The 48463-nt window shown below is 71.8% G+C and carries 26 protein-coding genes (1 of these 26 cut by a window edge); 13 read left to right on the forward strand and 13 right to left on the reverse strand.

Annotation, left to right across the window (positions count from 1 at the left end; all coding sequences use genetic code 11):
• The 4 genes from ACFHW1_RS08750 to ACFHW1_RS08765 all read right to left on the reverse strand — a co-directional run.
• On the reverse strand, positions 1-431 hold the 5' end (the start) of the coding sequence (locus ACFHW1_RS08750; protein WP_416553463.1) for an alpha/beta fold hydrolase. Its footprint begins 469 nt before the window's first position; only the first 431 of its 900 coding nucleotides appear in the window; it begins with the start codon at positions 429-431; its stop codon lies beyond the left edge, outside the window.
• Between the two features lie 2 nt (positions 432-433).
• Positions 434-748 carry an acyl carrier protein gene (locus tag ACFHW1_RS08755; RefSeq protein ID WP_282231140.1) on the reverse strand — a complete coding sequence of 105 codons (315 nt, stop codon included), beginning with the start codon at positions 746-748 and terminating at the stop codon, positions 434-436.
• A gap of 67 nt (positions 749-815) precedes the next feature.
• A complete protein-coding gene (locus tag ACFHW1_RS08760) occupies positions 816-5525 on the reverse strand; it encodes a beta-ketoacyl synthase N-terminal-like domain-containing protein (RefSeq protein ID WP_416615207.1) in 4710 nt (1569 codons plus the stop codon).
• A 5-nt stretch (positions 5526-5530) separates the two neighbouring features.
• On the reverse strand, positions 5531-13147 hold the full coding sequence (locus ACFHW1_RS08765) for an SDR family NAD(P)-dependent oxidoreductase (protein WP_416615209.1): 7617 nt from the start codon (positions 13145-13147) through the stop codon (positions 5531-5533).
• A 275-nt stretch (positions 13148-13422) separates the two neighbouring features.
• Here ACFHW1_RS08765 and ACFHW1_RS08770 point away from each other — a divergent pair, with 275 nt between their 5' ends.
• The 7 genes from ACFHW1_RS08770 to ACFHW1_RS08800 all read left to right on the forward strand — a co-directional run bounded on the left by ACFHW1_RS08770 (position 13423) and on the right by ACFHW1_RS08800 (position 24008).
• Positions 13423-14577, forward strand: a complete 1155-nt coding sequence (locus ACFHW1_RS08770; protein ID WP_416553408.1) for a tetratricopeptide repeat protein — start codon at positions 13423-13425, stop codon at positions 14575-14577.
• 300 nt (positions 14578-14877) lie between these two features.
• On the forward strand, positions 14878-17496 hold the full coding sequence (locus tag ACFHW1_RS08775; protein WP_416615216.1) for a fibronectin type III domain-containing protein: 2619 nt from the start codon (positions 14878-14880) through the stop codon (positions 17494-17496).
• 52 nt (positions 17497-17548) lie between these two features.
• Complete coding sequence (locus tag ACFHW1_RS08780) at positions 17549-18544, forward strand: AAA family ATPase (RefSeq protein WP_416553410.1); 996 nt, start codon at positions 17549-17551, stop codon at positions 18542-18544.
• Positions 18545-18555: 11 nt separating this feature from the next.
• The gene (locus ACFHW1_RS08785; protein ID WP_416567697.1) at positions 18556-19755 is read left to right on the forward strand and encodes a DUF58 domain-containing protein; all 1200 of its coding nucleotides are present in this window, start codon (positions 18556-18558) and stop codon (positions 19753-19755) included.
• Positions 19752-22118, forward strand: coding sequence for a transglutaminaseTgpA domain-containing protein (locus ACFHW1_RS08790; RefSeq protein WP_416615210.1), 2367 nt, complete (start codon positions 19752-19754; stop codon positions 22116-22118). Before ACFHW1_RS08785 ends, ACFHW1_RS08790 begins: the two co-directional genes overlap by 4 nt.
• Positions 22119-22150: 32 nt before the next feature.
• Positions 22151-22807: a DUF3159 domain-containing protein gene (locus ACFHW1_RS08795; protein WP_416553416.1), complete on the forward strand. Its 657-nt coding sequence runs from the start codon at positions 22151-22153 to the stop codon at positions 22805-22807.
• A 94-nt stretch (positions 22808-22901) separates the two neighbouring features.
• Entirely contained in the window at positions 22902-24008 is a 1107-nt protein-coding gene (locus ACFHW1_RS08800) for a hypothetical protein (protein ID WP_416567698.1), read from the forward strand.
• Positions 24009-24247: 239 nt separating this feature from the next.
• Here the strand turns inward: ACFHW1_RS08800 and ACFHW1_RS08805 are convergent, their stop codons facing one another.
• Positions 24248-27160, reverse strand: coding sequence for a glycoside hydrolase family 48 protein (locus ACFHW1_RS08805; RefSeq protein ID WP_416567699.1), 2913 nt, complete (start codon positions 27158-27160; stop codon positions 24248-24250).
• 917 nt (positions 27161-28077) lie between these two features.
• On the opposite strand from ACFHW1_RS08805, the gene ACFHW1_RS08810 reads away from it, so the two are divergent.
• Together ACFHW1_RS08810 and ACFHW1_RS08815 are read left to right on the forward strand one after the other, a co-directional pair.
• Complete coding sequence (locus ACFHW1_RS08810; protein ID WP_416567700.1) at positions 28078-29571, forward strand: GH1 family beta-glucosidase; 1494 nt, start codon at positions 28078-28080, stop codon at positions 29569-29571.
• 123 nt (positions 29572-29694) lie between these two features.
• Positions 29695-31227 (forward strand): protein kinase domain-containing protein, encoded by a 1533-nt coding sequence (locus ACFHW1_RS08815; protein ID WP_416567701.1) that lies wholly within the window; start codon positions 29695-29697, stop codon positions 31225-31227.
• A gap of 2 nt (positions 31228-31229) precedes the next feature.
• Here the strand turns inward: ACFHW1_RS08815 and ACFHW1_RS08820 are convergent, their stop codons facing one another.
• The 3 genes from ACFHW1_RS08820 to ACFHW1_RS08830 all read right to left on the reverse strand — a co-directional run bounded on the left by ACFHW1_RS08820 (position 31230) and on the right by ACFHW1_RS08830 (position 35885).
• The gene (locus ACFHW1_RS08820) at positions 31230-31643 is read right to left on the reverse strand and encodes a roadblock/LC7 domain-containing protein (RefSeq protein ID WP_416553467.1); all 414 of its coding nucleotides are present in this window, start codon (positions 31641-31643) and stop codon (positions 31230-31232) included.
• Positions 31644-31648: 5 nt separating this feature from the next.
• Positions 31649-34369, reverse strand: coding sequence for a nitrate- and nitrite sensing domain-containing protein (locus ACFHW1_RS08825; RefSeq protein ID WP_416615212.1), 2721 nt, complete (start codon positions 34367-34369; stop codon positions 31649-31651).
• Between the two features lie 100 nt (positions 34370-34469).
• Positions 34470-35885 (reverse strand): FGGY family carbohydrate kinase, encoded by a 1416-nt coding sequence (locus ACFHW1_RS08830; RefSeq protein WP_416553428.1) that lies wholly within the window; start codon positions 35883-35885, stop codon positions 34470-34472.
• 198 nt (positions 35886-36083) lie between these two features.
• Here ACFHW1_RS08830 and ACFHW1_RS08835 point away from each other — a divergent pair, with 198 nt between their 5' ends.
• Complete coding sequence (locus ACFHW1_RS08835; RefSeq protein ID WP_416553430.1) at positions 36084-38129, forward strand: anthranilate synthase family protein; 2046 nt, start codon at positions 36084-36086, stop codon at positions 38127-38129.
• On the opposite strand, the gene wrbA is transcribed toward ACFHW1_RS08835, so the two are convergent.
• On the reverse strand, positions 38104-38724 hold the full coding sequence (gene wrbA, locus ACFHW1_RS08840) for an NAD(P)H:quinone oxidoreductase (protein ID WP_416553431.1): 621 nt from the start codon (positions 38722-38724) through the stop codon (positions 38104-38106). The two genes, ACFHW1_RS08835 and wrbA, sit on opposite strands and share 26 nt — an antisense overlap.
• Positions 38725-39039: 315 nt before the next feature.
• Between wrbA and ACFHW1_RS08845 the strand changes: the two genes are divergently transcribed.
• Positions 39040-39474, forward strand: a complete 435-nt coding sequence (locus tag ACFHW1_RS08845) for a hypothetical protein (protein WP_416553433.1) — start codon at positions 39040-39042, stop codon at positions 39472-39474.
• 34 nt (positions 39475-39508) lie between these two features.
• On the opposite strand, the gene ACFHW1_RS08850 is transcribed toward ACFHW1_RS08845, so the two are convergent.
• From ACFHW1_RS08850 to ACFHW1_RS08860, 3 genes are all read right to left on the reverse strand, one after another.
• On the reverse strand, positions 39509-40495 hold the full coding sequence (locus ACFHW1_RS08850; RefSeq protein WP_416553435.1) for an FAD-dependent oxidoreductase: 987 nt from the start codon (positions 40493-40495) through the stop codon (positions 39509-39511).
• Positions 40496-40647: 152 nt separating this feature from the next.
• Positions 40648-41364, reverse strand: coding sequence for a hypothetical protein (locus ACFHW1_RS08855; RefSeq protein ID WP_416615213.1), 717 nt, complete (start codon positions 41362-41364; stop codon positions 40648-40650).
• 90 nt (positions 41365-41454) lie between these two features.
• The gene (locus ACFHW1_RS08860; protein ID WP_416553439.1) at positions 41455-42000 is read right to left on the reverse strand and encodes a thioredoxin family protein; all 546 of its coding nucleotides are present in this window, start codon (positions 41998-42000) and stop codon (positions 41455-41457) included.
• A gap of 176 nt (positions 42001-42176) precedes the next feature.
• Between ACFHW1_RS08860 and ACFHW1_RS08865 the strand changes: the two genes are divergently transcribed.
• Positions 42177-43418 carry an FAD-dependent oxidoreductase gene (locus tag ACFHW1_RS08865; protein WP_416553441.1) on the forward strand — a complete coding sequence of 414 codons (1242 nt, stop codon included), beginning with the start codon at positions 42177-42179 and terminating at the stop codon, positions 43416-43418.
• Here ACFHW1_RS08865 and ACFHW1_RS08870 read toward each other — a convergent pair.
• Positions 43406-46078, reverse strand: coding sequence for an MGH1-like glycoside hydrolase domain-containing protein (locus ACFHW1_RS08870; protein ID WP_416553443.1), 2673 nt, complete (start codon positions 46076-46078; stop codon positions 43406-43408). The genes ACFHW1_RS08865 and ACFHW1_RS08870 overlap by 13 nt on opposite strands.
• A 189-nt stretch (positions 46079-46267) precedes the next feature.
• Between ACFHW1_RS08870 and ACFHW1_RS08875 the strand changes: the two genes are divergently transcribed.
• A complete protein-coding gene (locus tag ACFHW1_RS08875; protein WP_416553445.1) occupies positions 46268-48199 on the forward strand; it encodes an amylo-alpha-1,6-glucosidase in 1932 nt (643 codons plus the stop codon).
• Positions 48200-48463 lie beyond the last annotated feature (264 nt).

Below are 48463 nucleotides of genomic sequence, written 5' to 3' on the forward strand. Positions count from 1 at the left end.
CGGGCCGCGTACCCGAAGGCGATGGAACCGCCCAGCGAGTTGCCCAGCAGGTGCACCGGCGCATCGACACCGAGCCGGTCCAGCAGCGCGGCCAGGTCGTCGACCAGGTCGTCCAACCGGTAGCCGGCCGGCGGCCGCTCGGTCCGTCCGTGGCCCCGCAGGTCGTACATGATCACCCGGAATCCGGCGTCGGCCAGTGGATGTGCCAGGCTGAGATACCAGCTGGCCAGGCTGTCCGGCCCGATACCGTGGATCAGGACCGCGACCGGTCGGCCGGCCGACGATTCGGCCGCTGTGCCGACCGCCGGGCCGGCACCAGGTTCGCCGCCTGGGCCGGCATCCGCAGCGGCGGCCACTCCCCCGGCGGCCGGGTCGGCAGCCACCGGTGGGAGTTCCTGGACATGCGTCACCAGGCCGTTGACCTGGATCATCGTCACTGGCCGGCCACCTGCGCCACGCTGGCCGGCGGGCTGTCCAGCGCGGCGGCGATGTGCTCGACCAGTTCGCCGACCCGCAGCGCGCGCAGCGAGTCCACGTCGAGCCCCGCAACGAACTGGGCGAAGTTGACCGAGTCGCCGTACCGGGCCTGCAGCCGCCCGGCGAGCGAGATGACGTCGATGCTTTCCATCTCCAGGTCGTCCCGGAAGCTGGTGTCCATCGTGATCTCCTCGTCCGGATCGATGCCGGGCAGCACCGCGCGCAGCATCTGCGAGATCTCCGTCAGGATGGTGTCGTGGTCGGCGGGCATGATGCGGGTCTCCTTGTCAGGACGTCGATCGGCTTTCTCGGCAGGTCGATCGGGCCGTTCTCGGGGCCTACCGGGTAGGTTCTTCCGGGCCCCAGGTCCAACCAACGACGTAGCGTCGCTGCGGCAGGTCGGGCGGGTTCTCCAGGCTCCGGCAGGTGACCCGGTAGGACCTGCCGGAGGGAGCCTCGATCAGCAGGGTGCCGGCGTCGACGGCGGCCACCCGTAGCCGGCGGGGCGCTCCGTCCAGCCCGGTCCCCTCCGCCTTGCCGGCAGCCTCCTTGGCCGCCCAGAAACAGGCGAACCAGAACCACCGGTCGCTGCCGGCACTGACCTGGTCGAGCAACGCGACCTCCGCACCGGACAGGGCGTAGTCGACCGTGCTGTCCGGCCGGTCGGTGACCTCGACGATGTCGATACCGACGCCGGGGCCGTCCGGCGTCAGCCGGGCCGGGCCGGCGATCGCCACGGCGGCTTCGGCGCAGTGCGCCAGGGACAGGTCGCACTCCCGCAGGTCCCGGCCGGGACGCAGGTCGGCACGCGGCCGGCCGTTGGGGTCGTTGGCAATGGTCAACTCGATCGGGTACACCTCGGTGTGCCCGGCGTCCCACTGTCGGAACCGCACCGCGTCCTTCGCCGCGATCCGGCCGAGCAGCCACTGTTTGCGGGTTTTCCCTGGTTGCCGCTCGTAGTCGGCGGACGCGGCGGTACCGAGGATGCCGCGCGCGGCCATCGACTGGGTGACCAGATCGGTCCAGCAGTCGAACACCGCGGTCCACCCATCCGGCTGACGGACCGACATCGGGTGACGTTCCGGGAATCGTTCCGCCGGACGTGCCTGCGGGTGGCTGTCGAACCGACGGTCGACCGCGCCGTCGATCTGCGCCCAGACCCGGCCGCCGACGGACAGCTGGGTGTCCGCGACCAGTTGCGTGTCGTCGATCGATCGGACCCGGGCGACGCACTCGAAAGCCGTGCCGGGCTCGGGCGGCGGGCCGAAGAACCGGACGTGGCCGAGACCGACCGGCAGCGCCACGGTGCGCACCGGCTGGGTGGTGATGAGCCAGTTCCCAATCAGCTGCAGGGCATTGTCCAGCAGGGCACCCGGCGGGACGGGCGCGGTGACCACGCCGCGTACGTGCATCTCGCCGAGGGCGTGCACCGTGGTCACCCCGTGGAACTGGGGACCGTGGAACATCAACCGCTCCGCGTACATCTCCTCGGCGCTGATCCGGGGAGCGGTCTCGGTGGCCGGGTCATGGGTCCACGGTTCGCTCACCGGGGCCGGATAGTCGGCGGCCACGTCGACCGTCGCCCGGGCGAAGCTGCCGAAGTTCACCGCGTACGAGTCCGGGCCGGCCGACCGTACGACGATCTCGACGTCCTGCGCCGGTGCCGCGATGGTCCACCGGTTGAACCGGGCGTCGCGCACACCGACCACCCGCAGACCGGGGACAGCCTGTGCGACGGCGTCCATCATGTGGTGCACGACGGTCGTCGCCGGCACCACCGGCCACCGGTCCTCCGGGTTCGGCCAGTCCTCCGGCTGCACGAAGAAGCAGTGGTCGAGCAGGTACGGCATGGTCTGCACGGAGACCCGCAGGGTGGTCCGGGCGATCTCGGTGCGGGGCGGTGGGGCGGCCGTCGGCACCGGGGCCGTTGACACCGGGGCCGTTGACACCGGGGCCGGGCCGGCGGGTCGGGTGGCGGCGTCCAGCACGGTCACTGCGCCGTCCGCGGTGTCCCGCAACAGCGCGGCGAGCTCGGCGGCGGCCTTGGACCGGCTGGCGAGCCGGTGCAACGCGGTGAGCGAACCGGCCGACGGCTCGGATGCTGCCGACGGCTGGGCAGCGGCCGACGGCTCGGTTTCCGCCGGCGATTCGGCGTACGCCGGTGGCCTGGGTTCAGCAGGCGGCGCGGGGACCTCCTGTGTGGCGGCGGCGGTGGCCGACGGTTGGCCCCCGGCGACCGGCAGAGTGGACGGCCGGTGTGACGGCAGATCGGCCAGGCCGAGCAGGGTGTCGGCACCCGGCCCGAGGCGCACCAACGGGCCACCCAGGTCCAGTTGGATCTTCGGCCCCCGGCGCGGTGGTGCCGCCGGGGCAGCCGGTGCCGGCGTCGCCGGGGCGGCGGGTGGCCGCAGCGCCCGCAGGTCCGGTGCCGCGCCCTCCACCCACAACGCGGTGGCCACCCGGCGCAACTGATCGAGACCGGTACGGTGACCCACGTTGACCGGCATCGCGAGATGTTCCCGACCCCGCAGATTGTCGCTGACCAACGACGCCAACTGTCCCGCGCCGACCTGCAGGAAGACCCGGAACCCGGCGTCGTACATCGCGGCGGTCAACTGCCGGAACCAGACCGGCTCCATCATGTGCCGGACGAAGATCTGGTTGACCTGCTGCTCGTCGGCGGGGAACGGCGCCGCCAGGGTCGCCGACCAGACCGGGACCGTGGTCGGATGCACCCGCCAGGACTGCAGGGCGATGCCGATCGACCGCAGCCCGTCGGCGAACGCCGGAGTGTGGAAGGCCGACCGAAACGGCAGCTTCTGGCACAGCACGTTGCGCCGACGCAGCTCGTCGATCAGTCGGTCGACCTGCTCCTCCGGGCCGTTGACCACTGACTGCGCGGGCGCGTTGTCGTGGGACAGGACAACTCCCGGATAGCCGCCGAGCACCGGCGTCACCTGGTTGGCACCGGCACCGACGGCCGCGAAGACATAGCCGGACACCGCCACCGAGTCGGCGTCGAACAGTTTGAGGAAACCGTCCATGTCGGTGGTGCTGACCTGCCCGCTCACCGCCGCGGCGGACCATTCACCGATGCTGTGCCCGGCGACCGCGTCCGGTTGGATGCCGATCCGGCCGAGCACCTCGTCGAGGAACTTTCCCACTTCGATCAGGCCGGCACCGTGCCGACCCAGGTCGGCCGCGGACCACTCCCGGTCCGCGAGCCCGAAGTGCGCGGCCAGATCCTTGGTACGCGGCGTGAACTCGGCCTCCAGCCCGGGAAAGACGAACGCCAGCTTCCCGCCGGCGGTCAGCAGCGGAGCCGTGGTGAACCAGATGTCCCGGGCACCCCGCCAGGGCTCCCCCCGGCTCACCGCACGCCGGGCGGTGGCCAGCCGCTTGTCGGTCGGGTCCACCACACCGATCCGGCACGGCGGCGCGGCGTGCGCCTGCGGTCCGTCGGCGAACGCGGCACCCTCGCGCCGTACCAGCGAATCGTCGCGGTCCAGCAGCGCGGCGAGGCCGGCCGGGTCGTCGGCGGCCAGCCACAGTACCTGGTCCGCTTCCTCGACCTCGACGCGGGCCGGGCGGGCCGGCTGCCCGGCCGTACCGTTCGGCACGGCCGCCCAGGCGGACGGGGCGGACGGCGGCTGCTCGACGATCAGGTGGGCGTTGATCCCACCGAAGCCGAACGCGTTGACCCCGGCGCGGCGTGGTCCGTCGCTCTCCCACGGCTGGGCGGCGGCGATCGGCGCGAACCGGGTCGCGGCCATCTCCTCGCGGGGCTGCCCGCAGTGCAGGGTGGGTGGCAGGACGCCCCGGTGCACGGCGAGGGTCGCCTTGATCAGGCCGGCGATCCCGGCTGCCGGCATGGTGTGCCCGATCATCGACTTGACCGAGCCGATCACCGGCCGCGGCCCGCCCTGGTACCCGCCGAACACCTCGGCGACGGTGACGAGTTCGGCGGCGTCCCCGGTCGGCGTTCCGGTGCCGTGCGCCTCCAGCAGGCCGAGCGCGTCCGGCGCGGTCGGATCCAGGCCGGCGGCCTGCCAGGCCCGCCGGATGGCCAGCGACTGTCCGCTGCTCGCCGGGTTGAACATGCTCGCCGACCGGCCGTCACTGGACACGCCGCTGCCGCGGATCACCGTGTACACCCGGTCACCGGCGTCCAGCGCGTCGGCAAGTCGTTTCAACACCACGATCCCGGTGCCCTCACCGATCAGCAGGCCGTCCGCCGACGAGTCGAACGGACGGATCTCACCCTGCCGGGACAGCGCCCGGAGCTGGCTGAACACCGACCAGAAGCTGATGTCGTGCACGTGGTGCACACCGCCGGCGAGCACCGCGTCCAACCGGCCGGCCCGCAGTTCGGTCACGCCCTGGTCGACCGCGATCAGCGACGAGGCACAGGCGGCGTCGATGGTGTAGGACGGGCCGCGCAGATTCAACCGGTTCGCCACCCGGGAGGCTGCGAGGTTGGGCACCAGCCCGATCGTGCCTTCGGGCTGCTGCGGCCCGAGCCGTTCGTCGAACTTGCGCCGGACGCGGTCGAGGCTCTCCGGCGGCAGGTCCGGGATCAGCTCCTTGAGGATGCCGATGACCTGGCTGGACATCCGGACCCGCTGGGCGTAGCGGGCCTGGGCCGGACTCAGGATCCCGCCCCGGCCGAGCAGGACGCCGATCCGGTCCCGGTCCGGCAGCCGGTCCTGGCCACCGGCGTCGTCGATGGCGGCGGCGGCGACCTGCAGGGTGATCAGCTGGTCCGGCTCGATGTCGCCGATCGAGGTCGGCATGATGCCGAAGCGCAGCGGCTCGAAGCTCGCGTGGTCGTCGACGAACCCACCACGCCGGCAGTACATCCGGTCGGGGCGGTGCGCCTGGTCGGGATCGTAGAACTCCTCGTCCCAGCGGTGCGCCGGCACGTCGGTGATGGCGTCGACGCCGTCGACCAGGTTGCGCCAGTAGGCGTCCAGGTCGGGGGCGCCCGGCATCAGCGCCGCCATGCCGACGATGGCGATCGTCTGGTGTGGGTCGTTCAGGTCCGACATCTGGTTCACCATCCCGAGGCGGTGTAGACCACGGAGGTGACCGCCCGGTCACCCCAGGCGAGCTCGCGTAGCAGACTCAGCGCGCCCTCCTCGGGATCGATCAGGTCGATGCCCCGGCGGGCGTACTCCCGGCTCAGCTCGGCGCTGACCATCCCGCCGTGCACCGAGCCCGGCGCCCACGGACCCCAGTGCACGGTCAGGCAACGTACCCCGGTGCCGGCCGCCCACCGGCCACCGATCCGGTCGAGCGCGTCGTTGGCGGCGGCGTAGTCGCTCTGACCCCGGTTGCCGTACGCGGCCGCGATGCTGCCGAACAGCACCACGAAGCGTGGATCGGAGCCGTCGCGCAGCGCGTCGAGCACCGTCACCGCACCTTGCACCTTCGTCTGGAACACCCGGGCGAACGACGCCGGATCCTTTTCGGCGATCAGCTTGTCCTCGATCCGGCCGGCCGCGTAGACCAGGCCGTCGATCCGTCCGTGCTGACCCTGGATCTCCTTGAGCAGTTGCCGGGTGGCGTCGGCGGCGGTGACATCGAGGCTGTGGTAGCGCACCTGGCTGCCGAGTTCCCGCAGCTCGTCCAGGGTCGCGCGGACCTCGCGGGCGGCCAGGATCGCGGTGGCCGTGCGGTCGATTTCCGCCGGTGCGCGCATCCCCTGGGCGACCAGCGCGGCCCGCAACGCCGGCTTGTCCGCCGCAACGGCCAGCGCCGGGGACTCCGCCTCCTGCGGCAGCGGGGTACGGCCGATCAGCTCGATGCGGCATCGGCTGGCGGCGGCCAGAGTACGGGCGAACCACGGAGTGATGCCCCGGGCACCACCGACGAGCACCACCACCGAGTCTTGGTCCAGACCGATCGCCTGGGTCTCGGCGACACCGTCACCGGCCGGTCCGGCACCGCCTGCGGCGAGCGGGCCGAGATCGACCGCGGCCAGGTCGACGGTCTGCCGGCCGGTCGCCGACCAGGTGACGATCGGGGTCCGTCCGCCACTGAGCAGTTCGGTGACCAGGCCGGTGGCAAGCTGGGTGTGGTCGGCGCCCGCCGGTGCCTCCAGATAGGTCACCGAAACCTGCGGGTACTCCCGTTGGATGGTCCGGAACAGGCCGGCGAATCCGTCGGTTCGCGGACCGGCGGTGCCGGCGGCGACCAGCCACCGCACGCCCGCCGCGAGGGCCTGCTTGATGAACGGGAAGCTGCCGGGCAGTAGCGACCCGCCGCTGTCACTCAGCCCGTCCAGGATGATCACGCCGTCGTAGCCGGCCACCTGGTCCGACCCACCGGCGTGAATCGATCCGGTGGCGCCTGCCGCGCCGTGCTGGGCGAGCTGCTCGGCCAGCGGTGCCAGGGCCGGCGACCCGCCGGTGATCAGGAACCGGGTGCCGGCGAGCGTCTCCGGCGCGACGACCGCGCCGGTGGCGGGAACTGGCCGGGCGACGAGTCGACGTGGGGCCGTACCGCTGTCCGGGCCGGATCCGGCCGGCTGCACCGGAGATGCCGCCGGTGCCGCCTCAGGTGCCTGATCAGCCGCCATCTTCTCGGCCAACCACGCCACCATCGTGCGCACCGTCCGAGCCCGAACCAGCTCCTCCAACTCCGACTCGTCACCATCCACCGACAACCGCAACCGGGTCGCCACCTCACCAGCAACCTCAGCCCGCTTGATCGAATCGATACTCAGATCCGCCTCAAGATCCAAATCCAACTCAATCAAATCCACCGGATACCCGGTCCGCTCACTCAACACCTCCAGAATCGCCTCCTGGAACTGCGCCACCCCCACCGACACAGCCGCCGGCCCGGCCGCCGAAGGCGACATGGACACAGCGGGCGCCGAGACGGCCGGCGCGGTGGCCGTGGTCGGGACGGCCGGCGCGGTGGCCGTGGTCGGGACGGCCGCCGGTGATTCGGCCGGAGATGCCGCCGGTGCCGCCTCAGGTGCCTGATCAGCCGCCATCTTCTCGGCCAACCACGCCACCATCGTGCGCACCGTCCGAGCCCGAACCAGCTCCTCCAACTCCGACTCGTCACCATCCACCGACAACCGCAACCGGGTCGCCACCTCACCAGCAACCTCAGCCCGCTTGATCGAATCGATACTCAGATCCGCCTCAAGATCCAAATCCAACTCAATCAAATCCACCGGATACCCGGTCCGCTCACTCAACACCTCCAGAATCGCCTCCTGGAACTGCGCCACCCCCACCGACACAGCCGCCTGCCGTACCGCGACCGTCGCTGCCGTCGACACGGGATCCGTGGGGGTCGCCACCGACGTGGCGGCGACAGCCGGTGCGGGGGTCTTGTGGACCGTCGTGGCCGCCGGCACGTCCTCGCGCACTGGTGGAGCGGGCCAGACGGCGGGTGCCGCCGGAGCAGCCTGGGCGGCGGGTGCCGCCGGAGGCGTCGGGTCGGCAGGCGACGCCGGGATGGCCGGCAGATCGGTCACCCGGGGTGCGCTGGTCGGCGCGGACACCTCGGGGTAGCTGCTCGGCGCGGCGATCGCCGGCTGAGCCACCACCGACGGATATGCCGCAGGCCCGACCCACCCGTTGCCGGCCGGGGGCTGCTCCCCGAAGTACGCCAACATCACGTCCCGCTGGGAGGCGATCAGTTCCCGACTCGTTCGCAGAAACTCGCTGATCAGTTCGTCGCGCCCGTCCCGGTAGCCGGCTGCGGGGACGGGCCGGACCCCGGCATCGGCAGCTGGGAGGTGGCTGATCCCGTTGCCGGGCACATGGGCCACACCGTTGCCATGCCCGTTGCTTGGATTATGCCCGTTGCCGGACACGTTGCCGAGACCACGACCGTTTCCGGCCTCGGTGGATGCACTCATCAACAGCTCCTTGATTTGTCGGGGAGGCGTCATGCCGCCGGGCAGCGGCCGGCCATGCTGGTCGCGTACCAGCTGCCCGTCGACTGTCCAGACCGGACGCGACGGCGGCGGGGCGGACGCGATCTCGGCAACTCGCCGGCCGCGGTAGAGCCAGTCGGTCTGCACCGGGACCCCGGCGCAGGCCAGTTCGGCGACGGCGGAGAGAAAGCCACGTAGTCCGTCCGCCCGCCGACCGTCGCAGGCCACCGCCACGTGAGGGCGCTCACCCAGGACGGCGTCGACCAGCCGGGTGAGTACCTGGCCGGGACCGGTTTCGACGAAGACGCGGGCTCCGGCGGCGTACATCGCTTCGATCTGGTCGACGAACCGCACCGGGGCGCCGATCTGCGCGGCGAGTTCGTCGCGGATCTGGTCTGCACCACCCGGGTAGGGCTGGGCGGTGCGGTTGGACCAGACAGGGAGGCTGGGGGCAGCCACCGGATGACCGTCGAGGATGGATCTGAAGGCGGTGACGCCGTCGGCGACCACCGGGCTGTGAAACGCACAGGCCACCGCGATCGGCCGGGCAGACAGACCTTTCTCCTTGAGTACGGACACCGCGCGACGCACCGCCGGGGTCGGGCCGGAGACCACCACCTGCCGCGGGCCGTTGTGGTTGGCGAGCACCACCTGACCGGCCAGCCCGGCCCCGGACAGCACCTCACCGATCTGCTCGGCGGTGGCCGCCACTGCGGCCATCGTGCCGGGATCGTTGCCAGCGGCCGTCAGGATCGCGTCGGCGCGCCGGCGACTCAGCTCGAGCAGTGTCCGATCCTCGAATGCGCCGGCGACGCACAGCGCCACCAGTTCGCCGTAGCTGTGCCCGCCGGCCAGGTCCGGCCGGATGTTCAGCCGACCGAGCAGGTGGTGCACGGCGAGCCCACCGATGCCGAGCACCGGCTGGGCGATCCGGGTGTCCCGGACCCTGTCCTGTTGACCCCGGTCGTACTCGGGGTCGAACGCGGCCGGTGGGAAGAGCGGTTCGACGTAGTCACGGCCGATGCTTAGGAACCGCTGCAGCTCGGGGAAGCTGACGAACAGGTCGGCCAACGCGCCCGGGCGTTGGCTGCCCTGGCCCGGGAAGAGGAAGGCGACCTTACCGTCCGCGCCCGGTGGCTCAGCCGGCTGGAACAGCCCACGCGCCGGATCGTGCTCGCCGGCGATCGCCCGGCTCAGCAATCCGGCCAGATCGTCAAGGTCACTGGCGACGATGGCGACCTGCACCGGGCCGGACCGGTTCTCAGCCTGGCGGGACTGGGCGGCGGCGAGGTCGCGCAACCGCCAACGCCGGCCCAGGGCGTCGCGGGTGTCGATGGTGTCCAGTAGTACCCGCATCGCCTGGTGGGTGCCGGCCCGGTCGCCGGCCCGGAAGCAGAACAGCTCGGCCGGCCATTCGTCGCGGGCGTGTCGCGGTTCGGGTGCGTCGGCGTAGGCGCTGAGCACCGCGTGGAAGTTGGTGCCGCCGAACCCAAAGGCGCTGACCCCGGCGACGCGTTCGCGGGCCGGTGCCGCCCAGGGCCGCGCCGAGGTCTCGAAGGCGAACGGGCTCCGTTCGGGGTGCCAGGCCGGGTTGGGCCGGGTCACGTGCAGGGTGGGCGGCCGGACCCCGGTGTACAGCGCGAGCGTGGCCTTGATCAGACCGGCCAGACCGGCCACGCACTTGGTGTGCCCGATCTGCGACTTGACCGACCCGAGGGTGCAGCTGCCGGGCGTGGCACCCGCCTCGCTGAACACCGTGGTCAGCGTCTCCAGCTCGGTACGGTCGCCGACCACCGTGCCGGTGCCGTGTGCTTCGATCAGGCCGACCTGCGCCGGCGACACCCCGGCCTGCCGGTACGCGCGGTCCAGGGCCCGCCGCTGGCCGGCCGCCCGGGGCGCGGTCAGGCCCAGGGCCCGTCCGTCGCTGGACCCGCCGAGTCCTTTGACCACCGCGTAGACGCGGTCGCCATCGCGCTGCGCGTCGGACAGTCGCTTGAGCACGACGGCCGCGACGCCCTCGCCGAGCGCGATCCCGTCACCGGCGCTGTCGAACGAACGGCACCGCCCGGTCGGGGACAGCGCGTGCGCCGAGGTGAACATGAGGTAGTCGTTGATGCCGTTGTGCAGGTCGGCACCACCGCAGATCATCAGGTCGCTGCCGCCGCTGGCGAGTTCCTTGCAGGCGGCGTCCATGGCGGCCAGCGACGAGGCGCAGGCCGCGTCGACGGTGTAGTTGGGGCCGCCCAGGTCGAGCCGGTTGGCGACCCGACCGGCGATGACGTTGGCCAGGATGCCGGGGAACGAGTCCTCGGTGACGGTCGGCAGCTGCTCGTCCAGCTCACCGGGAACCTCCGGTAGGTAGGCCGGCAGCATGGTCCGCAGCGTCTGCGCGTGCCCCATGTCGCTGCCGGCCTCGGCTCCAAAGATCACCCCGGTACGGGAGTGGTCCACCCCGTCGCTGCCGGGGGTGTAGCCGGCGTCGACGAGGGCCCGCTGGGAGACCTCCAGGGCCAGTAGCTGGGTGGGGTCGATGCTGGCCAGGGCGGACGGCGGAATCCCGTACCCGATGGCGTCGAACGGGACCTCGGCGAGGAAGCCACCCCACTTCGAGACGCTGTACCGGCCGGTCTGACCGGGTCCGACCTCGGGCGCGTAGTAGATGTCCGGGTTCCACCGGTGCGGTGGCACCTCGGTGACAGCGTCGGCGCCGTCCAGCACGGTACGCCAGAACGCAGCGAGGTCCGGCGAGTTCGGCAGCATGCACGCCATGCCGACGATGGCGATGTCCAGCGGCTCCGCCGGCACCTCCGGCTCGGCCGGGGTCCAGTCGGCCTGCAGCCGCTGGGACCGGGCGGTGTGGAAGGCGACCGCCTGATCGGTGACCGTACCGTGCAGCGCCGCGACAGTGGTCTCCTGCTCCCGCAGCACCGCAACCTGGCCGGCCATGAACATGCCCTCGCTGAGCTGGGCCGCCTCGTCGACGGCCACCAGCGCGTCGCCGTCGCGCCGCTTACCCTTGCTGGCGATCCGCAGCCGGCCCACGTTGAGCAGCTCGAGGTGCTCCCACACCTGGCGGTTCTCCAGGCCGGCGGACTCGAGCTCAGCTCGCAGCGCGTGAAAGTCGTCGACGAAGTCGCTCTGCAGGCACCGGGTCACGTGTCCCGGTGCGGTCTCCAGCAACGCGGTCCGGGTCGCTTCCCGGGCCATCCGGGCGAAGGTTGGTTGGATCGCGCCGTGCGCGACGGCCTCCGCGGTGAACAGGTAGGCGGTGCCCATCAGCACCCCTACCCGGACGCCTCGCCGAGTCAGCGGGGCGGCCATCGCGGCGATCATGGCCGCCGACCGGTCATCGTGGATGCCGCCGGCGAAGAAGATCTGGATCTCGGCTGCCTCTTCCTGTGTCGCACCGGCGAGGTGCTCGGCGAGTACGGCGAGCTGCGCCTCCCACAGCGGAAAACTGGCCCGGGGGCCGATGTGGCCGCCGCACTCGGCGCCTTCGAAGATGAACCGGCGGGCACCGGAGCGCAGGAACTGGCGCAGCAGCCCCGGTGACGGCACGTGCAGGAAGGTCCGAATCCCTTCCCGTTCCAGTTCCCTGGCTTGTGGTGGGCGGCCCCCGGCGATGATGGCGAAGTCCGGCCGGATCCGCCGGATCACGTCGAGCTGGGCGGCGCGGATCTCCTCGGGCGCGAAGCCGAGCACTCCGACGCCCCAGGGACGTCCGCCGATGCAGGCGGCGGTGTCGGTGAGCATCTCCTCGGTGCGTTCGGCGGTGGCCAGCGCCAACGCGATGAACGGCAGCGCCCCGTCGGCGGCGACTGCTGCGGCGAAGCCGGCCTCGTCGCTGACCCGGGTCATCGGGCCCTGCGCGACCGGCACCCGCAGGCCGAGGTCCTGGGCCAACGGACCGCCGGAGCGCAGTACCTCGGCCGCAGCGGCGTCAGTCGCCGCGTCAACGATCGACTCGCGGATGCCACGGACCGCAGCCGCGGCATCGGACCAGCGGCCGACGAACTCGGCGGCCAGCCAGCCGTCCTGGCCGACCGGCAGCAGGTCGGCGCGGGCCGGGACACCGGCCGCGCCCGGCCGACGCGGAGCCCGTGGGATCCCCCGGTATCCGTCGAGCAGGACGCTCTCCGAGCCGTCCATCCGCCGGATAGCGGTCAGTACGTCGGCCGGCAGGTCCGACTCGGGCATCAGGGCTAGCTGGTTGTCCAGCACCACACCGGCGGCCCCGCCCAGCACGCAGGCGGCGGCCGTGTATGGCCCGATCCCGCCCAGCGCCCAGACCGGCACGCCCAGGTCGGCGGCGGTGAGTTGCTGGACAAGGACGAAGGTGCTCAGCTCGCCGACCTCGCCACCGGACTCCATGCCGCGGGCAATCAGCCCGTGCGCACCCGCCGCCGCTGCGGTCCGGGCCGCAGCGAGGCTGGTCACCTCGACGAGAACGCGGTAGCGGGTCACCAGTTCGGACAGGTCCCATGGCAGCTCGCCGGTGACGACCACCAGCTCCACCCGGCCGGGGGCGAGCCGTTCGAGGTCGTCCACCGAGGCCGGACAGCTCGCCGGTACGCGGACCGCGATCGGCCCGTCCGACCAGGCGGCCAACTGCTCCACGGCGCGCAGGACCTGTGGCCGGGTTCCGGCCAGGTCGAGCACGCCGGTGCCGCCGCCCCGGCGGACCGCGCTGGCGATGCGTGGGCTCGACTCGATCTCGCCGCAGGGGGTGTAGGCGATCACCAGGTCACGCATGTCGACTGCAGTACTCATCAGACTCCCGCTTCGTGAGCAGTGGTCCCGCATTCGAAGCTGTCCGCCGGAGGATCCACCGTTGCGGCAGCTCAGAGCGAATATTTTGCATCAATCCATGTCACCCTGCGGAGAAACTTAGCGGCAACCAGTTACGACCGTGTGAACTCTGCCGATCAATAACGCCGACTTGGTGCGGGCAGAACCAGGGCAACTGCCCGACTTCCGACGGCAACCGGCAACCAGGCCAGCCCCGAAGCGGTCCGGTAACTCAGGTCACACCGGACGGTCAGGCAATGGATTCGTACGCTTGGATCCAGCTCCTCGACGATGCCGTTCGGTACCCCGGGGCCGGGTGGACCGACGGCACCCGGCAGCATGGCGAGGTGGCCCAGCCTTCCCTCCTCGTCGGTGTCCGCGACAACGCGGCCGCCATGCGTGCTGGCGGGGACCTCGCCGGCGCGTGCGAATACCTGCTGCGGGCGCTGGATTCGGCCCGCGACGCCTTCGGCACGGACGAACCAGAGGTCCTGTGGACCGCGCACCTGCTGGCCCGCCTTCAACGTGAGGCCGGCGACCCAACAGCCGCCCGACGGCTGTTGGAGGAGTCGCTGGCAGCAGGCGAACTACGGTTGGGTGACCGGGAGCCGGTCATGCTGGCTATCGCGTACGAGCTCGCGACGCTCGCCGAAGAACTGGGCAACCGGCATGAGGCCCGCCGCAACTTCGCCCGGGTCGCCGCCGCCGGCCCGGCGCAGCTCGGTGATGACCACTGGCAGGTCCGGGCGGCCCGGGAGTACCTGGCCGGCCCGTCGGTCGCCCCGGTCGATCCGGCTCCCACCGCCGCGCAGCGCGAGCCAGACCTGCCGACCCGACCGGTACCGCCCACCCGGCCGACACCGCCGGCACCGGCACCCCCGGTTTCCGGCCGGGAGGTAACGACCGCCGCCGATCGGCCGCCGCCGTTGTCCACCGCCGTGACCGGACCGGCCGCGGGCGTTTCGGCACCGCCGCAGTCCCTACCGGTCGTCGTCGCGGTCGGCGCCGCGGCCGCAGCGGTCATCGCCGCCGTGGTCGTGGTCATCGTGGGCGTCACCGTCCTGCTCGACGGACGAGCCACCACACCGACCGGACCGGAACGTCCAGGGTCCGACCCCACTGCGGTCGGCGACCCGCCGACCGCCCTGCGGCTGACCGACGACACCACGGCCGTGACGCTGACCTGGTCCGACCCGACCGCGGGAACGGTGCCGTTCATCGTCGCAAGTGGTCGTAGCGGACAGCAACTCGGCGCACTCGCCACGGTCAATCCCGGTCAGACCGTATTCACCGTGAACGGGTTGAATCCCGAACTCGACTACTGTTTCGCGGTGCTCGCCGTCTACTCCGCCGACGAGTACGTCCCCTCGGACCAGGTCTGCACCGACCGTCGGACAGCCGATCCGGACTAGTCGACGAACTCGGTGTTGATCAGCGGAAACATGAATCTCCGAGCAGTTCTTCGGTAATCCCGTCCGACGTTGTCCACAGGGACTGCCAGAGCAGTTTCCGGTGAGCGTGACGGCCCCATAGGATGGCCTCCGGCCGGGTGTCGGGGGCGGCTTCGGCCGGCGCTACGGACGACGGACATCAGACGACCGACGGGCGGAAGGCGACCTACTGTGGTCACCACGGGCGACGGCAACACACACGACGGCGGCACACGGCAGAGCGCCGGACCCGACAGCCGGCGCCGACGCGGCCGCGGCACGCTGGTAACTGTCGGCACGGTCACCGCGCTCGTCGTCGGAATGGGGCTGACCGTGCTCGGGCTCGGCGCGGCCGACCACGCGGCGGCCGGCTACGACGCGAGTTCGTGGTTGTGGAGCTCCGCCCGAAGCGAGCTGGCCAGGGTCAACGGGCTCACCGGGCGGGTTGACACCCGGGTCGAGGTCGCCGACGCCCAGGGCCGCCAGACTCAGGTGGCGCAGACGGACCAGTTCCTGATCCTGCGCGAGCTGGCAACCGGCAAGGTCAGCTCGCTCGATCTCGCCACGTTGCAGGTCGGCGCGACAGTCCAGAGCACGACCGGGCTCGGGGTGAGCGTGGCGATGCAAGGCGACGCGGCCTTCATCATCGACGCAGTCCAAGGCGTGGTTCGTCAGATCGACCCCAGGTCGCTGCAGCCCGTCGGCGACCCGGTGCGCTACCCGCCAGGGATCGCCGGTGGACACTTCGACGGCGCGAGTCGGCTGTGGATCGCAGTGCCGAGCGAGGGCACCGTCTCGGCGATCACCGCCGCGCCGCTGCCGAGCAACCCGGCGCAGGGCGTGGCGGAGTCCGTCTTCGACTCATCGATCCCCCGGCCAGCCGCTACCGAGCCGGAAACGGACGCCGCCGATGCCACCGCCGGGCCGGCCCGAGTCCGGACCGTGCCGGTCGCCCCGCCCAGCAACGAGTTGACCATCTCCGCACTCGACGACGGCGTCGCGGTGCTCAACCGGACAGCGGGCGCGCTGACCCTGCTGCGCGGCGGGGACCGCCGCGAGGTGCCGCTCGACCTGGACGGTTCGGGCGTTCTGCCGGCCCGCACGACCGGCAGCCTGGTCGCGGTCACTGTTCCCGAGCGGCGACGCATCGTCCTGGTCGACGACGAGGTCCGGCAGCTGTCGGTGCCGGGCAGCGGATCCGCACTACGTCCCGCCGTCAGCTGGGCGGGCCGGGTCTACTGCGCCGACGAACGCAGCCGGGAGATCTTCGCGTTCGACGGAGCGGGAGCACTGCTCCCGTCGATCGACGTCACCGAAACCAGCGGCCCGCTCGACCTGGAGGTCCGGGAGAACCACCTGTTCATCAACGCGCCCGACGCGGCCACCGCCCGGGTCGTCACCGACGCCCACGAGGTACGGCAGGTGGACAAGTACGCCAACGACATCCTCGGCGGTGATCCACCGCCGGCGCCACCACCACCGCCACCACCACCGGAGCCGACGGTCGGCCGACCGGATGCGCCACGCGCGGTCAGCGCGGCGGCCGGCGACACCACCGTGCGGGTCAGCTGGCAGGCGGCCGCGGACAACGGCTCGAGCATCCAGCGGTACGTGGTCACCGGCGACGGCCGCAGCTTCGAGGTGGGAGCCAACCAACGGTCGTTCGAGATCACCGAGCTGGTCAACGGCGAGACGTACCGGTTCTCGGTCCATGCGGTCAACGCCGAGGGCGCGGGTCCCGATCGGGAGTCCAACCCGGTCGTCCCCACCGCCGAGGTGCCCGACGCCCCGGCGAACGTCACCGCGCAGGCCCGCGCGGACGGCTCGGTCGCGGTGAGCTGGCCGGCCGCCGACGGCCAGGGCAACGTCATCGGCGGCTACACGGTCACCGCGGTCTCGGCCGAGGCCACGGCGCCGGTCGGCGACGTCGCCGGCACCGAGCTGGTCCTCGCGCCCGGGTCACTCGACTACGGCAGGCAGTACGCGTTCACCGTCGTCGCGGTCAGCGACCAGGGAGCCAACTCCACAGCGTCACCGTTGAGCAACTCGGTGGTGCCCTATACAACCCCGGGCGAGCCGGCGGCCGTCGAGGCGACCACCGTCGCCGACCAACGGGGAGCACTCCGGGTCGGCTGGTCGCCAGCGCCGGACAATGGGCGGCCGATCACCCGATACGTGGTGACCGCCGGCGACCAGCGCACCGAGGTGTCCGACGGCACCGCCGTCACCGTGACCGGGCTGGGCGACGGAGCCGACGTGACGGTCTCGGTGCATGCGGTCAACGAGGCCGGGGAGGGCTCGGCCGTGAGTACCACGGCCCGTACCGTCGCCGAGCCGAAGGTTACCGTCACCGGTGCCACCGCCGGCACCAACTCGGTCACCCTGAGCTTCTCGGTGGATGCCGGCGGCGGGAACGTCACCTGCAGCGCGGCGGCCGAGGGCGCGGCCCCCGTCACCGGCAGCTGCGACAGCATCCGGGTCGACGGACTCTACCCGGGACGGTCCTACCGGTTCACCGTCCGGGCCAGCAACGCGGCCGGCACCGGCACCGCCACCCACAGCCGGGCGACCGCGGACCTGTACGGCACCGCCACCTGCGTCAACGGCCCGGACGGTGAGCAACGCACCTACTGCGACGACGATGTTCCCGGACGCAACGGCAATGAGATCTTCTCCGTTCCGGAGCAGGACAACAGCAGTCAGGTCGGCTGGGTGCCCGACGGCACCCGACTCACCGCGCTGTGCCGCCGCCAGGGCGGACACGTCGACGCCTGGATCTACAACGGCGGCAAGGCCAGCACCTGGTGGATCCGGGTGGAGTACAGCGGGAAGAACTACATCCCGTGGGCCTGGCTGAACCTGGCCGGCGGCGACGACCTGAATCAGCTGCCCACCTGCTGACAACGCCCACCCGGACAGCCACCGATCCACCCTGGCGAGGAGACCAGCCGCAGTGACCACGACCACCCCGCTGACGTCCCACGAGGTGACCGGCTTCGCCTCGACCGCCGCCCGACTGGCCGGGGAGATCTCCACCGTGGTGCTGGGCAAACCGCAGGTGGTGCGACTGACCCTGACGGCCCTGTTCGCGCAGGGCCACGTCCTGCTGGAGGACGTGCCCGGGGTGGGCAAGACCACGCTGGCACGGGCCGTCGCCGCGACGGTGCACGGCCACTGGCGTCGGATCCAGTTCACCCCCGACCTGTTGCCCGCCGACGTGTCCGGAGTGACCATCTTCAACCAGTCCACCCAGGGGTTCGAGTTCCATCCCGGCCCGGTGTTCGCCAACATCGTCATCGCCGACGAGATCAACCGCGCCTCGCCGAAGACCCAGTCGGCGCTGCTGGAGGTGATGGAGGAACGCACGGTCACCGTGGACGGCGTCCGGCATCCGGTGCCCCGGCCGTTCCTGGTGGTGGCCACCCAGAACCCGGTCGAGATGGACGGCACCTACCGGTTGCCGGAGGCCCAGCTGGACCGGTTCCTGGTCCGGTTGTCGGTCGGCTACCCCGATGAGCAGACCGAGATCGAGGTGCTGCGCGGGGCCACCCTGCGGTCCCCCGAGGCGCTCGACCCGGTGACCGACACAGCCACCGTCGGCCAGCTCATCCAGCTGGCGCAGCGGGTGCACATCGCCGACCCGTTGTACGGGTACGCGGTGCGGCTGGCGGCCGCGACCAGGACACACCCGCAGATCCGGGTGGGGGTCAGTCCACGCGGGGTGATCGCGCTGACCCGGGCGGCCTGCGCGTACGCGCTGATCGGCGGCCGGGGGTTCGTGCTGCCCGAGGATCTGAAGGCCCTGCTGGAGCCGATCTTCGCGCACCGGCTGCTGCTCACCGCGGACGCCCAACTGCGTGGCGTCACGGCGGCCGAGGTGCTCGCCGACGTGGTCCGGTCGGTCCCGGTGCCGCTACCGGCCGGCCAGCCGGCAGCGGCCGGGGCCTGAGCCGCCGACCCATGAACGTCACCGCCCGCTGTCTCGGCCTCGGCGTCACCGCCGCCCTGCTCACCGCCGTCGGGTCCGTGCTCGGCTATCCGGAGCTCGCACTGCTCGGCACCGCCGGGCTGACGGTGGTCGGCTACGCGGCCGGCTACGCGCTGTGGCAGCCCCGGCTGTGGGTACGCCGTACCGTCGAACCTGACCGGGTGAACCGCGGCGACGCGTGCACCGTGACGTTGCAGGTCGGCAACCTGCGGCGGTGGGGCGTGGCGAGCGTCCTCGCCGAGGAGCGGTGCGGCCGGCGGTGGATTCCGGTGCCGCTGACCCAGCTGCGCTCCGGCGCCACGACCACGGTGCGCTATCCGGTACCTACCAATCGCCGGGGTGTGCTCCCGGTCGGCCCGTTGCGGGTGCTCCGCCGCGACCCGTTCGGTTTAGTCGCCGTGGCACGGGCGGACGGCGAACCGGTACGGGTATGGATCCGCCCACAGGTGCATCCGCTGCGTGCGGTGCCGGCCGGGATCGCCCGGAGCCTGGACGGCCAGATCGACCGGGTGCCGCACGGCAGCATCACCTTCGACTCGTTGCGGGAGTACGTCGTCGGCGACGAACTGCGCCGGGTGCACTGGCGGACCAGCGCCCGGATCGGCCAGCTGATGGTGCGGGAACACGTCGACACCAGTCTGCCCCGGATGGTGGTGCTGCTGGACAACCGGACGGCCGCGTACCACGACCAGGCCGACGGGGCGTCGGCGACGTTCGAGTCGGCCTGCGAGGCGGCGGCGTCGGTGGTCGATGCGGCGACCCGGGCCGACCTTCCGGTGCTGCTGCAGATGGTCGTCGACCAGCCGCCGCCGGACGACACGCCGAGTCGGCACCCGCTGGACCGGCTGGCCGAGGTCACGCTGGCCGGTACCGACCGGCTGACCGGCGGGGACCCGGTCCGACAGGTCTGCGACCAGCTGCGTCAGCAACGACCCGGCGACACCCTGATCTATCTGGCAGGCACCGGCGATCCGGACGCGGTCGCCCGTATCGGTGGGCTGCGCGCAGTATTCGCGAGCGTTCTGGTCGGCCGAATCACCGGTGCCGTCGACCCGTCGGCGGTCGGGGCACCGGCGGTGGGCGCCCCGACCGGGCTGGCCGGCGTGCTGTTCGTCGAAGCGGACGACGGGGTCGGCTTCGCCGCCGGCTGGGATGCGGCAGGTGACCGGTGACCAGAGATCGGACGACCAGGCTGGCGCGTCTCGGCGCGGTGGCGGCGGCGCTGATCGCGATGACCGGGTCAGCAGCGGTCCTGCTCGGCCGGATCTACGACGGGGCGGCGGCCGGCTGGCTGATCGCCGGCGCCGGCTCAGCGGCGGTGCTGGTCGGCACGTTCGCCCGGCGGCTACCGAACTGGCAGGTGGCGCCGCTGTCGGTCGTGCTGATGGCTGGCTACCTGCTGGCGGCCGGATGGTGGACGGCGGACCGGGCGGAGCTGATTGGCCCGGTGACCCGGCTACTCGCCGATGCCGCCGCGAACGGGGTTCCCCGGCTGCTGACCGCGATGATCCCGATGGAGGCGGTGCCGGACACGGTGGTGGTTCCGGTCGTGGCCAGCTGGCTCGCCGGCTTCACCGCGACCGAGCTCGCGGTACGGGCCCGGCGCATGCTGCTCGGCTGCCTACCGCCGCTGCTGTTGTTCGGCGCGGCCGCGTTCGTGGTCGGGCCGAACGCCGAGCCGGCCCGGTGGCCGGCGCTGCTGTTCGTCGCGGCGGCGGCGGTCGGGCTGCTGGTCACCGCGGCACCGGTGCCCGCTGCCCGGCCGAGCGAGCCAGCGGCAACGGTCGACCAGCCGGCCGGGCCGGGCAGCGGTGGCGGTGGTGGCGCGCTGACGGCGGTACGGCTGCGGACGGCGGCGGTGTCGTTGGCCGGCGCGGCCACCGTACTGCTGCTGGTGGTGGTGAGCGCCCCGTGGGTGGTGGCCCGGATCGCGACGACCGACGTCGACCCACGCCGCTACGTCGCACCGCCGCAGGTGGAGATTCTCGACGAGAATCCCCTGATCAGGATCTCCGGTTGGGCGCTCAATCCCGACCAGCCGCTGTTCGACCTGCGGGTCGGCGCGTCGCTGGTCTCGACGGTGGACGGGCGACGAGCTGCTGGGGCCGGCCCGCGTCCGACCGGAGACGGCGCGCTGCGGTTGACCCTGGCTGTGCTGCACGACTACGACGGCATCACCTGGCGGGTCGGCGGGACCTATCGCAACGCTGGCCGGGTGCTGCCGCCGGTCGAGGACGCTGCGGCGTCGCGAACCGACGCGTCGTCAACGGACGCCGTACGCCAGGAGATCACCGTGGCCGAGCTGTCCGGCCGGCTACTACCCGCGATCACCGCCCCGGTACGGGTCGACGGCGTCCGGGTCGCCTACGACCGGGCCAGCAGCACCTTGCTGCACCCCGAGGGTCTCACTCCCGGCGTCACGTACGCCGTCGACTCGGTGCCGCGTCGACCACCGCTGAACGCGCTGACCACCGCAGACGTGCCGGCCGGGGAGTCGGTTGCCCGGACCCTGCGGGTGGCCGACGGGGTGCCCGCGGAGATCCGTCGGCTCGCCCAGCAGCTCGCCCGGGACAACGGTGCGCCGTACCAGCGGGCGCTGGCCGTCGAGCAGTTCCTCGCCGACCACTACCACCTTGTCGCCGACGCGCCGAGCGGGCACGCGTACCCGAATCTGGGTTTCTTCCTCTTCGGGCCGCGCGACGCCGGCGGCCAGCGGGGCACCTCCGAGCAGTTCGCCGCCGCCTACGCGCTGCTCGGCCGGCTGATGGGGCTGCCCACCCGGGTGGTCGTCGGGTTCGTGGTGCCGTCCGGCGACGCGTCGGTGCACGGCAGGCACGCGGTGGCCTGGCCGGAGGTGCTCTTCTCCGGTGTCGGTTGGGTGCCGTTCGATCCGCTGCCCCGACCGGACAGCGCGCCGCGCCCGATCGAGGAGGAGTTCCGGCCGGCACCGGACGAGCCGCCGCCGGTCGAGCCGTCCGCGCTACCGACGGTCGACCCGCCGCCGTCGACTCCGCCGCCAGTGGCCTCCGCACCGCCGGGTGGCCGGCCGGCTGGCTGGCTGCTCGGCGTCGTCGCGGCGACGGTGGCCGGAGCCGGCGCCGCCGGATGGATCGGCGTCGTCCTGCTGCTGCGTCGCCGGCTACGCGACCGGCGACTCGACAGCGGCCTACCCGCGCACCGGATCTGCGGGGCCTGGCTCGAGGTGCTCGACGCGCTCCGGCTGGCCGGTCACCCGGCCGGGGTGCACATGTCCGCCAGCGAAGTGGCCGGACACGGTCGGGCGCTGCCGGACGGTGCGGCGCTGCCCCGGCTCGACCCGCTGGCCGAGCTGGTCAACCTCGCCAGCTTCGCACCGGGGCAGACCGACGACGAGCAGGCCCGGCGCGCCGGTGGTTACGCCACCGTCTGGGTGGCGGCGCTACGTGCCCGGCGGCCGTGGTGGCAGCGGCTGGTCTGGTCGCTGCACCCCGGTCCGCTGCGCTGGGACGGTCGCCGGCGGACAGCCGCCACCGCCGACACCACAGGGAGCGGTTAGCCTTACCTAAGGACGGCGGCGGGAGGCGGACGGTGACCGGGACATCGGGCGACACCCAGACGGAGTCACTCGCGCAGCTGCTCGGCGGGCGACGGGGCGCCATCGACGCCACGCTGCCGGCGGTGGCGTACGGCGTCGGATGGGTGGCCGGCGGGGAGTCAATCTGGGTCGGCGTGTGCTGCGCGGTCGCGGTCGGTGTGGTGATCGCCGGGGTACGCCTGTGGCGTCGCGACCGGCCCCGGTCGGTGCTGATCGGGCTGATCGCCGTCTGCGTCGCCGCGGTGATCGCGCTGCGCACCGGTCGGGCGTCCGATTACTTCCTGCTGCAGCTGCTGTCCAACGCGGCGAGCGCACTGGCCTGGGTGCTCAGCATCGTCGTACGGTGGCCGCTGCTCGGCGTGGTGGTGGGCGCGGTGCTGGGCCAACGCACCCGGTGGCGCCGGGATCCGGCGCTGCTGCGCGCATACGGTCGGGCCAGCTGGGTCTGGGTGGGGCAGTACGTGACCCGGGTGGCCGTCTTCGTCCCGCTCTATCTCGCCGACCAGGTGATGGCGCTGGCCGCCTTACGGGTCGCGCTGACCTGGCCGCTGGTCGCCGCCTGCCTGGCGGTGAGCTGGTGGGTGCTCCGCCGGTCGCTTCCGGCTGGACACCCGGGGATACGCCATCCGTTACCGGCCGACCTACGGTGACGAATCGGCCTCCCGTACGACCCGGGGCCGGTACGGATGTGACTAGAGTGACACGCTGTCCCGACCGCATCCGCACAAGGAGGCAGACGTTTCCGTGGCCGAGAAACCTGCTGACTCCGCTCGCGGCACCATTCGCAGCGACTCCGCTGCGGACAGTGCCCTCACGCAGCCGACCGTCGAGCTGAACGCGCTGCCCGGTGGCCGGCCGCCGGGCCCGAGGGTTCCGGACGCACCAACGGTCGAGCAGCCAACGGTCGAGCAGCCAACGGTCGAGCAGCCGATCGTCCAGCCGTCGAGCGCCACGGCTCGCCGGGGCCGTCGGGCCGCGGACCGCCAGGCTGACGCGTTCGACGAACCGACGGTCGAGCAGCCGGTGGTCCGCCCTGCGGCCGTCCATCCCGCTGCCGACGCCGCCGACGCGAACCGGCCCGCCGGCCCGGCACAACCACCGGTTGGACCGACCGGCACCGCAGCGGAATCGGCACAACCGTCAGCGGGAGCGGCCGGCACCGGGCCGGGACCGACGGGAACCCTGCCAGGACCGGCAGCGACCGCGCCACCGGACGAGCCGGACCGGTTCATCGCGCTGGCCCGCCGGTACGGCTGGGTGGTGGCCGCCGGTTCGGTCGCCGCGGTGGCGCTGCTGTGCTCGGCACCGTTCGTCTCCGGCAACGGACTGTTGTGGAGCCCGGCGAGTTCGACGGGCTCGCCGACCGCGACGGCGGGCAGCGCCCCGGCCGCGACCGTCACGCCGGAGGTCACCGACACCTCGCCGGCCGCCGGGAACGGCGACGGCGGGGAGTCACCCGAGGTGCGGCAGGCCGAACCGCCGGCCGTGCCCCCCGAACAGCCCGCGTCCGACCCCGCCCCTCCCCCTCCCCCGCCCCCGTCGGAGGACCCGCCGGCGTCCAGCGCCGCTCCGCCCGGGGGCGGCGAGCCGGAGCTGCTCGGCCCGGACAACAGCGACGATCTCCGAGGCATGCTGGACAGCTACTGCAAACAGGAGCACGGCGGCGAGTGGATGGCGTGGCCGCGCGACTGGCCGGACAACGGCACCGACTGGGAATGCGTCCGGCCCTGGACCCGTCATGACCGGGATCTCGACGTCCGCCGGGCCTGCGCCGGTCGGTACGGCGAGCCGGTCATCGCCGAGGTCGGCAGTCGTCGGGACGCGTACAGCTGGCGGTGCTACCGGGGCTGACCTCAGCCGACGAACACAAGGGTGTGGTGGGCCGACCGGGATCGCTGCGTTGGCCAATCCCGGCCGACCCACCACGGGCGGGCCTGACCGTGGGTATCAGGCCGTCTGCGGTGGTTCGGCACCGTCAGGCGGTGTCGAACCGTTTGGTGGGACGGTGGTACGTCGGTGTCGGTTCAGGTGATGGATCGTGGTGAAGGTGTCCGGGCGGGCGGGGCCGGCCGCCCACCCGGACACCGGTCTCAGTTGTCCGGGAACAGGTGACCGAAGTCGGCGTAGGCCATCGCCAGGTCAGCCTGTGCCCAGAACCGGTGGTAGCGGAACTCCGGCTCCGGCCCACCGTTGAGGTACGCCTCGACCTTCGGCCAGTCCGGGTCGTCCAGGTAGAACGACCGGATGTCCAGGAAGCTCGCGCCCGGCTCGATCACGTCGCCGTTGGGCATGGTGCCCGACCAGCCGTTCGGAATGTACAGACCCTGCCCGGTGGAGGCGTTGTAGACGTCGTCGAAGCGACGGTAGTCACCCCTCGTCTCCACCGTGGATGAGCCCTGCGCGTCGGCGTTGGCGTACAACGCGTCCAGCAGGCCCTTGGCGGTGTCGCGGGCCTCGGTGTCACCGGAGGCAGCCGCGTACCACATCAGGGTCCGGGCGTACGCCGATGCAACGCCGACATCCTGACCGGTGCCGACGACTTCGACGTGCAGGTTGTTGTTCGCACCGGGGTTGCCCGGGTTCCAGGTGTCCGGCGCGCCGCTCCACTCCATGGTCGACGGGATCGAGAAGTCCCCGCCGGTGCCGATCTCGGTGTGCGAGATGGCCCACGGCACCCACTTGTCGAGAATCTGCTTGGCCCGAGCGTCACCGGTCACGTAGTAGACCTCGGCCACCCGCTGCAGCGACCAGACCTGCATGCCGAACCACTCGTTGCTGCCCGGGTCGTGGTAGACCGGGTGCTCCGTGTAGTACATGCCGTAGAAGGTCGGGGTGCCCGACGGCGGCTGGGCGTATGAGCCGTTCCAGCTGTTGGTGGCACCGCCGGCGATGGCACCTTCAGCGGACTGCAGCCACTGGTAGAACTCCATTTGCCGGTCGAAGCTTTCAGTCCAGTCCTGCACCGCGGTGGCGCCGCGCGGCCGCAGCTCCGGCACGTTGGTCAGCGCCCAGGCGGCGAACGGGTTCTGGTAGCCGAAGTGGTTGTGGCTGGAGCCGATCCGCCACGACCAGGCCGCCGAGGTGTCGGTGGCGCCACCCCAGGCGTAGTACCAGGACATCAGGTAGTGCGCGGAGTCCTTACCGGTACCGGCCGGGCAGCTGGACGGGCCGACACAGTTGCCGATCTGCTTGAAGTACTTGTCGAACATCGCGTAGCGCAGGTAGTCGCCCATTCGGGCGGCCTTCGCGACGGTGGCCGCGACCGCGCTCTCGTTGCCCTGTTCCTCCGCCCAGACGAGCGCCCAGTAGGCAGCCTGAATGGCGCGGGCGTCGGCGTCCGGCGCGTTGGTGTACTTCCACTGCGAAGCCGGGGCGTTGTCCTCGGCGATAAACAGGTCCAGGTAGCCGTTCGGGCCACCGTGCACTTTGGTGTCACAAGACGGCTGCGGGACGGTCTCCCAGACCGACTCCTGCGGGCCGCGCTGGAAGGTGTTGATGTACGCGGGTCGGGTGGTGCCGTCACCGCAGCGGCCGTAGCCGTAGACGTTGTCCACGTCGAGCAGCCAGTGCATGCCGTAGATCTCGCCGGTGCCGTACGCCGACTGCAGCTCGTTGCGCAGCGGGTCGGTGCCGACCGGAACGTTCTGGTTCAGCCGCGATGGGTACTGGTCGGGGCGCAGGTACTCCGAAGCGTACTGCGGGGTACCGGGGACACCGGCGGTCGGCTGGTCGGCGGTGCCCGGGATGATGTACTGCTCCATCACGGTCCACGCGTTGTTGAACGGCGCCCAGTTCTCGGTGACCCGGCCGTAGTTGGCCTCCAGCCAGATCCAGAAGCTGAAAGCTTCGGAGGTGGTTTCGTGGCCGTGGTCCGGGGCCTCGACGATCAGTGTCTCGATGGAGTGGTAGGGCACGCCCTCGGGGCTGAAGTACCCCGAGTTCTTGATCTTGCCGTACTGCTCCAGGAAGCGCTCGATGTACTCGTTGTCGCCGCCAGGCGAGTCATTGTCGATCTCGGTGACCACGATGGCCAGTGGTGCCAGACCACTCGCCGTGGCGGTGATCGTGGCCGTACCGCTGACCGTGTCGCTGTCCTCTGCGGCCGACACGGTGACCGTCGCCCCGGTGTTCCAGTTGCCCGGAGTGAGGGTGACCGACGACGGCGACCGGGTGATGCTGTTGTCGCCGGAGATCGCCAGGCTGACCGGCACGTTGCTCGTCGGAGCCGAGTTCAACCGCAGGTTGAAGGTGTTACTGCCGCCTTCTTCGACACTTACCGAGGAGGGCGTGGCGATCAGCGTCGGACCGGGATTGGCCGGGTTGACGGTAAACGACCGTTCGGCGGTGGCGCTGGCGCCGGCGTTGTCGTACGCCCGAGCCTGCACGGTGTAGTTGCCGGCCGGCAGGTCCTCCATGACGTACTGGTAGGGGCTGGTCGTGTCGGTGTTGACCAGCAGCCCGTTACGGTAGAACTCGACCCGGTCGATGGTGCCGTCAGGGTCGCTGGCGGTCGCGGTCAGCGGGACGTCGGCCGGCGCGATGAACGGCCCCGACGGCACCGTCAAGCCAACCGTGGGCGGCTGGTTCTCCGCCGCGCCGTTACAGGTCACGCCGTTGATGGAGAACGAGGTTGGCCGGGGGTTGGATCCGGTGTGCGAGCCGTTGAAGCCGATGCTGGTGGACTGACCGGTGGCCAGGTTTCCGTTCCAGGCGGCGTTGGTCGCGGTCACCACGTTGCCGGACTGGGTCCAGTTGGCCGACCAGCCCTGGGTGACCCGCTGGCCGCCCGGGAACGTGAAGCGCAGGGTCCACCCGGTGAGCGGATCACCGAGGTTCTCGATGGTCACGTTGGCGGTGAAGCCGTTGTTCCAGTCGTTGGTCGAATAGACGACGTCGCAGGCGGTGGCCGCGTTGGCGACGCCGGGAACGGCGGCGACACCTCCGACGACCATCACGCCAGCGGCGAGCATTGCCAGCCGCTGTCTCGTCGCGGTCAATCTCATGTGCGGGGTTCTCCTCGCGAACCAGGCCGAGGCAGTGAGGTGCACCTCGGCTTGGCGCCTTGGGCGCGGTGGGCGATGTCGTGGAGCAGCGCGTCGGACGCCAGGCGCCGGATGGGTGCGACCCGTCCCGGACCGGGGTCTGCATACGACGGAGGGGCGCCGGACCGGCGGCTCCGGTTCACTGCGTGGCGCCGTACCGACACGGAGTCGGATGCCCTCGGCTGCCGCTGTCGCGTGGTCTGCTGGCTCCCACCTGCGATGGTCGACAGTGTTACATGGGAGCGCTCCCGCAGCAAGTGGCAACCTTCGACAACCCACCACGGACCCGAGACGAACTCACGCTGAGCAGGCAATTCACCAGTGAAGGTCAGGCGCGGACGAACTCACTCACGCCACCAACATGTTTCGATCTCGTTTTGGGTCTTTCACAAACCCGTGACGGAGACTACAGTCCAGAACCAACGTCGATGGGAGCGCTTCCATCGATGGATGTTGCAACACGTGAGAGTACACCGTACCTGCCGTGCTCCGCCGCCCCGGTGGAGCACACCGCTACCGGTCGTACAGCTGACGGCGGGCCAGCCCGGACTCCGCCGGCAGTTGCAGACACCACCCGGGAGAGGAGGTGGATCCAGAGCCACTCGCGTGGCCCGGCTCCCGCGCGTCACGCACGACCTGGACGCCAAACCGCTCGTGCGTGAGAGCAACTGATGGTGGGGACGGGGGTTGCCCTCCCCGTCCCCACACTACTTCCCCGCACCCGGCAGGAGATCGGTCGACCCGGCACCCCGTCCGGCCGTCCGGCCGACGCGACCCGGTTCCACCACCGCCGATCCCCCATCCGCGCCACCTGACCGGCGCATCCGCGCGCCCGTGCCGCACCGCAGTGGATCGGACACCACTGTCAGGAGAGCCCGATGGCCGTACTGTCCCGCCGACACCTGCACCGCCGGGCCGAGCGTTCCGCCGTCCGCGCCGCGAGCGGCGATCCAGGCCGCGCCACCGGCACCGGGCGCACCACCGGAGCCGACCCAGCCGGCGTGACCGGAGCCGACCCGGCCGTCCGCCACCGCAGCGATCCCGAACGTCCGATCGGTCTGCACTTTCCCAACAACTTCCGCTGGGGCGCGGCGACCTCCGCCTACCAGATCGAAGGTGCCGCCAAAGAGGACGGCCGGGGCGAATCGGTGTGGGACACCTTCAGCCACACCCCCGGTCGGACCCGCAGCGGCGACACCGGCGATGTCGCGGCCGACCACTACCATCGGTACGGCCATGACCTCGACCTGATGCGCAAGCTCGGGCTGCACAGCTACCGGTTCTCCATCTCCTGGCCACGGATCCAGCCCGACGGCACCGGGCAGCCCAACCAGCGCGGGCTGGACTTCTACCGCCGGCTGGTCGCCGGGCTGGTCGAGCGGGGCATCGAGCCGATGGCCACCCTGTTCCACTGGGACCTGCCACAGGCGCTGCAGGACCTCGGCGGTTGGGAACAGCGCGACATCGCGTACCGCTTCGCCGAGTACGCCCAGATCCTGTTCCACGCCCTCGGCAGCGAGGTCCCGATCTGGCTGACGATCAACGAGCCCAAGACCGTGGTACAGAACGGCTACCTCAGCGGGCATCACGCACCGGGCCGACCGGACGCGGACGCGGCGTACCTGGTCGCCCATCACCTCCAACTCGCGCACGGCCTGGCCGTACAGGCGCTGCGCGCCGAGCGGGCCGCGTGCCGGATCGGCCCGGCGCTCAACCTGCATCCCTGCTACCCCGCCGACGGCAGCCCGGCCGCCGCCGCTGCGGCCCGCCTGTACGACGGCTACGAGAACCGGCTGTACCTAGACCCAATCTTCCTCGCCAGCTACCCGGCGGACGTCCTTGCCGATCTCGGCCCGGCCAGCCGGCTGGCCGGTGGGATCCACGACGGTGACCTCGATGTCATCGCCGAGCCGATCGACCTGCTGGCCGTCCAGTACTACACCCCGTTCTACGTCGCCGCGAACGGCAGCACGGTCCGACGCTGGCCGACCTCGGAGGCGGACTGGCAGCAGATCCACCCGGACGGCATGTTCGACGTTCTCACCCGGGTGCACCGGGAGTACTGCACCGTACCGATCACGATCACCGAGAACGGTCTGCCCACCCCGGACCGGTTGGCGGCGGACGGTTCGGTGGACGACCCTGGCCGGGTTGCCTTCCTCCGTGATCACCTCGCCGCCGTGCATCGGGCGATCAGCACCGGTGTCAACGTGGAGAGCTACCACGTCTGGTCGCTGCTGGACAACTTCGAATGGGCCGAGGGATACCAGCAGCGCTGGGGGCTGGTCTACGTCGACTACCCGACGCAGCGGCGGATCCTCAAGCGGAGCGCACACTGGTATCGACGGGTGATCTCGGAGAACGCCATCTGACAGAGACGATGCCCCATGGCCGGCCGCGCGGGAGACGGCCGGGATTACATCCTCCGGTGGAACTCACCGTCGGTAACCAGAAAACCGCACCAAACCACACACGCACCAGGACAGACTGTGACCATGGTGTTCGGTCCTGGGTTGCGTCTCGACCGGAGATACGTATTGGTCGACCGGATCGGGCTGGGTGGGATGTCCGAGGTGTGGCGGGCCAGCGACGAACTGCTCGGCCGACCGGTCGCGGTGAAGGCGCTCACGCCGCCGATCGCGCCAGCGGTACGGGCCGCCTGTCGGAAGGAGGCTCAGGCCGCAGCCCGGATCACGCATCCGCACGTCACCCAGGTGTACGACTACGGCGAGGCAGCGATCATCGAAACCGACGTGGTGCCGTTTCTGGTCCTCGAACTGGTCGACGGGGAGAATCTCGCCGCCCGACTGGCTGGCGGGCCGCTGCCCTGGCAGGCTGCGGTCTGGTTGACCGCACAGGTGGCCAGCGGCCTGGCCGCCGCCCACCGGATCGGGGTGGTGCATCGGGACATCAAGCCGGGCAACATCATGCTCACCGCCAGTGGCGCCAAGATCCTGGACTTCGGCATCGCCGCGGTGGCCGACGGCCGACCTGCGCCCGACGCCGGCTGGTTGCTCGGCACCCCGGCGTACGCCGCACCGGAACGGCTGCACCACTGGCCGGCCCATCCGGCGGCCGACGTCTACGCCCTCGGCGCGCTCTACTACGAGATGCTGACCGGGGCACCACCCGTGCCCGCCGGCAGTTGGCGGGAGGCGGCCGTCCGACTGCAGCGGCCGGACCCGCCGGCGCGGCCCCGCGCCAACGGACTGCCCACCCCGGCCGCCGACCTCTGCCTCGCCTGCCTGAGCCGGGATCCGGCCCAGCGCCCGGCCGCTGATGAGGTCGCCGACGCCCTGCACACGGTGCTCGGCGTGATGGTCGAGTTCCCGTTGCCCGGCCCGCGCCCGGTCGGCGCTTCGCCCGGCGGCCGGACCTTGGTGGACCGGCTGCCGATGGCCCGGCCGGATGGGCCGGTGCTGCGGCGGGCCGCGTTGGTGACCCAGCCGGGCCGGCCGGCACCGCGGCGGGCCGCGATGGTGGCGCGGCCGGCCGGTCCAGCGGGCACGGCGAACCCGGCCGGCGCTCGACCGCCCACCGACCGCGCCCGGTTGTCCCCGACAGCGGTCGGTCTTGCCGGGGCCGGCGCGGCGGCGCTGCTCGCCTTCGCGGTCGTGGCAGCCGCGGTACTCGGCGCACCTCTGCCCGCCGCCGAACACGCGGCGGTGCCCTCGCCGGTTGCGACTGCGCCGGTGACCGAGGCGACCGGGCCACCGACCGGGTCGGATGACACGCCGCCGGAGCTGCTGGCCACGGCGGCGCGGGTGGTGGAGCAGTTCGATCTGCTCGTGGCCGACGGCTCCACCGACGGGCGGATCCGTGCGGATGCCGCAGCTGACCTACGCGACGCGGCCGACCAGTTGCGCGTCTCGGTGGCGGAAGGTGCCACGCCTGAGCAGCTACGACACCGGGCCGGCGAGCTGAGGTCGAGACTCGCCGGACACCGACGAGAGGGCACAGTGGAAACCAGTATCTCCATCCAGCTCGACCTCATGCTCACCACGCTCATGGCGGACGTCGCCGACTGAGTTCAGCGCGGCAGCGCCTGCTGCAGTTCGGCGCGCAACGCCGGAGTCAGCATCTCACCAGCCTGCTTGGCCAACCGCGCCATCTCATAGCCGACGACACCGATGTCCGCGTCGCTTGCGGCAAGCGTGGCGAGGATCGAACCATCCCGGATGTTCATGATCAAAAAATAACCGCGGCCCATCTCGACCACGGTCTGCTTCACCACGTCATTGTCGAACATCTGGGCCGCGCCGCTGGTGATGCTCATCAGCCCGGAGGTCACCGCCGACAGCTTGTCGGCGTGGTCTCGGGGCAGATGTTCCGAGACCGAGACCAGCAGACCGTCTGACGACACCACGATGGCATGCGCGACACCCGGCACGCGCTCCGCGAACGCGCTCACCAACCAGCTGAGGTCGCGGGCCTCCTTGCTCAAGGTCATCACTCTTGCTCCTCCTCACCACGGCGGCCGGCCGGCGCCAGGGTCATTTCGCTGGTGTCCTCGGACTCAGCCCGCCGCACACCGCCGTAGAAGCGGGACAGCACGCTGCTGACCGCATCCGGATCCGGCTCGTCGACCGGCGCCGAGACGGGAGCTGCGGGAGATTCGGCGGAAACGGGCAACGACGCCATCGGCACCCGTACCGGTAGTCCCTTGCTGCTGGTCCCGGCGGTCACCGGAACCACCGGCGGCACTGGTGTCGGTGGTAGCGGAGCGACCGGTTTACGCTGCCGTTCCCACCAGACGCTGCCGCCACCGGCCGCAGCGCCGCCGGCCGAGGCGCCGCCGGCCGAGGCGAGGATGTCCTCGGCCCGCGCCGGTGTGGGTCGGCGGCCGCCGCGCCGGGCCGCCACGGCCCGGTCACCAGCGGCCGGTCCGGCCGGCAGCGCGGTCATCGGACTCAGCGTCGGTACCGCACGCGGCTGCTCGATCACAGTTGGTTGCGCCGACACGACCGGAACCGGTTCGTCCGCCGGAATCGACGGACGAGCGGCCGGCGGGGCGAACGCCGGCCTACGACCAGCCAGTGCGGCCGGTGGCTGGTTGGCCACCGGGTCACCGGCGCTGGCCCGCACCGCCGCCCCGACGGCACGCATCTCCCTGGTCGGATAGTCGGTGGGACTACGGCCGGCCGACACGACGTAGGGCGAACTTTCGTCCGGGGCGGCCAGCACCGTGCCGGGCAGCCACACGTTGGCCACCAGCCCACGTTCGGCCGGCCGCAACTGCACCCGTACCCCGAGCCGGGCGGCCAGGTGGCTGACCACGAACAGCCCCATCCGCTCGGAGGCGGCGACGTCGGCGGCAGGCGGTTCGGCCAGGGTCACGTTGGCCTGCTCGATCGCCTCGGCGGACATCCCCATCCCCTCGTCGGTGATCTCGATGAGAACCGACTGGGGCGCGTACTCGTGTCCGGTGACGTGCACGTTGGTGTACGGCGGGGAGAAGGCGGTAGCGTTTTCCAGCAACTCGGCGAGCAGGTGCACCAGGTCACCGACGGCGTGTCCGACGATCTGCAGCTTGTCCTCGACGTCGTGGCGGATCCGCGGGTACTGCTCGATCTCGGCGGCGGCGGCCAGGGTCACCGCCGACAGCGCCACCGGGCGGCTCCACCGGCGGCTTGCCTCGGTGCCGGCCAGCACCAGCAGGCTCTCGTCGTTGCGGCGCATCCGGGCGGCCAGGTGGTCGAGCTTGAACAGGTTATCCAGCTGGTCCGGGTCCCCCTCGTCGCGTTCCAGCTCGTCAAGCAGCTCCAGTTGCCGTTCGACCAGCACCTGGCTGCGGCGGGCCAGGTTGACGAACATCGCATTGACGTTGCGGCGCATCACCGCCTGCTCCACCGCGACGGTCACCGCGCTACGGTGCACCGCGACGAACGCCTCGGCGACCTCACCGACCTCGTCGCGGGTGCGTACCGCTGCCGGAGGAATCTCGATCTGCGGGATCCCGGACTCCACCGAACGGAGCCGTTGCAGAGTGTCCGGCAGGTCGAGCTGGGCGACCTGCAACGCCTGGCTCCGCAGGACACGCAGCGAGCGGGCGATCGACCGCCCGATCGCCACCGAGGTGAACAACGCGATGAACAGCACGCCGAGCACCGCCCCGGCGACCAGCACGGTCCGTTGCAGCTGCTGGTCGCTGCGGGCGTCGGCGAGGCTCACCGCGCTGCCCAGCACGCTCGACTCGACCTGGCGCAGCAGCTGGTGCCGGTCCTGGCTGGCGGCCCACCAGGCGTCCGGTTCCAACACCGCCGGACTGGCGGCGCCACCGACGATGGTGGTTTCCTCCAGTTCCACCGCGGCGACGAACCGGGGGTCGGCAGCGGCCTGGCTGTACCGGGCGATCTGGTTGCCGGTCGCGGTCACCCGAAACTCGGCGAGCGCGGTCAGTTGCTGCGCCCGTAGGTCGGTCAGGCTGACCTGGTCCTCCGGGCCGTACCGGCCGGCTCGGGCGGCGGCGTACAGCTGTGCCCGGATTCGGGAGCCGAGCTCCTTGACCCGGGCCAGCTGGACGCTGCGCAGCACCGCCTGGGTCAGCTCCGGTCGGTCCTGACCCGGCGACGGTTCGGCGAGTAGCTCCAGCAAAGCATCGATGGCCCGGGTGTAGTTGCCGAAAACAGTGTCGGCTCCGACCGCGCCGCCGGAGATGGAATCACGCAGCTGTGGCAGCTGGTCCAGTGATTCGAGCACCCGGCTGTAGGCAGTCTGCCAGGCCGCGTCCCCGCCGGACTGCGGACCGGCGGCGGCCAGGAAGTCGGCGATCCGGCGGTCGACCGCGTCGTAGTGTGGCTGCAGCACCTCGACGCTGCGCTCCGGGTCGAACCCGACGCCGGCCTGCCGGACCGCGAGTTCGCCGGCGGACCGGTCGCGTTCCTGCTGCAACTCGTGTACCAGGGCGGTGACCTGCTCGCCGATCTGCACCTGCCGGGCGAACTCGTTGAGCGCCGTCGCCTGGCCGACCAGTGAGCTGGTCTGTACCGAGGCGACCACCAGAAACGCCACCGATGGGACGATCAGAACCGCAGCGAGCTTCGCGCCCATCCGCCAGTCCCGGGGGCGCAGCCGGAGCCGACGACGGTGTGGCGTCACCCCGTCGTCGTCGGTCAGGCGGCGGCGGGGGTACGGCACCGCGTTGTCGTACGGGTTACCGGGAGCAACCACCACGCCTCCTCGCAGTTTCCCCGACACCGGCCAAGCCGAGGAGCGGAGTCCATCCAACCAGGCCACGTTCCGCTGTCAACGCGGCGGCCTGCGGGAAGACTCACGAAGGATACAGTGGCTGACTGGCGGGTAGCTTACCCGCCGACTCGCCATCGTCCGTCCGGCTGATGTCGCGTGCTGGCCCCGGCCCGTCGAGCCGGCCGAGCGCCACCAGCGCGGCCCCGGTGGCACCGACCTCGGGCTCGGCCATATAGCGCACCTGACGCGGGGCGAGTGCCGCACCGAACGCTCGACGCCACCAGTTTGACGCGGCGAGTGCGCCACCGCCGAGAACGACCTCGGTCACCGGGCCGGCCATCGTCGACTCGATCTCGTCCAGGTCACCGGCCACCTGCCGGCATACACCCTCCATCAGCCCGGCGAAGATGTCGACCGCCGTGGTGCCAAACCCCAGTCCGCGCAGCTCGCCGGAGCCGGCCGGGGCTCGGCCCGGCGGGCGGTCGCCGCCGAACCGGGGATCCGCCGGTACGCCCTCACCCGGCTCGATCAGTTCCAGCGCCCGTTCCAGCTCGGCGCCCTGCGGCAGGCGCAGTTCCCGGTTCGCCCAGCTGTAGAGGTTACCGCCGGCGGAGTAGGCCCGGCCGGTGACGATCCGGGTGTGGTCGACCCGGTAGCGCCACAGGTGCGCCGACAACGGCGGCAACGGGACCCCCGGCGCGGCCAGCTGGACCACTCGTACCGCCGCTGAGGTGCCGACGGTGACCGCGGCCCGACTGGGGTCCAGGCATCCGGAGCCGATGTTGGAGGCGGCGCCGTCGCCGATCGTCGGGGTCCAGGGCACGCCGGCCAACGCCGGCCAACGCCGGGCGAACTCGGCCCGCAGCTGCCCACGCCAGTCCGCCGGGGCCAGCTCCGGAAGCTCACCGGGACGCACCTCGGCCAACTGCACGGCCTCGGGGTCCCACTGCATGGTCACCAGGTCGAGCATGCCGGTACCGGATGCCTGGGACACCGACATCGGCGCAGGCCCGAGCAGACCGGTCAGCACATACTCCGGCAGGCCGACGAAGCGCGCCGGCCGACCGCCGCAGTGGCGGCGCAGCCACGGCAGTCGCACCGTCCAGTAGAAGCGGTGCCACCAGGTGCCGGTGCGCTGGTGGAAATCGGCCTCGTCGGCCGGCGCGGCCGCATCGGGCAACGCGGCCGGTCGGGTGTCCAACCAGGTCATCAGCGGGCCGATCGGGGCACCGGCAGGATCCAGCGGCAACACCGAGTGCCACTGGGCCGCCGAGGCAACCAACTCGACACCGTCGAGCCGGCCGGCCGAGTCGAGCTCGTCGACGCAGTCGATGAGAGCGGCCAGGTAGTCCGCCGGGTCGAGGGTGGCGGCGCCGTCCCGGTCGACCGCCAGCGCCACCTTGCGGCGGGCCAACGCGCCCTGCTGCGGCGCGGCCGCGTTGTCAAGGATCAGGCCGCGCACCGAGGAGGTGCCGAGATCGAGGGCGAGGATGCTCATCGTCGATCACCGTACCCAGCCACGGGCCTGGCCCGGTATGCTGTCGCCATGCTCGCGCTCACTCGTTGCTGGTGGCCCGCCGACCTGGCGGCCCCGCAGCGCGTCTAGCGCGAAACCATTTGGCCGCCCGTCGAGGCGGCCACCGGGTTCCCACCCGGGCAGTTCCTCGCCGGGCCGCCCGAAGCCCGGAGGGATCCGATGACCGACCACCTTTCCAGCCTGCTGCGCGCCGTGCACGACGGCGTCGACCCAGGTCCGTTCGCGCTGCTGCGTCGCGACGGCGCCGACGTCGTCGAACTGCTCCGCGGCGCACCGCACCGCGCCGACCGGCTGGCGGACATCCCGCTGCCGCCTGGACCGGCGAACCAGCCTGCGACGCTGGCGGTGGTTCCGTACCGGCAGATCGCCGAACGCGGGTTCGCCCGCGTCGACGACGGGCTTCCACTGGAGTGCATCCGGGTGTCGACCTACTGGCAGGTGCCGGTCGCGACGGCGATCCGCGACCTGCCCGGCACACCGGTGACGACCGACGGCGGCGGCTTCGACATCGCCGACGACGAGTACGCCGACCTGGTGGCCCGGGTGCTGCGGAACGAGATCGGCAACGGTGCCGGCGCCAACTTCGTGCTGCACCGTACCTACCGGGCCCGGCTGATGGCACCGGGCGGGTCCGCCGCCGACCGGGTGGGTCGCTCGGCGGCGCTGGTCGCCGGGCTGAGCGCGCTTCGCCGGCTGCTGCGCGACGAACGCGGGGCCTACTGGACATTCCTGGTCTACACCGGCGAGCGATTGCTGGTCGGCGCGACGCCGGAACGGCACGTCAGCGTCAGCGACGGACTGGCCATGATGAACCCGATCAGCGGCACTCTGCGGCATCCACAGGGCGAGCCAGATCTCGCCACCGTGCTGTCGTTCCTCGACGATCCCAAGGAGATCGAGGAGCTCTACATGGTGCTCGACGAGGAGCTCAAGATGATGGCGACGGTCGCCGAGCACGGCGGCCAGGTGATCGGCCCCTACCTGAAGCGGATGTCCCGGCTGAGCCACACCGAGTACCTGCTCGCCGGACGCAACTGCCACGACGTCCGAGAGGTGCTCCGGCAGACGATGTTCGCGCCGACCGTCACCGGCAGCCCGATCGAGAGCGCCTGCCGGGTGATCGCCCGGTACAGCCCCGGCGGACGCCGCTACTACGCCGGGGTGCTCGCACTGCTCGGCCACGACAGCGACGGCGCGCAGACGCTGGACGCCCCGATCCTGATCCGGGCCGCCGAGATCGATCTGACCGGGCAGATCCGGGTGCCGGTCGGCGCGACCCTGGTGCGTCACTCCACACCATCCGGTGAGGTGGCCGAGACGCATGCGAAGGCATCAGCGGTCCTCGCGTCGCTCGGTCTCGCCTCCGGGCCTGTCTCCGGAGCCGCACCCGGACCGGCGGTGCCGGCGGACCGGGCGGCGGCCGACGGTGCCGCCAATTGCGGAATCGGACTGCCGGCCGGGACGCCCGGCACCGGCGTCACCGCCGCGATCGCCCACCTCGAACACCCCACCGTGGTACGTGCGTTGGCCGCCCGCAACGACCGGCTGGCCCGCTTCTGGTTGGAGCAGCGGGTTCCCGGTGCGGTGGCCGAGTCCCAGTTGACCGGTCTGGACGTGCTGGTCCTGGACGCCGAGGACAGCTTTACCGGCATGCTCGCCCACCTGCTGCGGGCGCTCGGCGCGGCGGTCCGGCAGATCCGCTGGGACCAGATCGCGACGGTCGACCCGGCCACCGCGGACGTCCTGGTCGCCGGGCCCGGCCCGGGTGACCCGACCGACCCGGCGCAGCCCCGGATGGCGGTGCTGCGCCGGGTCCTGGACGCCGCGCTGCACCGTGGGCAGCCGCTGCTCGGCATCTGTCTGGGCCACCAGGTGCTGGCCGACCGGCTCGGCCTGGCGGTGACCCGCCGGCCACTGCCCAGCCAGGGACTGCAACGGGATATCGACTTCTTCGGTGTCCCGCGCCGGGTCGGCTTCTACTCAAGTTTCACCGCCAGCAGCTCCACCGCGAGCCTGCCCACCGCGTACGGGCAGGTCCGGCTGTGCCGGGACGAGACCGACGGCGCGGTGCACGCGCTGGTCGGCCCGCGGTTCGCCGGGGTGCAGTTCCATCCCGAGTCGGTACTCAGCCCGGACGGCCTGGACGTGCTGCGGGACCTGCTGGTCGGTCTGGTCGCGGTCAACCGGCGGCCAGACCGCGTTTGACCGCCGCGGCGATGTCGACCACCCGCCGGGCGGTCAGGGCGGTCGCGGTCAGCGCCGCCTCGTCCGGCGGGATTTCGCCGTTGTTGCTGGTGTGCGAGGCGCCGTACGGGTTGCCGCCGACGAACTGGCTCGGCTCGACGTAGCCGGGAGTGACCACGATGCCGCCCCAGTGGTAGACGACGTTGTACAGCGACAGCAGCGTCGCCTCCTGTCCGCCGTGCGCGGTGGCGGTCGAGCAGAACCCGGAGAACACCTTGTTGACCAGGATCCCCTTGGCCCACAGCGGCCCACTGCCGTCGATGAACTGCTTCAACTGCGCGGCCATCACCCCGTACCGGGTCGGTGTGCCGAAGATGACCGCGTCCGACCAGGCCAGATCGTCGATCTCGGCCTCCATCACGTCCTCGGTCTCCAACCGGTGCGCGTGCCAGCCGGAGTTGGACCGGATCGCCTCCTCGGGGGCGAGCTCGCGGACCTTGCGCAGCCGCACCTGCGCCCCGGCCTTCTCCGCTGCCTCCACGGCGGCCTGCGCCATCTGGTAGGTGGTCCCGGTGGCGCTGTAGTAGATCACCGACAGGTTGATCGGGTCGTCCATCGATAGCTCCTTCGGTACGGCTCGGGTCTGCCCCCGGTACCGCGCTACCCGTTCGTTGCGCCGGCAAACACCGGTGCCGGTCTCGGCCCGGACGGTGCCCACCGATCCGTCCGGTGCCGGGAGCGCGGCGCTCGCGCCGCCGGTCCGTGCACAACGCTGGATCCGGGATCGTGAACGAACGGACCCTGGGCGACGCGTGAACGGGGTAGGTAGTTTTCGTTACGACTCGGTCGCCGCTGCCGCCGACCCGCTCTTCCCGCCGGTGGGCCCGCCGGCAGCCCGGTGGGCCCGCCGTCGATCCTCTAGGAGGTCCTGATGCCTGACCGTCAGGCGCTCGCGTTGGCGTTCGAGGTTCCGGGCCTGCCACCACTGAAGAATCAGACGCTGTCCATCTTCACCGCCGGCAATCGGCAGGCAGCGCGGGTCCGTACCCTGCTGACCGCAGCGTGCGACGCGGCGCAGCGCAGCGGCTGGACGCCGCTGACCGAGCCGGTTGCGCTGGAGGTCGTGGTACGCCGCCCCAGCGAGCACCAGTTCGGCCATGCGACGAACTTCCTCGGCGGCATCGGCGACGTACTGCAGGACAAGCGCAATGAACCGGCCGGTGCCGTCGCCCACCTCGGCGTCCTCGTCGACGTGGCACTGTTCGTCACCGACCGGCAGATCCAGCGGATCTGCTACCGCGAGGAGTACGCCGACGACCCGTCATACCAGGTGACGGTCGCCGCGCTCGACCAGCCCGACGCCTGAGGCCGGCCCGGCGGCTCAGGCCAGCGCGGCACTGTCACGCCGCTCCGCCGACCAGCGATGCCACTTCGGCGGCGCAGCCCCAGCTCAGCGTCACGCCGGCGCCGCCGTGGCCATAGCAGTGGATCAGTTGGGTGACCCCGGACGGCGGCGCGGGATCGGCCTCCACCCGGGCACCGCCGTGCCGCCCGGGCCGCAGCCCGACCCGCTGGGCGAGGACCGCCGCACCGGCCAGCTCGGGAACGAGGGCGGCGCAGCGGGCCCGGATCGCCCGGCTCGTCGCCGGATCGGGCAGTTCGCCGTCGACGTCCGGCTCGAACGTGCCGCCGAGCACGATGTCGCGCCGCCGGGGGTGCACGTACGTGGAGCCGTCGGGGTGGTGCTCGTCGCGTACCGAGGTGGCGATGCCGGGATTGGCCACCAGCACCACCTGGCCGCGGATCGGATGCACCGCCGGATCGGCGGCCAGCCGGCCAGCGGCCAGGCCGGTGGCGTTCACCACCACCGGCGCCAGCTGGCCTGCCTCGGCCAGATTGGACAGGTCACGCTGGCGCAGCACGCCGCCGGCGGCGACGAACCGTCGGGTGAGCCAGTCCAGGTACGGCCGCATCTCCACGGTGGGCACCGTGCACCGCCACTCGGCCACCACGCCACCGGCCGGACCGGTGCCGGTGGCCGGCACCACCGGGGTGACCGGGCAGTATCGCAGGTCGGGTACGGCCGCTGCCCACCATGGTGGATCGTCGACCGGGGTTCGCAGCAGCATCCGGGTCGGTCGCATCACCACCCCCGGGACCGGCTGCCGGGCCTGGTCGGCCAGTTCGTCGAAGGTGTGACGGGCCCAGTCGAGCACCCGGGACGTGCCATCGGTCCGGGTCGGGTACCAGACCGCGGCGGCCACCGCCGACACGGTCTGCTCGACGGGGTGGGCGGTGACCACGGTCACCCGTAGTCCCCGTTGCTGCAGCCGGACGGCACAGCTGAGCCCGATGATGCCGGCTCCGACCACCACCGCGTCAGACACCGTCTCTCCTGTCCGTCCCGTCCGCCCGGCCGGTCCGCTCCGAGCGGTACCCGTACCCGCCGGGCCACATCCTGCCGGACCGGGTCACCCTCCCGTGCGACGACCCCAACCGCAGCGGTGCCCGCGCCGACCCCCAGCCGCAGCGGTCGCGGTCAGTACCGGACATCGACGGCGACGATGAACCGGTTGCCGACGCCGACCTCGGCTACCCGTACCGGCGGCGGCTGGTCCGGCCCGCCGGCCGGGTCGAGACCGAGACCGTAGGTGACCCGGCCCTCGTAGTCGCCGGCGAACCCGTAGCCGCGCAGGCTGCCCAGCCGCAGCTGCGGGCCGGGCGATCGCTGGACCGACATCCGGCCGTACGCGTCGTGTGCCTGGGCGGAGACGAACCGGATCTGCAGGAAGCAGTCGCCCGCCAGGTCGACCGGCTCCCCCGTGCCGTCGAAGACGATCCGCGGTTGGTAACCGACCTCGTAGGACGGGAATCCGGACCGGAACACGAACGAGATCCGGCTGTACGCCGGGTCGGTGTCAGCGTGGTCGGTGGCCTCAATCTCCACCAGGTACGGCAGCGGCGGAGCCGGCCGAGGTGCGACCGGCGGACGGACGTCGTTACGAATGACGACGGTCTGCGACGGCACCGCCCAGCCGTACCGCACCTGGTACTCGCCCGGGCCGGGGCCGGGCGGTCCGTCCGGGCCGCTGCGGCTGAGGCCCACCACGGGCGACTCCCGCTGGCCCGCTGCCGGTCCGGGCGGTGCCAGGGTCCCGGCACCGGTTCCGTCCGGTGGCTGGCCGGCACCGGCCCCCGTCGGTTCGGTCGCGGTGCAGCCGGCGGCGGCCAGCAGTACGGCGAGGCTGACGATCATCGGTACGCGCAGATGGGCCATACCGGACTGACGCGCGGCTCCCGATCGGGGTTTACCAGTGGCCGGACCCCGCCCGCGTCGGCGGTCCGGTCAGGATCGCCACTTGATCGAGCAGCCCATGCTCGGCTGGTGCGGCTCGGGCACCGGCTGCCCGGCCAGCACCAGTTCGATCGCGGCCCGCAGCACCGTCCCGGTGACCGGCTTGCCGTTACCCGGGGTGGAGTCGTCGAACGCGCCCCGGTAGGCCAGGGTGCGGTCGGCGCCGTACAGGAAGAAGTCCGGAGTGCACACTGCCTGGTAGGCGCGCCCGACCTGCTGAGTGGCGTCGACGAGGTACGGGAACGTCCAGCCGGCCCGCTGGGCCTGCGCGGCGAGCTGCGCGGGGGCGTCGTCGGGGTACGCCTCGGCGTCGTTGGTGCAGATGCCGACGACGGCCAGGGTCGGAAACTCGGCGAGCACCTTGGCCAGTTCGACCTCGACGTGTTTCACGTACGGGCAGTGGTTGCAGACAAAGGCGACGAGCAGCGCCGGGGCGGCGGCGAAGTCGTCGCGGCGGACCACGTGACCGGAGACGTCCGCCAGCGCGAAGTCGGGCGCGGGGGTGCCCAACGGCACCATCTCTGAGGTGACAGCCATGCCCGCCACCCTACCCGCGCGGTCGGTTGGGGCAGCGAAAGGCTGAGCGGTGCCACCTCGGCGGCCAGTCGAGCGGTGTCGTTGCCCACACCCCGTCCGGTGGGTCGGACGGATCGCCGTGGTCACGCTATCGTCAATTTATTCAACGCATGATGAAATCGATGGAGGTGGGCGCGATGGACACTGACACTGCCGACTGCGTGGTCGCCGGTGGTGGACCGGCCGGCATGATGCTCGGCCTGCTGCTGGCCCGAGCCGGGGTGCGGGTCGTCGTCTGTGAGAAGCACGAGGACTTCCTGCGGGACTTCCGCGGCGACACCGTCCATCCGTCGACCTTGCGGCTGCTCGACGAGCTCGGCCTCGGCGACCAGTTCGCCGCCCTGCCGCAGACCCGGATCCACCAGGTCGCCTTTCCGACCGGCGAGGGCCGGCAGATCGTCGTCGGGGACCTACACCGGTTGCACACCCCGCACCCGTACATCGCGATGGTGCCGCAGTGGGACCTGCTCAACTTGCTGGCCAGGGCGGCGTCGGCCGAGCCGACCTTCACCCTGCGGATGGGGGCCGAGGTGACCGGCCTGCTGCACGACGGTGACCGGGTCGCCGGGGTGTCCTACCGGACCACGGACGGCGCGACCGGCGAGATCCGCTCGGCGTTGACCGTGGCCTGCGACGGACGCTGGTCGGCGGTACGGCGGGCGGCCGGGCTGCGGCCCCGCGAGTTCCCGGTGCCGATCGACGCCTGGTGGTTCCGGCTGCCCCGGCGAGACACCGACGACCTGTCGGGCCTGGTACCGGCCGCCGGCCACGGCGCGATGGTCGTGGTGTTCCCCCGGGAGAGCCACCTCCAGGTCGCCTACATCGCCCGCAAGGGCACCGACGCCGAGCTGCGCCGCCGCGGGCTGGCGGCGTTCCAGCGCCAGGTGGCCACCGTCGCGCCCCGGCTCGCCGACCGGCTCGACGCGCTGACCAGCATGGACGACGTCAAACATCTGGACGTCCGGGTGAACCGGCTGCGCCGCTGGCACCGTGACGGTCTGCTCTGCATCGGCGACGCCGCGCACGCGATGAGCCCGGTGGGCGGGGTCGGCATCAACCTCGCAGTCGCCGACGCCGTCGCGGCGGGGACCCGCCTGGCCGGGCCGCTGCGCCGGGGCCGGATCACCCCGGCGGAGCTGGCCACGGTACGGGCCCGCCGGGCCCTGCCGACCGTCGTGGTGCAGACCCTGCAGCAGAATCTGCACCGCACCATCGTCCAGCCGATCCTGGACGGTCGGCGGGTCGGCCCGCCGGCCCCGCTGCTGGCCCTGATGCGCCGGTTCCCACCGGCGTCGCTGCTGCCCGCCTACCTGATCGGCATCGGACCGCGTCCCGAGCACGCACCCAGGTACGCCCGCCGGGGGGTTCAGCCCGGCTGAACCCCCCGATCGGCCCGCACGGTCAGGATCAGGTCGGCGACCAGCGCCGTCCAGCCGGTCTGGTGCCAGGCGCCCAGGCCGGCGCCGTTGTCGCCGTGGAAGTACTCCGGGAAGGCAATCAGGTCCCGCCAGTCGGGGTGCTGCTGGAACGTCTCGGCGGCGCCGTAGATCGGCCGCCGACCGTACCCGTCGCGCAGGAACAGCGAGATCAGCCGGTACGACAGGTCGTCGGCGATCGCGTTGAGGGTGCGCTTGGAGCCGGATCGGGTCGGGTACTCGATCAGCAGGTCGTCGCCGAAAAAGGTGGCGAAGTCCCGCAACGCGCAGACCAGCAGGTAGTTGGTGGGCATCCAGATCGGGCCCCGCCAGTTGGAGTTGCCGCCGAACAGCCCGCTGGCCGACTCGGCCGGCTCGTAGCCGACGGTGAAGTCCTGCCCGCCGAGGGAGACGGTGAACGGCTCGTCGAGGTGCCGCCGAGACAGAGTGCGCAGCCCGTACGGGGAGAGGAACTCGTCCTCGTCGAGCATCGGGGCGAGGATCCGCACGATCTGCTCCGGGCCGACCATCGACAGCAGCCGATGCTGCCGGCCGTCGCCGGCCAGCCGGCGGGCGCCGATCACGTCGGCGTACTCCGGCTTGTTCGTCAGGAACCAACGCAGCCGGGCCGCCAGCTCGGGCAGCCGGGCCAGCGTGCCCGAGTGCAGCGTGGTGGTGGCGGCCAACGGCAGCAGGCCGACCACCGACCGCACCTTCAGCGGCAGGGTGTCACCGTCGGGCAGCCGCAGCTGGTCGTAGAAGAACGAGTCCTCCTCGTCCCACAACCCCTGGTCGTAGGCTGCGGCGGCGATGTAGGCGAAGTGTTCCAGGAACTTGGTGGCGATGTCGGTGTAGGTGTGGTCGTGCACCGCCAGGGTCAACGCCATGTCCAGCATGTTCAGCGCGTACGTCGCCATCCAGCCGGTGCCGTCGGACTGCTCCAGCACCCCGGCCACCGGCAGCGCGGCGGACCGGTCGAACGGCCCGACGTTGTCCAGCCCGAGGAAGCCGCCCTCGAAGACGTTGTTGCCATTTATGTCCTTGCGGTTGACCCACCAGGTGAAGTTGAGCAGCAGCTTGTGCATGATCCGGGCGAGGAACTCGAAGTCGCGCCGGCCGTCGATGTCGAACACGCGCAGCGCCGCCCAGGCGTGCACCGGCGGGTTGACGTCGGCGAACGCCCATTCGTACGCCGGGATCTGCCCGTTGGGGTGCATGTACCACTCGCGCAGCAGCAACAGCAGCTGGTCCTTGGCGAACTGCGGGTCGACCCGGGCCAGCGTGGAGCAGTGGAACGCCAGGTCCCAGGCGGCGTACCAGGGATATTCCCAGGGGTCCGGCATGGAGATGACGTCGAAGCTGTTCATGTGCCACCAGGCTGCGTTGCGGCCGTGGGCGCGCCCGCCCGGCGGCGGCGGGCTGGCCGGGTCACCGGCCAGCCACTGGGCGACGTCGAAGTGGTAGAACTGCTTGCCCCAGAGCACACCGGCGAACGCCCGGCGGGCGACGAGGCGTTCGTCGTCAGTGGCGGCGGCCGGGATGACGGTGTCGTAGTAGCGGTCGGCCTCGGCGTGCCGGGCGGCCAGCGTCGCGGCGTGCCCGGCACCGAGGCTGAACCGGGGCGGCGGGGTGTTACCCGGCGGCGGCGCGGTCAACGTCAGCCGCAGCCGGATCCGGTCCTCGCCGCCGGCCGGCACGTCGAGGACATAGTGCAGCGCGCCCTTGGTGCCGGTCAGCTCCGGGTTGACCGTGTCGGCGCCGTCGACGACGTGGTCGTTGATGCCGTCCTTCGGGTACGGCGTGCGCGACGGCTGGCCCCAGAGCCGCTCGGCGTTGCTGTCGTTGTCGCACAGCAGCGGAGTGGGGTCGCCGTCGCCCTGCAGCACCAGCTGCCCGAGCACCCAGTGGTGGCCGACCAGACGGTCGCCGTCGCCGGTGAGCACCGGGATCTGGTCGCGGCCGGGCAGCCCCCATCCCCAGGTGTTGCGGAACCACAGGCTGGGTAGGACGTGCAGTCGGGCATCGGTGTCGCCCCGGTTGGCCACGGTGATCTCGATGCACATGTCGGCCGGCCCCGCCTTGGCGTAGTCGACGGTTACCGCCCAGTACCGGTCGTCGTCGAAGATGCCGGTGTCGACCAGTTCATACTCGGTCTCGTCGCGGCCGCGCATACCGTTGACCGCGACGAGATCGTCGTACGGAAAGGCGGCCTGCGGATAATGGTAGCGCCAACGCATCCAGGAGTGGGTGGGCGTGGAATCCTCGTACCACCAGTAGTCCTTCGCGTCCTCGCCGTGGTTGCCGCCGTCGCCGCCCAGACCGAACATGCGCTCTTTGAGGATCGGGTCCTCGCCGTTCCACAGCGCCAGACCGAAGCAAAACGTCTGCCGGTCGTCACAGACGCCGGCCATGCCATCCTCGTTCCAGCGGTACGCCCGGGATCGGGCATGATCATGCGGAAAGTAGTCCCACGCCGTACCGTGCTCGCTGTAGTCCTCCCGTACCGTTCCCCATGCCCGCTCTGAAACGTAGGGCCCCCATGCCCGCCACGGCTGCTCACCCGCGTCGGCTTCCGCCAACCGGGTGCGCTCCGGATCACGATACGTCCGCCTGGAGTTGACCATGACGGTCATTCTTCCTGGGACGTGTTTCCGGCACTTGTCGGACCGTCACCTTGCCGGCACATCAGCGCCGTATCGCCGGCCCGGAACCGCTCCGCCGCCGCCCAGCACCGCCCGCCGTACCACCGCCCGCCACCGCCCAGCCACCGGCCCGCAGCCCGCTCACGCCGGTCGACCAGCCATGGAGGAACATTGCTCGATATCAGCTTCGGACCGCAGGTCTGCGGCGACCTGGCCGCCGGAGCCAGCCGGGAGTGGCTGGTCACCGACGGCCGGGGCGGCTACGCGATGGGCACGGTCAGCGGCCTGCGTACCCGGCGCTACCACGGCCTGCTGGTGATCGCCGGGGCCACCCCGGCGACCCGACGGGTCGGGCTGGTCAGTCTGGACCCGGCGGTCACCCTGCCGTCCGGCGCGCAGGTCCGCCTCGGCGTGCACGAATGGTCGTCCGGCGTGGTCGACCCGCCCGGCCACACCCTGCTGGAGCGGTTCGACCTGACCGACGGGGTCCCGCGCTGGCGGTGGCGGATCGGCGACGTGGTGATCGAACGGGAGATCGCGATGACGCACGGCTCGCCGTGCGTGGCGGTCACCCACCGGCTGGTCAGCGGCGGACCGGTCACCCTCACCCTGGCCGCGGTGACCACCTGGCGGGACGCGCACGGCGAACGGGACGGGCAGGCTCCCCCGCCGCGGATGGACAACGTCGACGGCGGGACGGTGATCGAGGGCGCGTTCCGGGTGCACGGCCCGGACTGGGTGCCGGCGGGCAACTGGTGGGACGGCGTGTACCACCGCGAGGAGGCGGCGCGCGGGCTGCGGCCCGAGGAGGACCTGTGGTACGCGGGCAGCTTCACCGCCACCCTCGACGGCCCCGGCGCGGTGGCCGAGGTGACCGCGTGGGCGGAGCAGCTGGAACAGGTGCCGGCCCCAGCGGCCACGATCGTCGCCGCCGCCCGGACCCGCAACCGGGCGGTGGTGGCGGCCGCGAAACCGGCCGACGCCGTCGACGCCACGCTGGCCCTGGCCGCCGACGCGTTCGTGGTGCGCACCGGCACCGGGCCGGACGTGGTGGCCGGCTACCCGTGGTTCGGGGCGTGGTCGCGGGACACGATGACGTCGTACGAGGGGCTGTTCCTGGCGACCGGGCGGGCCGACGAGGGCCGGGAGCTGCTGCGCGGCTACGCGGCGACGCTGTCCGAGGGGATGCTGGCGAACACCGCCGACACTGGGCACGTGGAGTACAACACCGTCGACGGCACCCTGTGGTTCCTGCACGCGGTGGACCGGCACGTCGCCGCGACCAGCGACATCGACCTGGCGGCCGAGCTGCTGCCGGCGCTGCGCGAGGTGGTCGCGGCGCACCTGCGCGGCACCCGGTACGGCATCCGGGTGGACGAGGCCGACGGGCTGCTCACCGGCGGTGCCGGCGGTGAGGCACTGACCTGGATGGACGCCCGGGTGTCCGGGGTGCCGATCACCTCCCGGGAAGGCAAGCCGGTCGAGGTGAACGCCCTGTGGCTCAACGGGCTGGCGGCGGTGAGCGAACTGGCGCAGCTGGTGGACGGCGACCCGGGGGCGGCGGCGAGCGTGTACCCGAAGGCGCAGGAGTCGTTCCGGGCCCGCTACCCGGCCCCGTCGGGGTGGCTCTACGACGTGCTGGACACCCCGGCGCAGTACCCGCTGGGCGGGGATCCGCACGCCGACGACGACGCGCTACGCCCGAACCAGCTGCTCGCCTGGTCGCTGCCGTACGCCCCGTTGGAGCCGGACCCGGCACCGCTGCGGGCGATCGGCGCGGCGCTACTGACCCCGCTGGGTCTGCGTAGCCTGGCGCCGGACTCAGCCGGCTACCTCGGGCAGCACCGGGGCGGGCCGGTCCGCCGCGACGGCGCCTACCATCAGGGCACGGTATGGCCGTGGCTGATCGGCCCGTACGTGTCGGCGGCCCGGCGGTCCGGTCTGGACGTCTCCGACGTGTTCCTCGGGCTGACCGCCCACCTGAGCGAGTACGGGCTCGGCTCGGTCAGCGAAACGGCCGACGGGGATCCGCCGCACGGCGCCACCGGCTGCCCGTTCCAGGCGTGGTCGGTGGCCGAACTACTGCGGGTCCGACGAGTCTGATCGGTTGCTGTTACATCAGCGCAATGCGATTGTCTTCCCTGGTTATCCCGTTGCCGGCAGTATCGTCGGCAACCCAAAGACGCGTCAGCACCCGCAATAGGTGTCTGATCGCGCATGTCCGGTGCCGATTTGAATTGAGGGGGCTGTCGATGTCACCTGCCGCCGACGTGATCGACATCCGCGCACCACGGTCGCAGCGGATTCTGATGCTGTCCTGGGAGTACCCACCCGTCGTGGTGGGCGGACTGGGCCGGCACGTACACG

It is taken from the genome of Micromonospora sp. LOL_014 (genome assembly GCF_048060245.1).
GTDB lineage: Bacteria > Actinomycetota > Actinomycetes > Mycobacteriales > Micromonosporaceae > Micromonospora_E.

Coding starts and splice junctions, on each gene's coding strand:
- ACFHW1_RS08755 (WP_282231140.1), bottom strand. CDS start 748: ATGCCCGCCGACCACGACACCATCCTGACGGAGATCTCGCAGATGCTG.
- ACFHW1_RS08760 (WP_416615207.1), bottom strand. CDS start 5,525: ATGTCGGACCTGAACGACCCACACCAGACGATCGCCATCGTCGGCATG.
- ACFHW1_RS08765 (WP_416615209.1), bottom strand. CDS start 13,147: ATGAGTACTGCAGTCGACATGCGTGACCTGGTGATCGCCTACACCCCC.
- ACFHW1_RS08770 (WP_416553408.1), top strand. CDS start 13,423: ATGGATTCGTACGCTTGGATCCAGCTCCTCGACGATGCCGTTCGGTAC.
- ACFHW1_RS08785 (WP_416567697.1), top strand. CDS start 18,556: ATGAACGTCACCGCCCGCTGTCTCGGCCTCGGCGTCACCGCCGCCCTG.
- ACFHW1_RS08805 (WP_416567699.1), bottom strand. CDS start 27,160: ATGAGATTGACCGCGACGAGACAGCGGCTGGCAATGCTCGCCGCTGGC.
- ACFHW1_RS08810 (WP_416567700.1), top strand. CDS start 28,078: ATGGCCGTACTGTCCCGCCGACACCTGCACCGCCGGGCCGAGCGTTCC.
- ACFHW1_RS08815 (WP_416567701.1), top strand. CDS start 29,695: ATGGTGTTCGGTCCTGGGTTGCGTCTCGACCGGAGATACGTATTGGTC.
- ACFHW1_RS08830 (WP_416553428.1), bottom strand. CDS start 35,885: ATGAGCATCCTCGCCCTCGATCTCGGCACCTCCTCGGTGCGCGGCCTG.
- ACFHW1_RS08835 (WP_416553430.1), top strand. CDS start 36,084: ATGACCGACCACCTTTCCAGCCTGCTGCGCGCCGTGCACGACGGCGTC.
- wrbA (WP_416553431.1), bottom strand. CDS start 38,724: ATGGACGACCCGATCAACCTGTCGGTGATCTACTACAGCGCCACCGGG.
- ACFHW1_RS08845 (WP_416553433.1), top strand. CDS start 39,040: ATGCCTGACCGTCAGGCGCTCGCGTTGGCGTTCGAGGTTCCGGGCCTG.
- ACFHW1_RS08855 (WP_416615213.1), bottom strand. CDS start 41,364: ATGATCGTCAGCCTCGCCGTACTGCTGGCCGCCGCCGGCTGCACCGCG.
- ACFHW1_RS08860 (WP_416553439.1), bottom strand. CDS start 42,000: ATGGCTGTCACCTCAGAGATGGTGCCGTTGGGCACCCCCGCGCCCGAC.
- ACFHW1_RS08865 (WP_416553441.1), top strand. CDS start 42,177: ATGGACACTGACACTGCCGACTGCGTGGTCGCCGGTGGTGGACCGGCC.
- ACFHW1_RS08870 (WP_416553443.1), bottom strand. CDS start 46,078: ATGGTCAACTCCAGGCGGACGTATCGTGATCCGGAGCGCACCCGGTTG.